General features: G+C 69.1%; 59 protein-coding genes (2 of these 59 only partly in view). 24 read left to right on the forward strand and 35 right to left on the reverse strand.

Annotated features, from left to right (window positions below; genetic code table 11):
• The 6 genes from ACFC14_RS10065 to ACFC14_RS10090 form a co-directional block, all read left to right on the forward strand.
• Positions 1–292, forward strand: the end of a protein-coding gene (locus tag ACFC14_RS10065) for a glycosyltransferase (protein ID WP_376103687.1). It extends 914 nt beyond the left edge of the window; 292 of the gene's 1,206 nt are visible here — the last part of the coding sequence; its start codon lies off the left edge, out of view; its stop codon occupies positions 290–292.
• Positions 293–594: 302 nt separating this feature from the next.
• Entirely contained in the window at positions 595–1,650 is a 1,056-nt protein-coding gene (locus ACFC14_RS10070; RefSeq protein WP_376103690.1) for an O-antigen ligase family protein, read from the forward strand.
• Between the two features lie 88 nt (positions 1,651–1,738).
• A complete protein-coding gene (locus ACFC14_RS10075; protein ID WP_376103692.1) occupies positions 1,739–2,938 on the forward strand; it encodes a lipopolysaccharide biosynthesis protein in 1,200 nt (399 codons plus the stop codon).
• A complete protein-coding gene (locus ACFC14_RS10080; protein WP_376103695.1) occupies positions 2,935–4,206 on the forward strand; it encodes a glycosyltransferase in 1,272 nt (423 codons plus the stop codon). The genes ACFC14_RS10075 and ACFC14_RS10080 overlap by 4 nt, the downstream gene beginning before the upstream one ends.
• A 140-nt stretch (positions 4,207–4,346) precedes the next feature.
• A complete protein-coding gene (locus ACFC14_RS10085) occupies positions 4,347–5,372 on the forward strand; it encodes a hypothetical protein (protein ID WP_376103698.1) in 1,026 nt (341 codons plus the stop codon).
• A 62-nt stretch (positions 5,373–5,434) separates the two neighbouring features.
• The gene (locus tag ACFC14_RS10090) at positions 5,435–7,288 is read left to right on the forward strand and encodes a DUF4012 domain-containing protein (protein ID WP_376103701.1); all 1,854 of its coding nucleotides are present in this window, start codon (positions 5,435–5,437) and stop codon (positions 7,286–7,288) included.
• Between the two features lie 5 nt (positions 7,289–7,293).
• Here the strand turns inward: ACFC14_RS10090 and lepB are convergent, their stop codons facing one another.
• Entirely contained in the window at positions 7,294–7,977 is a 684-nt protein-coding gene (gene lepB, locus ACFC14_RS10095) for a signal peptidase I (RefSeq protein WP_376103704.1), read from the reverse strand.
• A gap of 48 nt (positions 7,978–8,025) precedes the next feature.
• On the opposite strand from lepB, the gene ACFC14_RS10100 reads away from it, so the two are divergent.
• A complete protein-coding gene (locus ACFC14_RS10100) occupies positions 8,026–9,090 on the forward strand; it encodes an acyltransferase family protein (protein WP_376103707.1) in 1,065 nt (354 codons plus the stop codon).
• A gap of 64 nt (positions 9,091–9,154) precedes the next feature.
• On the opposite strand, the gene ACFC14_RS10105 is transcribed toward ACFC14_RS10100, so the two are convergent.
• The gene (locus ACFC14_RS10105; protein ID WP_376103710.1) at positions 9,155–9,694 is read right to left on the reverse strand and encodes a hypothetical protein; all 540 of its coding nucleotides are present in this window, start codon (positions 9,692–9,694) and stop codon (positions 9,155–9,157) included.
• 195 nt (positions 9,695–9,889) lie between these two features.
• Positions 9,890–10,786: a helix-turn-helix domain-containing protein gene (locus ACFC14_RS10110; protein ID WP_376103712.1), complete on the reverse strand. Its 897-nt coding sequence runs from the start codon at positions 10,784–10,786 to the stop codon at positions 9,890–9,892.
• Positions 10,787–11,149: 363 nt separating this feature from the next.
• On the opposite strand from ACFC14_RS10110, the gene ACFC14_RS10115 reads away from it, so the two are divergent.
• Entirely contained in the window at positions 11,150–12,277 is a 1,128-nt protein-coding gene (locus ACFC14_RS10115) for a hypothetical protein (protein WP_376103715.1), read from the forward strand.
• Between the two features lie 24 nt (positions 12,278–12,301).
• Here the strand turns inward: ACFC14_RS10115 and ACFC14_RS10120 are convergent, their stop codons facing one another.
• The 4 genes from ACFC14_RS10120 to ACFC14_RS10135 form a co-directional block, all read right to left on the reverse strand.
• Entirely contained in the window at positions 12,302–13,759 is a 1,458-nt protein-coding gene (locus tag ACFC14_RS10120) for a polysaccharide biosynthesis tyrosine autokinase (protein ID WP_376103718.1), read from the reverse strand.
• 94 nt (positions 13,760–13,853) lie between these two features.
• Entirely contained in the window at positions 13,854–14,627 is a 774-nt protein-coding gene (locus tag ACFC14_RS10125; protein ID WP_376103721.1) for a low molecular weight phosphatase family protein, read from the reverse strand.
• Entirely contained in the window at positions 14,624–15,094 is a 471-nt protein-coding gene (locus ACFC14_RS10130) for a VanZ family protein (RefSeq protein WP_376103724.1), read from the reverse strand. Before ACFC14_RS10130 ends, ACFC14_RS10125 begins: the two co-directional genes overlap by 4 nt.
• A 35-nt stretch (positions 15,095–15,129) precedes the next feature.
• A complete protein-coding gene (locus tag ACFC14_RS10135) occupies positions 15,130–16,074 on the reverse strand; it encodes a Ppx/GppA phosphatase family protein (RefSeq protein ID WP_376103726.1) in 945 nt (314 codons plus the stop codon).
• A 147-nt stretch (positions 16,075–16,221) separates the two neighbouring features.
• Between ACFC14_RS10135 and ACFC14_RS10140 the strand changes: the two genes are divergently transcribed.
• From ACFC14_RS10140 to ACFC14_RS10190, 11 genes are all read left to right on the forward strand, one after another.
• Positions 16,222–17,709 carry a dicarboxylate/amino acid:cation symporter gene (locus ACFC14_RS10140; protein WP_376103729.1) on the forward strand — a complete coding sequence of 496 codons (1,488 nt, stop codon included), beginning with the start codon at positions 16,222–16,224 and terminating at the stop codon, positions 17,707–17,709.
• Positions 17,706–18,587 (forward strand): fibronectin type III domain-containing protein, encoded by an 882-nt coding sequence (locus tag ACFC14_RS10145; protein WP_376103732.1) that lies wholly within the window; start codon positions 17,706–17,708, stop codon positions 18,585–18,587. The genes ACFC14_RS10140 and ACFC14_RS10145 overlap by 4 nt, the downstream gene beginning before the upstream one ends.
• A gap of 45 nt (positions 18,588–18,632) precedes the next feature.
• Entirely contained in the window at positions 18,633–20,735 is a 2,103-nt protein-coding gene (locus ACFC14_RS10150) for a fibronectin type III domain-containing protein (protein WP_376103735.1), read from the forward strand.
• Between the two features lie 85 nt (positions 20,736–20,820).
• Positions 20,821–21,774 (forward strand): type I pantothenate kinase, encoded by a 954-nt coding sequence (gene coaA / locus ACFC14_RS10155; RefSeq protein ID WP_136042821.1) that lies wholly within the window; start codon positions 20,821–20,823, stop codon positions 21,772–21,774.
• A 62-nt stretch (positions 21,775–21,836) separates the two neighbouring features.
• Positions 21,837–23,684, forward strand: a complete 1,848-nt coding sequence (gene glmS, locus ACFC14_RS10160) for a glutamine--fructose-6-phosphate transaminase (isomerizing) (RefSeq protein WP_376103739.1) — start codon at positions 21,837–21,839, stop codon at positions 23,682–23,684.
• Between the two features lie 120 nt (positions 23,685–23,804).
• Complete coding sequence (locus tag ACFC14_RS10165) at positions 23,805–24,164, forward strand: holo-ACP synthase (protein WP_091035074.1); 360 nt, start codon at positions 23,805–23,807, stop codon at positions 24,162–24,164.
• Positions 24,161–25,267 carry an alanine racemase gene (alr, locus tag ACFC14_RS10170; protein ID WP_376103742.1) on the forward strand — a complete coding sequence of 369 codons (1,107 nt, stop codon included), beginning with the start codon at positions 24,161–24,163 and terminating at the stop codon, positions 25,265–25,267. Before ACFC14_RS10165 ends, alr begins: the two co-directional genes overlap by 4 nt.
• On the forward strand, positions 25,264–25,761 hold the full coding sequence (gene tsaE / locus ACFC14_RS10175; RefSeq protein WP_376103745.1) for a tRNA (adenosine(37)-N6)-threonylcarbamoyltransferase complex ATPase subunit type 1 TsaE: 498 nt from the start codon (positions 25,264–25,266) through the stop codon (positions 25,759–25,761). Before alr ends, tsaE begins: the two co-directional genes overlap by 4 nt.
• Complete coding sequence (locus ACFC14_RS10180) at positions 25,758–26,561, forward strand: response regulator transcription factor (RefSeq protein WP_376103748.1); 804 nt, start codon at positions 25,758–25,760, stop codon at positions 26,559–26,561. The genes tsaE and ACFC14_RS10180 overlap by 4 nt, the downstream gene beginning before the upstream one ends.
• 206 nt (positions 26,562–26,767) lie before the next feature.
• On the forward strand, positions 26,768–28,363 hold the full coding sequence (locus ACFC14_RS10185; protein ID WP_376103751.1) for a sensor histidine kinase: 1,596 nt from the start codon (positions 26,768–26,770) through the stop codon (positions 28,361–28,363).
• Positions 28,360–29,499: a hypothetical protein gene (locus tag ACFC14_RS10190; protein ID WP_376103754.1), complete on the forward strand. Its 1,140-nt coding sequence runs from the start codon at positions 28,360–28,362 to the stop codon at positions 29,497–29,499. Before ACFC14_RS10185 ends, ACFC14_RS10190 begins: the two co-directional genes overlap by 4 nt.
• A gap of 22 nt (positions 29,500–29,521) precedes the next feature.
• On the opposite strand, the gene csrA is transcribed toward ACFC14_RS10190, so the two are convergent.
• From csrA to ACFC14_RS10330, 28 genes are all read right to left on the reverse strand, one after another.
• Positions 29,522–29,773 carry a carbon storage regulator CsrA gene (csrA, locus tag ACFC14_RS10195; RefSeq protein ID WP_105711647.1) on the reverse strand — a complete coding sequence of 84 codons (252 nt, stop codon included), beginning with the start codon at positions 29,771–29,773 and terminating at the stop codon, positions 29,522–29,524.
• Positions 29,774–29,777: 4 nt separating this feature from the next.
• The gene (locus tag ACFC14_RS10200) at positions 29,778–31,838 is read right to left on the reverse strand and encodes a flagellar biosynthesis protein FlhA (RefSeq protein WP_376103758.1); all 2,061 of its coding nucleotides are present in this window, start codon (positions 31,836–31,838) and stop codon (positions 29,778–29,780) included.
• Entirely contained in the window at positions 31,835–32,926 is a 1,092-nt protein-coding gene (locus ACFC14_RS10205; protein WP_376103761.1) for a flagellar biosynthesis protein FlhB, read from the reverse strand. The genes ACFC14_RS10200 and ACFC14_RS10205 overlap by 4 nt, the downstream gene beginning before the upstream one ends.
• Positions 32,923–33,684 (reverse strand): flagellar biosynthetic protein FliR, encoded by a 762-nt coding sequence (locus tag ACFC14_RS10210; protein ID WP_136042810.1) that lies wholly within the window; start codon positions 33,682–33,684, stop codon positions 32,923–32,925. The genes ACFC14_RS10205 and ACFC14_RS10210 overlap by 4 nt, the downstream gene beginning before the upstream one ends.
• Before the next feature lie 4 nt (positions 33,685–33,688).
• Positions 33,689–33,961 carry a flagellar biosynthesis protein FliQ gene (gene fliQ, locus ACFC14_RS10215; protein ID WP_017828226.1) on the reverse strand — a complete coding sequence of 91 codons (273 nt, stop codon included), beginning with the start codon at positions 33,959–33,961 and terminating at the stop codon, positions 33,689–33,691.
• Positions 33,958–34,773 (reverse strand): flagellar type III secretion system pore protein FliP, encoded by an 816-nt coding sequence (gene fliP, locus ACFC14_RS10220; protein WP_376103765.1) that lies wholly within the window; start codon positions 34,771–34,773, stop codon positions 33,958–33,960. Before fliP ends, fliQ begins: the two co-directional genes overlap by 4 nt.
• Positions 34,770–35,234 (reverse strand): FliO/MopB family protein, encoded by a 465-nt coding sequence (locus tag ACFC14_RS10225; protein ID WP_376103768.1) that lies wholly within the window; start codon positions 35,232–35,234, stop codon positions 34,770–34,772. Before ACFC14_RS10225 ends, fliP begins: the two co-directional genes overlap by 4 nt.
• A gap of 32 nt (positions 35,235–35,266) precedes the next feature.
• Entirely contained in the window at positions 35,267–35,926 is a 660-nt protein-coding gene (fliN, locus tag ACFC14_RS10230) for a flagellar motor switch protein FliN (RefSeq protein WP_376103771.1), read from the reverse strand.
• The gene (locus tag ACFC14_RS10235; RefSeq protein ID WP_376103774.1) at positions 35,923–36,855 is read right to left on the reverse strand and encodes a flagellar motor switch protein FliM; all 933 of its coding nucleotides are present in this window, start codon (positions 36,853–36,855) and stop codon (positions 35,923–35,925) included. The genes fliN and ACFC14_RS10235 overlap by 4 nt, the downstream gene beginning before the upstream one ends.
• 46 nt (positions 36,856–36,901) lie before the next feature.
• Positions 36,902–37,711, reverse strand: coding sequence for a flagellar motor protein MotB (locus tag ACFC14_RS10240; RefSeq protein ID WP_376103777.1), 810 nt, complete (start codon positions 37,709–37,711; stop codon positions 36,902–36,904).
• Positions 37,708–38,517: a motility protein A gene (locus ACFC14_RS10245; protein WP_376103780.1), complete on the reverse strand. Its 810-nt coding sequence runs from the start codon at positions 38,515–38,517 to the stop codon at positions 37,708–37,710. The genes ACFC14_RS10240 and ACFC14_RS10245 overlap by 4 nt, the downstream gene beginning before the upstream one ends.
• Positions 38,517–38,759, reverse strand: coding sequence for a flagellar FlbD family protein (locus ACFC14_RS10250; protein ID WP_136042803.1), 243 nt, complete (start codon positions 38,757–38,759; stop codon positions 38,517–38,519). Before ACFC14_RS10250 ends, ACFC14_RS10245 begins: the two co-directional genes overlap by 1 nt.
• Before the next feature lie 296 nt (positions 38,760–39,055).
• A complete protein-coding gene (locus tag ACFC14_RS10255; RefSeq protein WP_376103782.1) occupies positions 39,056–40,216 on the reverse strand; it encodes a flagellar hook protein FlgE in 1,161 nt (386 codons plus the stop codon).
• A gap of 28 nt (positions 40,217–40,244) precedes the next feature.
• Positions 40,245–40,682, reverse strand: coding sequence for a flagellar hook assembly protein FlgD (locus tag ACFC14_RS10260; RefSeq protein ID WP_376103785.1), 438 nt, complete (start codon positions 40,680–40,682; stop codon positions 40,245–40,247).
• Positions 40,683–40,697: 15 nt separating this feature from the next.
• A complete protein-coding gene (locus ACFC14_RS10265; RefSeq protein ID WP_376103787.1) occupies positions 40,698–42,146 on the reverse strand; it encodes a flagellar hook-length control protein FliK in 1,449 nt (482 codons plus the stop codon).
• On the reverse strand, positions 42,143–42,565 hold the full coding sequence (locus tag ACFC14_RS10270) for a hypothetical protein (RefSeq protein ID WP_376103790.1): 423 nt from the start codon (positions 42,563–42,565) through the stop codon (positions 42,143–42,145). Before ACFC14_RS10270 ends, ACFC14_RS10265 begins: the two co-directional genes overlap by 4 nt.
• On the reverse strand, positions 42,562–43,857 hold the full coding sequence (locus ACFC14_RS10275; protein ID WP_376103793.1) for a FliI/YscN family ATPase: 1,296 nt from the start codon (positions 43,855–43,857) through the stop codon (positions 42,562–42,564). The genes ACFC14_RS10270 and ACFC14_RS10275 overlap by 4 nt, the downstream gene beginning before the upstream one ends.
• Positions 43,854–44,459: a FliH/SctL family protein gene (locus ACFC14_RS10280; RefSeq protein ID WP_376103796.1), complete on the reverse strand. Its 606-nt coding sequence runs from the start codon at positions 44,457–44,459 to the stop codon at positions 43,854–43,856. Before ACFC14_RS10280 ends, ACFC14_RS10275 begins: the two co-directional genes overlap by 4 nt.
• Positions 44,449–45,453 (reverse strand): flagellar motor switch protein FliG, encoded by a 1,005-nt coding sequence (gene fliG, locus ACFC14_RS10285; RefSeq protein WP_376103799.1) that lies wholly within the window; start codon positions 45,451–45,453, stop codon positions 44,449–44,451. Before fliG ends, ACFC14_RS10280 begins: the two co-directional genes overlap by 11 nt.
• Positions 45,450–47,075 (reverse strand): flagellar basal-body MS-ring/collar protein FliF, encoded by a 1,626-nt coding sequence (gene fliF / locus ACFC14_RS10290; RefSeq protein WP_376103802.1) that lies wholly within the window; start codon positions 47,073–47,075, stop codon positions 45,450–45,452. The genes fliG and fliF overlap by 4 nt, the downstream gene beginning before the upstream one ends.
• Entirely contained in the window at positions 47,075–47,377 is a 303-nt protein-coding gene (fliE, locus tag ACFC14_RS10295; protein WP_376103805.1) for a flagellar hook-basal body complex protein FliE, read from the reverse strand. Before fliE ends, fliF begins: the two co-directional genes overlap by 1 nt.
• Positions 47,377–47,769 carry a flagellar basal body rod protein FlgC gene (locus ACFC14_RS10300; RefSeq protein WP_136042793.1) on the reverse strand — a complete coding sequence of 131 codons (393 nt, stop codon included), beginning with the start codon at positions 47,767–47,769 and terminating at the stop codon, positions 47,377–47,379. Before ACFC14_RS10300 ends, fliE begins: the two co-directional genes overlap by 1 nt.
• Positions 47,766–48,107 (reverse strand): flagellar basal body rod protein FlgB, encoded by a 342-nt coding sequence (locus ACFC14_RS10305; RefSeq protein WP_376103808.1) that lies wholly within the window; start codon positions 48,105–48,107, stop codon positions 47,766–47,768. The genes ACFC14_RS10300 and ACFC14_RS10305 overlap by 4 nt, the downstream gene beginning before the upstream one ends.
• A gap of 109 nt (positions 48,108–48,216) precedes the next feature.
• The gene (locus ACFC14_RS10310) at positions 48,217–48,540 is read right to left on the reverse strand and encodes a hypothetical protein (protein WP_376103811.1); all 324 of its coding nucleotides are present in this window, start codon (positions 48,538–48,540) and stop codon (positions 48,217–48,219) included.
• On the reverse strand, positions 48,537–48,923 hold the full coding sequence (gene fliS / locus ACFC14_RS10315; protein ID WP_376103814.1) for a flagellar export chaperone FliS: 387 nt from the start codon (positions 48,921–48,923) through the stop codon (positions 48,537–48,539). The genes ACFC14_RS10310 and fliS overlap by 4 nt, the downstream gene beginning before the upstream one ends.
• 2 nt (positions 48,924–48,925) lie before the next feature.
• Positions 48,926–50,308: a flagellar filament capping protein FliD gene (gene fliD / locus ACFC14_RS10320; RefSeq protein WP_376103817.1), complete on the reverse strand. Its 1,383-nt coding sequence runs from the start codon at positions 50,306–50,308 to the stop codon at positions 48,926–48,928.
• A 75-nt stretch (positions 50,309–50,383) separates the two neighbouring features.
• Positions 50,384–51,214, reverse strand: a complete 831-nt coding sequence (locus ACFC14_RS10325) for a flagellin (RefSeq protein ID WP_136042788.1) — start codon at positions 51,212–51,214, stop codon at positions 50,384–50,386.
• Positions 51,215–51,323: 109 nt separating this feature from the next.
• On the reverse strand, positions 51,324–52,124 hold the full coding sequence (locus tag ACFC14_RS10330; RefSeq protein ID WP_376103821.1) for a sigma-70 family RNA polymerase sigma factor: 801 nt from the start codon (positions 52,122–52,124) through the stop codon (positions 51,324–51,326).
• 196 nt (positions 52,125–52,320) lie between these two features.
• Here ACFC14_RS10330 and flgN point away from each other — a divergent pair, with 196 nt between their 5' ends.
• The 5 genes in view from flgN to tsaB are tightly spaced (at most 60 nt apart) and all read left to right on the forward strand, a layout consistent with a single transcriptional unit that may run on beyond the window.
• Positions 52,321–52,803, forward strand: coding sequence for a flagellar export chaperone FlgN (gene flgN, locus ACFC14_RS10335; RefSeq protein ID WP_136042784.1), 483 nt, complete (start codon positions 52,321–52,323; stop codon positions 52,801–52,803).
• 13 nt (positions 52,804–52,816) lie between these two features.
• Complete coding sequence (gene flgK, locus ACFC14_RS10340; RefSeq protein WP_376103824.1) at positions 52,817–54,226, forward strand: flagellar hook-associated protein FlgK; 1,410 nt, start codon at positions 52,817–52,819, stop codon at positions 54,224–54,226.
• Between the two features lie 12 nt (positions 54,227–54,238).
• Positions 54,239–55,120: a flagellar hook-associated protein 3 gene (locus tag ACFC14_RS10345; RefSeq protein ID WP_376103827.1), complete on the forward strand. Its 882-nt coding sequence runs from the start codon at positions 54,239–54,241 to the stop codon at positions 55,118–55,120.
• Positions 55,117–55,488, forward strand: coding sequence for a flagellar assembly protein FliW (locus tag ACFC14_RS10350; protein ID WP_376103830.1), 372 nt, complete (start codon positions 55,117–55,119; stop codon positions 55,486–55,488). The genes ACFC14_RS10345 and ACFC14_RS10350 overlap by 4 nt, the downstream gene beginning before the upstream one ends.
• A gap of 60 nt (positions 55,489–55,548) precedes the next feature.
• Positions 55,549–55,763, forward strand: partial view of a tRNA (adenosine(37)-N6)-threonylcarbamoyltransferase complex dimerization subunit type 1 TsaB gene (gene tsaB / locus ACFC14_RS10355; protein WP_136042780.1) — the 5' end (the start) only. It continues 403 nt past the right edge of the window; 215 of the gene's 618 nt are visible here — the first part of the coding sequence; it begins with the start codon at positions 55,549–55,551; its stop codon lies off the right edge, out of view.

Below are 55,763 nucleotides of genomic sequence, written 5' to 3' on the forward strand. Positions count from 1 at the left end.
CGTCTCTTCGGGACGCCCGGTTTTGGCCGGTGATCTGCCGGAGAACCGACGCTTCGTCACCGAGAATCGGGTCGGATGGCTCGCGGAGGTGACTCCGGAGGGAATCGCGACCGCGCTTGAGAGCATCGTTGCCGAGGCAGACCTGAGAGAGGTGAGCAGGCGGTGCCGCGCTCTCGGCGATGCTTCGCTCAGCTGGGAGGCGGAGTTTCAGCCGTTGCTGAAGGAGATCACGCACGCGCGGAGCGCGGACGCGGACTTCGTGTCCCGGGGCCAAGCGAGCGCGGGCAGATGAAGCGGGATAGCCGGGCGGTGGAGACCCCTGCGGATGCCCCTCGCCTTCGGGCTCACCCGGGCATCGCTGTTCTGCTGTTCTTCGTGCCGATCACCGGCGTCATGGCGGGAGCCATCACAATCGAGGGCTTCACTCCTCACGTTCTAACGAGCGCCATCCTCGGCGTACTGGGGGTCGCTGCTCTTCTTCGACCCCATCGAAAGGTCCGGCAGCAGGCCCTCACCCTCACCCTGCTGATAGCTGCTTGGCTCGTCGTGACCCTGCTCCACGTTGGATTGCTCGGGGATACTGTCACCAACGAAGTGACGATCACGCTGTCGGGCTTCGCGATCCTCCTCGGTGCAGCGGCTGTCCGTGTGAGCAGCCGAACGTTCGACGCCGCCATCGTCGGGTGGACTTTCGCCTACGGCCTTGCGGTGATCGTCGCGATCATGGAGAAGTACTTCGGGTTCGTTCCGCAGAACAGCTTCCTGGTGCTCCGCGGGTACGCGCTCGAGTCCGTCGGTCTGTCGAGTCTCTTCGGGAACCCGAACGCCTTCGCCCTTTTCCTACTTGCGAGCAGCGTCGTGTTCATGCCGTACGCCGTTTCGGCTCGTCGCCCGATCGTGCGCGTCCTCTACTACGCGCTTCAACTGTCGACGTTGTACTTCATGATCGAGAGCGGCAGCCGTACCGGTCTGACCTGTCTGCTCGTCGTGATGGTCATCACCCTCTGGCACCTTCTCCACAAGCGCGATCTCGCTCGCATGCTGTTGATCCTCGTTGTCATCGCCCTCGTCGCGGTTCAAGCGCTCACCGCGAGTGGAACAGCGTTCTTCAACGATCTGCGGGAGAACAGCCTGTTCACTTCGGACGACGGCTCCTTCCTTCTTCGCTTCAACCTCGTGCGCAACGGGCTGCTCTTCGCGTCCGAGAGCCCCCTCATCGGAATCGGGCCAGACCAGTACGAAGCGCACATGCTGACCAGGCAGGATCTGTATCCGACGAGCTTCATCATCAACCCACACAACGGTTTCGTCGAAATGCTGAGTCAGTACGGGATCGTGGTGTTCCTCCTGTTCGTGCTCTTCCTGCTGCAGACGGCCGTCTCGGCGTGGAAGCTCATGCGTTCAGCGTCGTCGAAGCGAGATAAGGCCTATATGGTCGGCCAAGCTCAGTTGCTGTTGATCGTGCTGCTTCCCTTCGCGTCGACGATGCACAGCACCTTCCTGGGTGCTCCGGGAGCGTGGCTGTACCTGTTCGCGCTGATCGCACTCGGAAGGATGGCGCCGGTCGGCGAGGCCGCGACACAGTCGCCCGAGCTCCTCCGATCCACGTCGGGATCGGTTTCCGTCCCCGCTCAGGGACGTCATGTCTGACGTTCCCTCGGGCAGGATACGACGTGCTCTCAGGAGTCAATCTGCGCGGCATATTCTGACGCTGAGCACGAGCAATCTCATCGCGCAGGTGATCACGATCGCGGGCATACCTCTGCTCAGCCGGATATACGGGCCGGCAGCCTTCGGGTTCCTGGCCATCTACGTGTCGGTGGCGACGCTTGTCGCATTGATCGCGACCGGACGGTACGAGTTCGCCATAGTCCTTCCGCGCTCCCGTCTGAATGCCCTGGCGCTCAAACGCCTGGCCAGAACGCTCCTGTGGTCCGTATCCGCGCTCTTCGAAGTCCTGGTTCTTCTCTTCCTGGATCCGTTCGCCGATCTCCTGGGGGCGTCAGATCACAAGTTCTGGCTGTTGACACTGCCGCTGCACGTGCTTCTCCTAGGCGAGATCTCCATTCTGAGTCTTTGGCACACGCGAGGCAGCGGATTCTCCGTCCTGGGGACGTATCGCATCATCCTCAGCGCGGCCACGGTCGTCTTTCAGACACTTCTCGGCTGGCTCCTGGTGCGTGACGTGCGAGGGCTCATCATCGGTTTGCTCCTCGCCCAGATCGTCGCACTCGTGTTCATGGTCTTTCGAGAGGGAATCAGCGCCTCGGAGAGACGGACCGTGAGCAGGAATCGCGTGCGGGTGTCGATGAAGCAGTATCGGAAGATGCCGCTGCTGAACGCGCCGACAGCTCTGCTCGACGGGCTGCGTGTGTCCGGTATCAACGTCGTGATCGGCGCTCAGTCTCAACTGGCGCTCGGCCAGTACTCGATGGCGTGGCGGAGCGTTCAGGCGCCGCTGGGGCTGCTCGGGTCAGCACTCAACCAGGTGTACTTCCAGCGGATGTCCCACCAGGATCGAGGCCGCCTCTTCTCTCTCGTGCTCTCCACCACGAGCCGCGTGGCTTTGCTGACGCTTCCGCTTTTCGTCGCTTTGTACTTCCTGAGCCCTTGGCTGCTTCCCATCCTTCTCGGAGCAGGCTGGGGAAGTGCGGGAGAGTACGCGCAGGCGCTCGTCCCGTGGCTCTTCCTCAACCTCGTGACCTCACCGATCGCCTCGATCTTCGTCGTGACGGGGACTCAAGGCAGACAGGCTGTCTTCGGCATCGTCTACACGGTCACTCCGATCCTCGTGATCCTCCTCCTGCGGGGGGATCTACTGACGGCCGTCTGGTGCACGAGCGTGGTGATGGCGCTGCTGCTCATCGGCCTGATCGGTCTCGCGCTCTGGTCTGCGCGGGAAGACGATCTGCGATTCTCCAGAGGGGCCGCTCTATGATTCCGAACCGTTTACTTGCCGCGGTGCGATCTTGGGGTCTGAGGACGCTCAGCCGAGCACCGAGTTGGCTGAACGGATCGGTCGATCGTGTCGTCGATCAGGTGTTCTTGCGTGCAAACAACGTCGTCGGTGCCTGGCGATATCGGGCAAGGTCGGCGGGAACAGAAACTCTTCCAGACATCCCCGTTCCGACGGGGGCGGCCCGCGTACTCGTCGCACCCGCGAACTATGCCGGGCAAGGAAACGCATGGGCGCGGGCGATCACGTCCCACGTCGAGGAAGCGGGCGCCGTCAACCTCGCGATCGAGATCCCTGGACGCCTGCAGTTCTCCTCGGACTACACCGTGTCTGAGTCGATGAACCTCTACGATCGTGCGTGGCAGTCCCGTGAGCTGGCGCACGTCGTGGAGAACTTCACCCACGTTCTCGTCGAGGCGGAAACGCCGATATTCGGCATGAAGTTCGGCGGCAGCCCGTCGGCAGAGCAGAGGTATTTCGAGGAACATGGCCTTTCGATGGCCTACATCTGTCATGGGACCGACATCAGATCGCCACGACGGCATATCGAGGCGACTCCGTTTTCGCCCTTTTTCGACGAGGACGTGTATTTCGATCGAGTCCAGCGCAGAGCGGATCGCAACTTCGCCGTCCTCGAGCATGCGGGGGTTCCAGTCTTCGTGTCCACGCCCGATCTGATCGACGATTTCCCTCGGGGGACCTGGGTGCCGGTTGTGGTGGACACGGCTGCATGGGCCGCCGGAGCCGACGAGGACGACGCACAGCGAACCGACGTGCCGCTCGTGCTGCACAGCCCCAGCCGTGCGTCGGTCAAGGGCAGCCAGCTGATACGCGCCGCGGTCACCACCATGGCCGACCGGGGTGTGCTGAGGTACTCGGAACTATCGGGCGTACCCCCCATGCAAGTTCGCCGCGCAGTCATGGAGGCCGACATCGTGCTGGATCAATTCCGGCTCGGATCGTACGGAGTGGCGGCCTGCGAGGCGATGGCAGCGGGGAAGGTCGTGCTCGGCCACGTGACCCCGCGGGTGCGCGAGTACGTCCTGGAAAAGACGGGGCTCGTACTTCCGATCGTGGAGGCGACCCCCGACACCCTCGAGCAGGTCCTCACCGACATCCTCGGTGACCGATCGCGGATGCGCGACACCGGGGCCGCAGGGCAGCATTTCGTGCGCGAGGTCCACGACGGCAGATGGAGCGCCTCGAGACTCGAGGAGCAGTGGATTCGCAAGGACAGGTCCGCGCTATGACATCGCTGATCGATAGGGTCCGACAGGTGTCCTGGGTGGCTGTGAGTTACGGCGCCCTCGACATCACGAATCACTCGTTCGGTCGCGGGGAGTACCGATACCTGGTCGCCCCCATCCGTCCAGCCGATCCGGTGCTGCTCATGGGCGATGGTGCTGCGGTGTGGGAGCAGCTGGTGGACGGGACGCTCGAGGACAGCGCACTTACTCCCGAGCTCATCCAGATCCTGGAAGAGATGGAAGCCATGGGCATCGCATCGACGGACACCACTCACCCGGCCAGGGTCGTCGGCGTCGATCCGCCATGGCTGTCATCGCCCCTTCACGAGATCGTCTACTCGATTCTCGGTCGGGTTGCGGACGACAACGGCGTCGAGGTGGTTTTCATCAAGGGGCCCGTACTGAAGGCACAGGGACTGCGCACGCGAGAACACTCCGGCGACGTGGACTGCTGGGTCGAGCCCGGGACAGATGTCCGACTCGCCAGGGCCATGCAGCCTTGGGGCTGGCAACCGGCGATGTCCGCATTCACGTCTACGCCGGTGCTTCATTCCCTGACCTTGCGTGCGCCCACCTGGGGGTGCGCCGTCGACGTCCACGGGTGGTTCCCCGGCATGACGATCTCGGCTGAGGAAGCATTCGGGGAGGTGTTCCGGTCGGCCGAGCTGCACACGTTCGCCGGGTACACCGTCAAAACGCCGGGCCCTCCGATGCATGCGGTGATCAGTGCGCTGCACGACGTCCGGCCATTCGGCAGCCCGACGTCCAGGGAGAGCGTGGTGCGGGCGGCGCGCGTTCTCGAACGTGGGGGAGAGGACACCGTGCGTGTCGCCGCCACGGTCGGAGCCCAGTTCGCCCTGAAGGATGCCTTCGCCGAAGCCTTTCCCGCGCTTACCCGTGACTGGAAAGACGCGCCGGTTCCGATCGACTGGGAGTGGCGATCGCAGCGCACGATGCTCCGCGCGTATGTGGCGGCGCTGCGGACTCTACCGCCCTCCCAACGGATTCGCACCGTCTACCGCATTCTGTGGCCGACAGCGGAGAGCCTCCAAGCCGGGCCGATCTCGCGAGATTCAGGCGATCTGACCGTGCGGCAGTTGCGGTCGAAGCGAATGGTGCGCGGATTTCAGGAACTCCTCGCGTCGCTGCGGCGCGGGCGCCGACCGTAGCGGCCCGAGGACTGCCTCCCGGCTCGACGTATTCACGGTGAAGTACGGTTGAATGGGCGGTGATGTCCACTTCACACCAGAGCCGCGCCGCGCTGCGCGCAGCTACCCAACGTCAAGCCGCTCGACGACCCCGCCGTCGGATCGTATGGCTCTTCGTCGTCGTGCTCGTGCTCGTGCTCGGAGCGGTCATCGGCCTTTCCTCGGTTGCAGCCTCCAAGGCACTGACGGTGCGCGATTCCTTGACGAAGGCTGTTCCCATCGCGAGCGGGATACCCGCAAAGGTCGCAGCGGGCGATGCAGGCGGAGCCGCATCGGATGCCGCTTCCCTCAAGGAGCTGGCAGCGAAGGGCGTCGAACAGACGGCAGGACTGGATTGGCGGATCGCGGAGTGGATCCCCGGCGTCGGTCAGAACCTCGCTGCCGTGCGCGCGGCAGCGGAGAGCGTGGACGAAGTCGCCGACTTCTCCGTGGAATCCCTGCCGAATCTCGATCTCGGAGCCTTCAAGCCCGTCGACGGCGCCTTCAACCTCCAGGCTGTGCATGACCTTGAGGGGGTCGTCTCGGAGGGCGCTGAGACCTTCGCGAGTGTCTCGGACCGCATCGCCGGCACCGATCGGACTTTCTTGCTGCCGCAGGTCACCGATGCGCTGAGCACGCTCGACGATGCCGCGTCCGGTGTGGCAGAGACACTGGGCACTCTCTCGCCCATTCTCGAAGTCCTTCCTTCGGCCCTCGGCGAAGGAACGCCGCGCACCTATCTGCTGATGTTCCAGGGGAACTCCGAACTGCGGGCGTCGGGCGGGAACCCGGCATCGCTGGCACTCGTCACCGCGACCGACGGCAGGATCGAACTCACCACCCAGGCGACCAGCGTCCAGTTCGCCAACGCTCGACCGGAGAGCGTCGCGCCCCTTGATGCCGAGACGGAACACCTCTATTCCGACATCATCGGGCGCTGGGTCCCGAACATGACGCTGACGCCGGACTTCCCGACCACGGTGGCGATCTTGCGCGCGTGGTGGGAGGACGAGGGGCTTCCGCCCTTCGACGATGTGATTTCCACAGACCCTGTCGCCTTGAGCTACCTGCTGAGGGCCACAGGACCCATTCCGCTCCAGACCGGCGAAACGCTCACGAGCGAGAACGCCGTGTCCCTTCTCCTGAACGAGGTGTACTTCAACTACGGCGAGATGGTCCCAGGCCGAGGCGCCGACGGCACGGAGCAGGATCTCTTCTTCGCGTCGGCTGCCGCGCAGATCTTCTCCACCCTCACGTCCGGCGTCGAAGATCCGCTCGCCCTCTTCGCCGCGCTGCGCCAGGCGAGTGACGAGAGCCGGATGAAGATCTGGTCCTCGAATGAAGATCTCGAAGCGATGCTGTCGGGGACCCGGCTTGCGGGAACGCTTCCGGCGACCAATGATGAGCGCACCGTTGCCGGTGTCTACTTCAACGACACCACCGGTGCCAAGACTGACTATTACGCGGACGCCAGCGTCGTCGCGAGCAGCGACCAATGCACCGCATCGGGGCCTCCGACCTTCCAGCAGGTCATCACGTTCGCCAACAACATCACCCCGGAACAAGCCGCTGGGCTTCCGTACTTCATCACCGGGCCGCACTACAGGCCAGGGGATATCGCGACGGATGTCGTCGTCTATGGGCCCGTCGGTGCGTCGATCGCGTCGTGGAAGGTCGAGGGCGCGCAAAGCCACGTGCTGAAGGCCGAGGGAACCCACCTGGGACGCTCGGTCGTCCGGATCAGCGTCGTCACCACCCCGCAGACGACTGCCACGATCACGGTCGACATGACCGGGGCCGAGGGCACCGTGGCGGCGGACTACGGGGACTACGACGTGTGGACGACGCCGATGGTGCGCGAGACGCCGGTGACGTTGGAGACGCCCGGCTGCGGCTGACGCGCCTACGGCCCACCCCACCGCCCGATCGGCCACAGAATCGCCCCGGCCTGACCGAACACATCGTCGCGCGTCATCCAGCGCCAGCAGCTCTCGTCGGGCGCATCCGCACCGCGGCAGAGATACGCGGAGTCGGCCGAGTTCGCCCGGTTGTCGCCGAGCACGAGGTACGAGTCCTCCGGAACGGTCACGGGCCCGAAGCAGCGGGTCGACATCGGCTCGCTGTCGCAGTCGAGCGACCCGGCGACGAAGGGGAGATCCTTGACGACGTAGGGCTCATCGAGCGGCTCTCCGTCGACGAGCACCCTGCCCTGGGCGTCGCAGCACTCCACGGTCTGTCCGGGGCCGGCGATCACCCGCTTCACGAGCACGTAGGGCCGGATGCCTGTGGTCTCGCCGACCCAGTGGAGCGCCTGCGAGAACCAGTTCTCGCCGCCCGCGGGCTTCTCGCCCCAGGCCTCATCGGGCCGGAACACGACGATGTCTCCCGGTGCGGGGTCTGCGGCGACGTACGCGAGGCGGTTCACGATGAGGCGGTCGCCCGGCTCGAGCGTCGGCGACATGGATCCGGACGAGGGCTGACCGATGAACGCGACGATGATGCCGGTCAGCGCGAGGGCGAGCGCGATGTTGACCCAGATGTTCCCGAGGAGTCGTCGACGCGGTCTCGGTGCATCCGTCGTCATCATCTGCTCTCCGGCTCGCGCGCTGCGGTGTCGACACAATACTGTCAGTGAATGGCCCAGTATTCCGGTGATGGCAGTCCCCGCCTGATCGAGTCCACGGTGGCGTCGCAGGCGCAGCGTCTGCTCATCCCCGACGTTCTCCGTGGCGTGGCGATCGTGGCGATGGTGATCGCGCACGCGAACCCGTTTCTTCCCGAACTGCCCTGGGCTGCGAAGTTCGTGACGGCGATGTTCAGCGACCTGGCATCGCCGCTGTTCGCCCTGGTGATGGGCATGTCGGCAGAGCTCGTCTGGCGCCGTGGCGGACGCGTCCGTGTGACCCTTCTGCAGCAGGTGATTCGTGGGCTGTTCCTGATCGCCCTGGGCGTCTGGATGGCGGCGTGGGGCTCGTGGGTCGATGTGATCCTGGCCTACCTCGGCGTGACCATCATCCTCGGAGCGCCGATCCTCCTCGCACGAACGCCCGTGGTGATCGCCGTGACGGCGGTCCTGCTGCTCATCAGCCAGCCTCTGGTGGGGCTCGCCCGGACCTGGACCTGGGTGTACATGGCGCCCGCGCCCGTCCGCGACATCATGCAGTGGCTCCTCCTCGGGTCGCACTATCGCGTGCTCAACCTCCTGCCGATGTTCCTCATCGGCGCGCTCCTGATCCGACACGGTCTGCGGCGCGACCGACTGCTCACGGCTCTGGCCATCGCCGCACCGTTCGCCTACCTGACCTGGGGTGTCGGTCAGCGCTTCGGCGACGTGCAGTCCGGCGACTACCTCGACACCCTGAAGGACTTCGCCCTCGTGTTCGCGGTGTACGTGGTCGTGGTCTTCGCCGCGACCGCGCGACGCGACGGCGCGAAGCGCTTCTGGAGCCCGATCTTCGTGCCCCTGGTCGCCTGCGGCCAGGTCGCGCTGAGCCTCTACCTGCTGCACGTCGGGCTCATAGCTCTGTGGAACAACGCGAACGGTCGGCCCACCGAGAACTTCTGGCCGGGCTGGTTCGTGATCGTTCCCGGCATGATCCTGGTCGGCTGGCTCTGGTGGCGGTTCGTCGGCACCGGCCCCGTCGAGTGGGTCATGGGCTGGCTGACCGGTCGGCGCAAACCTCTGCTCCGCGCACGGTGACCCGGCAGCACAGATGAAGAGAGCGCCGGCCCTGGGGCCGACGCTCTCTTTTCTCGGATCCGACTCAGAGGAGCGTGATACCGACGTTCTGCGAGGTCGCGTTGTTGCCGGTGACCGAGTCGCCGGAGACGGTCGCGGACATGACCTGCTGCGGTCCGCCGAGGAGCGTGGTAAGCAGCCCCACGTTGAGCAGCGAATCGAGAGTCGTGCCCAGCCCGATGGAGAGGTTGCCGCCGGCGGGGATCGAAGGCAGCGTCAGCGTGTAGTTGCCGTCGGCTCCGCCGACCGACACACCGGCCACAGTGGCGATGTTCAGGCTCAGCAGGCCCGGGTTGTACTGCACGACGGCCGTGGCGCCGGCAGGCGAGGCATCGGTGCCGTTGTTCGTGATCGTCAGCGTGTTCACGGTGTTGATCGTCGCGAGACCGAGGCCGAGGGTGAGAGTGATCGGGCCGCTGAGCGCCGGAACGAGGTCGTCGTTCAGCCCGGAGGCGGCCGCGAGCGGGGTGGCGACGGCTGCCGCGATGACGGGGACCGACCATGCAGCGCCCTTGACGAGCGTGCGGCGCGAGACGCCCTTGTTCTTCTGGATTTCTTCGGTCACGTGAGTGCCCTCCCTGTTCGATGCAGATGCGGTTTCCCGCGGTGTCGTGAAGAGGCGACACGTTGTCTGCATCCCCCAGGAGCCTCTTCGTGCTCATCAAAGTAGGGAGCGGAAAAGGGGGAGGAAGGGGGTTTCGGTGAACTACGCGCGGGGTGCGCTCAACCTGCGCGCACTGTGCGTTCCGCGCGCGCGCAGCTAGGCCCGGCGCGAGGAGCGGAGCGTGCGCGGGGTGGCCTGGTAGGCCTCGTCGAGTGCTCTGCGCATGCTCATCGGAGAGTGGAATCCGGCACGCTGCGCGATCTGATCGATGCTCAGCACGTCGTACCGACTGTCGACGAGCAGCGAGTGCGCCAGCCGAGCGCGTTGCCGACGGATCTCCGCCGCGACGCTGTTGCCGGATTCGGAGAAGACGAGCTGCAACTGCCGCAGCGACGACTGCACCTCGTGCGCGACGCGCGACGGATTCAGGGAGGGATCGCCGCACTGCTGCGAGATCACGGCGATGGCGCGCTCGCGCAGCACGGCATGCGGTGAGCCCTGGGCGCTGACCCCGCCGATGCGGTCGAGCAGCACCGCGCCGCACATCTCCATCACCAGCTGCTCGATCGCGTACTGCTCGATCGCCGAAGCCTTGTCATCGGTGTCGAGCAGACACCCGACGAACTGCTGCATCGAGGTGTCCAGAAGCCGGCGGTCGGGGAACACGCTCGCATCGGACGGCAGCGACGGCACGAACGAGGCGATGGCGGAGCGGGGGACGAGAGCGGCGACGAAGCGCCACTGCCCCGCCCACCGCAATCGGTGCGTGATGCCGTGTGCGGCGACGACCAGGCCGCCCTCGGTCTCGACCCAGGGCTCACCCTCGACCCGCGACCAGAGGGCCTGTGCCTCGACGAACGCGAAGACGGAGTGATCGGGGTAGGTGCTCGTCGTGTCGACGTGGAGCTCGGAGGTCCCGCCGCTCGTGGCGAGGAGGCGCACGCCGCCCGACGCCCGCTCTCGGGAACGCAGTCCCGGCCGGTCTCCGATGCGTCGGATACCATGCTTCGCGAGCTCTCTGTCGTCGATGACCTGAGCGTGTGTGTGACTCACGAGACGTTCCCCCTCAGGGTGCTGGAATGCAGCAGCGGCGCCTCTGTGGCCGGGGCGGTCATGCCGATCCGATCGACGCGTCGTGTCGCCGGTTCACCGTCCCGATGCCTCGATACAGCGGTGTATTGAATACAGATTCAAGCATCCTGGATCTCCTGTCAACACAGATCTCGACTTCGTGCAGTGAGACGACACGAAACTCGTCTGCATCCCCCAGGAGCCTCACTGCGAGCCACCGTAGAACGCCCGCCCGAGAATGTCCGGCGAATGGACGAAAAGCGCGCACTGTGCGTTGTTCCTGCGCGCTTTGTGCTGTGGTCTGCGCGGCTCGCCGAGCAGAAGAACGTGGATAGGCTTGCTGCCATGTCCGATCGCCTCCTCGTCAACGCGGTCGGAGCCGTCATCGAGATCGACGCGTCTCAGCGCGACGAAGACTTCCGCTCCCGCGTCGCCGCTGCCTGGACGGACGCCCTCCACGAGGGGGATCGCGCCGCCGATGCGATCGCCGTCGTTCCCGCCGACACGGACGAAGCCGCAGCGCTGTCCGCGCTCTCGACCGACGTCACGATCAAAGCCCTCGCCCACCGGCGACACGATCCGCTCTGGATGCTGCACGCCGCCGGACTCGCCACCGACGACGGTCGCGTGGTGGTGCTCAGCGCGGCATCCGGCACCGGCAAGACGACGGCGGCCCGCCACCTCTCGCAGCGCTACGCCTATGTGAGCGACGAGACCATCGGCATCGATGACAGCGGACGCGTCGTGCCCTACCGCAAGCCGCTGTCGATCATCGAGCAGGATGCCGTTCCCAAGGCGCAGGTGGCGCTCTCGAGCATCGGCGGATCGCACCCGCTCCCCGGCGAGCTCCGCGTCGCGAAGATCGTCGTGATCGATCGGTCGCCGGAGGGCCCGGACGAGCCCGAGGTCGACGCGCTGGACATCGCGGACGCTTTGGCCCTGCTGGGGCCGCAGACCAGCTATCTCTCCGACGGCCCCGCCCCCCTGCAGCGGATCGCTGCGCTGCTCGCGGCCACCGGCGGTGCCGTGCGACTGCGCTACCGGGAGGTCACGGGCATCGACGGCATCATCGACGACCTGCTCGACGTCGACCTCGCTCCGGTTCCGCCGATCGTGCCCCGAATCGCGCCAGCGCCCGACACAACTGCGTCCGACACGTCAGCGCTCGATACGTCAGCGCTCGACACAACTCCGCCCGACGCCTACCGTCGGGCGGAGACAGTCGACGAGCTGGTGCTCGACCAGCGCGTCGCCGTGCTGCGTCGGACGCCGACCGGGGGACAGGTGCACGTCCTCGACGGCATCGGCCCGACGATCTGGACCGCGACCGCCGGCGGAAGCACGCTCGCCCAGATCGTCGACGCGGTGGTCGCCGCGCACGGAGAGCCCGCGGACGGAGACCCCGCGTCGATCGTGCAGACGGCCGTGCAGGTGCTCATCGACGATGGACTCCTGCTGCCGACTCAGACCTGAGCGGGCCTCAGACCTGAGCGGGCCTCAGACCTGAGCGGTGCCGCGCCGGCGCACGCCGGGTTCGGCCTCGGACTGCGTGCTCGCGTCGTCGTCCTTCGCGTAGCGCTCGTAGGCTCCGTAGTACTCGCGTCCGTAGTACGCCGACTCCGCACCCTTGCGGGGCACGCGGTTCAGCACCACGCCGAGCACCCGGCCCGTCGTGCGGGTGATGTTGTCGATCGCACGCTGCAGCATGTCGAAGGTGGTCTTCCCCGAGGAGACGACGATCAGCACGCCGTCCGCGCCGGCGGCCAGCACCGCGGCGTCGGTCACCGGCAGCACCGGCGGCGAGTCCAGGATGACGATCGCCGACTTGCTGATCTCCGCCAGGAAATCGCGCATGCGCTGCGACCCGAGCAGCTCGCTGGGGTTCGGCGGGATGCGCCCCGCGCCGACCACGGCCAGCGGGATGTCGCGGGACGGCCGATGCGCCACGTCCTGCAGTTCGGCACGACCCGCGAGCACGTCGGTGAGGCCGACATCGTGGGACATCCCGAAGATGTCGGCGATCACCGGTCGACGAAGGTCGCAGTCGATGAGGATGGCCCACTGTCCGGCAGCGGCGAGACTGGACGCGAGGTTGACCGAGACGGTCGACTTGCCGTCTCCGGGCACGGAACTGGTGACCACGATCACGCGCGGCGGGTTGTCGACGTCGATGAACTGCAGGTTCGTGCGCAGCTCGCGCATCGACTCGATGAGGTGGTGCGACACCCCGTGCTGCGACTCGAGCGAGAAGTCGATCACCTGTCGCTCGTCGGCGATGGACTTCTCGAGCGGCAGGGTGCCGATGACCGAGACGCCCGTCTCGCGCTCGATGTCGCGAGGATGACGCACGCGACGGTCGACGGTGTGCCGCACGAACGCGTAGACGAGGCCGAGGGCGAGCCCGGCGAGAGCGCCGATGATCACGTTCAGCCGGGTGTTCGGAGAAGACGGAGTGCTGGGGAGCCGCGCGGAGTCGCCCACGATGAGGGAGATGGCCGCCGGCGTCTCGGCCGTGCCGCCCTCGAGCTTCTCGATCTCGATGGCCATGCCGTCGAGCCAGGCCTGCGCGAGCGCCTGTGCCGACTCGGGCGTCGGACCCGTAGCCGTGACCTTCAGCGCGGTGGTGTCGACGGGGTTCGTCACCGTGACCCGGTTCACCAGCACGTCGGGCGAGGCGCCGATGTCGAGCTCGTCGATCGCGTGCTCGGCGACCGCCCGCCAGGAGCCGAGGTTGAGGTACGACTTGACCCGGCTCTGGGCGAGCTGGTTCCCCACGAGCGCGGAACCACTCGTGCCGTCGCCGCCCACCGCCGTCACGATGCCGGTCGTGTCGGCCGAGTACACCCGCGGCTGCAGGGAACTCCATCCGAATGCCAGAGCCGCGCCCACCAGGGTGGCGACGACGATGACGATCCAATGCGCACGCAGAATGCGCGCGTAGTCTCTCAGTTCCAACTCTTCATCCCCTCGCACATCCCGCGGGGAGGTCGGGATGCAGACATGAGAATGAGCATACGGCGAACACCTCTCCGCCGGAGGCGCACACGGCTCACTTCAGAGCAGCACGCACGATGCGTTCGACCTCGACCAGTGCGGGAGTCAGTTCCGCCGCCGACCGGGCGTAGGTCTCGCGAGACCGACGGTAAGGGTCGATCACGTCGTCGTCTTCGCCCGAGGAGGGCGTGACCCCGCGTTGGTCGTTGACCGCACGCAGCACGGCGGCGAACCGATCGTGAGGGGATGAGCCGGCTGTATCGGCCGCAGCGCGGGCGTCGTCAGTGCTCAACGTCGAGGAGAGGCGGGCGAACTCGCGGACCGTGAACGTGCGACGAAGCCGATTCGGCATCATCTTGACCACGTGCGACCGATGCTCGCGCGCCATGGTGAGCACGAGATCGGCCTCCTCGAGGAGAGGCTCGACCAGGTATCGGGCGAGATGGGCGGATGCCGTCGCGGGATCGACGCCGGCCTGTGCGGCGAGCTCGAGAGCCTGCTCGGGCATCCCGTGGCCCACCAGGGCATGGGTCCCCGCGCTGTGGACGTGCACGCCGAGCGGTTCGAGGTCGGCCCGCAGCATGACCTCGGCCAGCGGCGACCGGCAGATGTTGCCGGTGCACACAGTGAGGATGGTGAGCTGCGACGCCGGAGCGTCCGACTCCGGTGCGCCCAGGATCGCGGCGAGGGGTGCGGCATCCTCTGCGGGGGTCGACGCGGGAACGACGGGTGCGGACGGCCCATCCGCGGCGGTGACGGAGTTCTGTCGCTCGCGCCATTCCCGGCGGCTCATACCTGCCGGGGGCCCATCGTCGTGCTGCGGGTTCACGCCACCAGCCTAGGGCTCCGTGCAGGCCGGGACGGCAGGATCAGCACGAGCAGCGCCGCGATCACGCCGCCCACGAGCGTTCCGAGACTGTTCGCGATCACATCGGAGATAGTGGGGAATCGCGAGGGCATGAGCCCCTGGACCGACTCGATCAGCCCACTCATCAGCGCGCCGATCAGCACCACCTGCCACAGTCGCAGGCGCGACCAGGCGAACGGCAGCAGGAACCCCACCGGGACGAAGAGGGCGACGTTCGCGAGGAACTCGAACACCACGGCGCTCTGATAGTAGGAAGCGATGCCGGCTTCCGACACCCAGCGGGCCATCACCCCGACCAGACCGGTGACCTTCGCCGAGACGTTCGCCGGCAGCCACACCGTGAAGCCGATGAAGAGAAGGTAGCCGACGAGTGCGACCCGGGCCGTCGCAGCCCCGGCGCGGACGGGAGCAGCGGTGGCGGAGGGCATGCCGTCATGGTAGCCGCGGCACCCCGGTGCGACTCTCAGCTTCGGTCGTCGCTCCAGCTCAACTGCTCGATGTAGCGCAGCAGCACACCCTCGCGCAGCGCCCACGGCGACACCTCGAGCTCCTCCACCTTCAGCGCCGTCATCGCGGCATGCAGCGACACCGCCGCGGCCACGATCTGGAACGTGCGATCCGGGGTGATGCCCGGCAGCTCCTGCCGAGCCGACGCGGGCAGTCGCGCCAGCCGCGGGATCCACGAGCCCAGCGATGCCCGGGGGAGGAGCATCCGTTCGGTCCCCGACCACCCAGGCGCCGGGTAACCGACCAGCCGTGCCAGGGAGCGGATGGCCTTGGACGAGCCGACGACGTGGTCGGGCCGGGGGAGCGCGGCGAACTGCGGCAGGACCGAGGCGAGCGTCTCGGCGGCGTGGATTCGCAGCTTCTCGACATCGGCCTCGCCGGGCGGGTCGTTCGGCAGGAACTGCACGGTCATGCGTCCGGCGCCGAGGGGGACGGATGCCGCGGCATCGGGCATCTCCTCGGCGCCCGCGGCGATCTCCAGCGACCCTCCGCCGATGTCGAGGAGCAGCAGCTGCCCCGCCGACCAGCCGACCCAGCGGCGCACGGCGAGGAACGTCAGCTCGGCCTCGGTCTCGCCGTCGAGCACCTGGAGCGGCTGCCCGAGAGCCGCCTCGATGCGGGCGATCACCTCGGCTCCGTTGCGCGCATCGCGCACCGCGCTCGTGGCCGTCGCGAGCAGCGCATCCACGCGTTCGGTCTCGGCGACGCGGCGGGCCTGGGCGACCGCGGCTTCGAGTGCGACCACGCCCTCCTCCGAGATCGCGCCGTCGGGCGTGAGGTAGCGCATGAGGCGCAGCACCGTCCTGTCACTCGTCGTCGCGAGCGGACGTCCACCGGGGCGGACGTCGGCCGCCAGCATGTGGACGGTGTTGGATCCGATGTCGAGGACTCCCAGGCGCACGGGAAGAGACTACTCGCGCCCGGAGCCGTCATCGCGCTCGTATCGTATGGCCGACCTCGGGAACAGGGCGCCGACACGGTTCGTCACACATGGCAACAGATCGACGTGCCCGAAATGCGACTCACAGCAGATCGATAATCTCGCGCCATGCCCGACAGCACCGTCCTCCTGCCCATCGCAGCGCTCGCCGTCACCGTCGTCGCGTTCGTCGGCATCGCCCTGCTGCGTCGCCGCGGCGCGGGGTTCACCTCGCTCGTCCTGATCGCCCTCGGCGTCGGCATCGGCATCGGGATCGCCTTCCGCGACGGCCTCGAGTACGTCGCGGTGCTGGGCGACCTCTACGTGCAGGTGATCACGGCGATCGTGGCTCCGCTGATCTTCATCTCGATCCTCTCCAGCGTCACCTCGCTGGGATCGGCCGTGAAGCTGCGCACGATCGGGTTGTCGAGCGCCTTCTGGCTGCTCCTCACCAACGCGATCGCCATCGTCCTCACCCTCGCCATCGCGCTGAGCGTCGGACTCGGCCAGGGCGTGCAGCTCGATCTCCAAGAGGGCAGCGGCGACACGCTGACCGGGCTGATCAAGCCGCTCGACGAGGTGCTGCTCGGCCTGTTCCCCTCGAACATCGCCGGGGACTTCGTCAGCAACAACATCACCGGCATCATCCTGTTCGCCCTGCTCTTCGCCGTCGCCTACCTGGTGGCCAACAGGGGGGACGACCCGAACCTGCGCTCGTTCAAGAGCGTGATCGACGGGACCAAGAAGGTCATCATGACCGCGGTGGGCTTCATCATCGAGCTCACCCCCTATGCGGTCCTCGCCCTCGTAGCCACGACGACCGCGACCGCCGTCACGCGCATCGAGACCGTGCTCGCCCTGCTCCTCGTGCTCGTGCTGGCGCTCGGGGTCGCGTTCATCGACGCCTACGTCGTGAACGGCGTCCTGCTCCGGGTGTTCGCCGACGTGAATCCGATCCGGTGGTTCCGTCTGCTGACCCCCGCCCAGTACACGGCGTTCACGACCCAGTCGAGTGTGGGGACGCTTCCGCTGACCATCCCCACCCTCACCCGCAAGGTGGGCGTTCCCGAGGATGTGGCCGCGTTCACCGCGCCGATCGGCACGACCATCGGGATGCCGGGATGTGCCGGCATCTGGCCGATCATCGTCGCGGTCTTCTCGATCAACGTCCTCGGCATCCAGTACTCGGCATGGGACTACGTGGCGCTCGCGGTCCTGTGCCTGCTCGTCTCGCTCGGCGCCGCCGGGGTTCCCGGGACCGCCATCATCACTGCCACCGCCGTGCTCAGCGCATCCGGACTGCCCGTCGAGGTGCTGGTCGTGCTCATCCCCATCAGCGCCGTCGCCGGCACTGCGTCGACCATGGCCAACGTCACCGCTGCGGCGACGGCGGCGACGATCGTCGCCCGCCGCCTCGGGAAGCTCGACGACGCCGTCTTCCGGGGCGAGCGTCCGCCCGTCGACAACCCGGCCGAGCCCGTCTCCCGACGCGAGCGCCGCCGTGCCCAGACCGGTCCGACACCCGTCGTCTCCGACCTCGGCATCCCCGCCGACCTCCCCATCGGGCAGTGCGAGCTGCCCGCCGCCCGTCCGATCCACGAGAGAGTCTCCCGATGAAATCCGTCCGCCGTTCCCGGCTGCTGTCCGCCCTCGCGGTCTCCGCCGCCTTCCTGCTCGCCCCGATCGCGATCCCGACCGCCGCCCACGCCGCGGGCGATGTCTGCGACCTGTGCTCGATCAACTTCGACCTGGGAGCCTGCGAGGGCCTCGGCGGCTACCCCTACGACTCGACCGTGGAGGCGCCCCCGGCGGCGGTCTCCGGCGGCGGCGGCGCGCCCAAGCCCGCGCCTGCTCCCGCTCCGGCTCCCGCGCCGAAGCCGGCACCGGCCCCGGCTCCCGCACCCAAGCCTGCGCAGCCGCCCGCGACGGGGAACGACAAGCCGGCGGCCGGCACGTCGAACTCCACCACGACCACGACCACGAACACGAACACGAACACGGAGAAGGTGGCGGTCGCGGCTACCGTTCCGACGGCACCGACCGGCCTCTCCCACGAGATCGACGGAACGACGCTCGCCCTCGCCTGGGCGGCTCCGGCCGACGGCGGCTCCGCGCTCACCGGCTACAAGCTCGTCCTGAACGAGGGCACGCCGATCGCCCTTCCGGCAGACGCCACCGAGTACGAGATCGAGCTCGGCGAGGGCACGTACGACCTCACGCTGATCGCGACGAACGCCGTGGGCGACTCACCCGCGTCCGAGTCGATCGAGGGTGTCGAGATCGTCGCCGAGGAGGCGGAGACGGCCGAGACCGCGAGGACCGTCGCCGCCGATGCGCCCGTGCAGGCCGGGATCCCGCTGGCGGCGCCGCTGACGCTCGGCGGCATCGTCGTCATCGCCGGCGGGCTGCTCACCTGGTGGTGGCTGGGTCGTCGCGCGACGACCGGTGCGTCCGTCCCAGCCGCGGCATCCGACGACGGCACCCCCATCCTCTGACCAGAACACACACACACACACGTACCGAGAACAGGAACCCTCAACATGTCCACAGCAGCACGAGGCAGACGCCTCGCCGCCGGGTCCGTCATCGCGGCGCTCGTCGCGGGCGGAGCCGTGGGGCTCACGGCCCTTCCGGCAGCAGCCGCCCCCGCCCCGGCCCCGACGCTCGACTACTTCGCCGACACCATCCCCGGCCTCCGCGCCGGCTCGGTGTTCGAGTCCGTGACGTTCGAGCGGTTCGAGAGCCTCCTGAACAGCGACGGCACGTACGCCTTCCTGCTCGGCGGTCCGAGCGACGCGACCACACTCGCCACCGCGGCGCAGATCGACCAGGTCGCCCAGCAGTACGGCGTCGATGCGATCTACACGTTCGATCCGCTCCTGGACGGCGAGTCCGTCGACATCCGCACCTTCGTGACGGGAGTGGCCGGCGAGGCCGCCGGCGCGCTCTACACGCGCCTCGTCGACGGCTACCTGAACAAGGACGCGACTCCGGAGTTCGGCGCGGGGACCGACCCCTACCTCTTCGTCTACGACGGCGACCGGCAGGTGGCGGGTGTCGAGGACCGCATCGTGGCCTCGCTCGGCGGCACCGAGGACACCACCTCGGCGGCGACGGACGGATACCGACAGAAGGTGGCGTCGGTGTTCGACGCGGTCGCGGTGAACGGTCAGGCGAAGCTGGACACGCAGTCGCAGTACGAGTTCTTCTCGACCGCGGTCAACTCCCGCCACCGTGCGGCGTACAGCACCAACCTCGCCGCCTACGGCGAGACCATCTTCACGGACGCGGACGCCGAAGACTTCGTGCTCCAGTCGATCACATACCCCGAGCTCCTCGACCTGCTCGAGTCGGACGGGGAGCACACGATCCTGTTCGGCGGCACCTGGTGCCACAACACCCGCGCCGTGATCCGCGACGTGAACCACAAGGCCGCGGAGTCCGGCGTGCAGACCGTGTACGTGTTCGACCTGCGTCTGGACGGCTGGAGCGGGGCGAACGCGCACATCCGCGACACCAACTCATCGATCGCCCACCTCTACGGCGACCTCGTGCAGAAGCACCTCCCGAACCTCAAGACGCAGTACGTGCTCGACGGCAGTGCCGGTCAGCGCGTCGAGTACCACCCGAGCGGCGACACCTCCGCCGCGAAGGTGGCCGCCCGCAAGCTGCAGGTCCCGTACCTGTTCGACTACGACGGCTCCGCCACGGCGGCCCCCGTCACGAAGAACTGGATCCAGGACAACGGCCAAGCCGGCTTCCGCGAGTACATGACCGAGTGGTGGTGGATCTCCGACCTGCAGGGCCCCGCGAAGCGCCCGAACCAGACGGATGAGCAGTACGCGGCCGGCCGTGCGACGAGCCTCGCCTTCGCCGACGAGGCCCTCGCGAAGCTCGACGAGTTCTTCGGCCTGGGCGTCGAGCCCGTGGCGACCGCTCCCGCAGCGCCGTCGGCTCCGACGGTGACCGCCGTGGGCGACGCGGTCACGGTCAGCTGGGCCGCACCGGCATCCGACGGCGGATCGCCGCTCACCGGGTACTCCGTCACGCTCGGCTCGACGACCGTCGCCATCGCGGCCGGGGTCACCAGCCACACCTTCACCGGGGTCGCTGTCGGCACCCACACGGCATCCGTGACGGCGCTGAACTCGGTCGGCAGCTCGCCGGCTTCCGCCACCGCTTCCGTCGTCGTCGGCGGCGACCAGCCCGGCGAAGGCGAGCCGGGCGGCGGCGAAGAGGGGGAGCTCCCCGAGGCGGGGGAGGCCTCGGTCACCGTGACCGGCGACCTGCGTCCCGGTGGTGAGATCCGGGTCGAGGGCGAAGGTATCGACCCCGAATCCGACGCCGTGCGTATCGAGCTGCACTCGGTGCCCACCGTGCTCGGCAGCACGACCGCCGCGGCCGACGGCACGTTCGCGCTGAATGCCACGATCCCGGCATCCGTCCCGGCCGGTGGCCACGCGGTCGTCGTGTTCGTCGACGGCGTCGAGGTGGCTCGCACCTCCGTGACGCTGGCCGCATCGGGTCTCGCGAACACGGGAGTCGACCCCGGGCTGCTGATCGCGGGCGGCGTGACCGCTCTGGTGCTGCTCGGCGCCGGCGGACTGCTGATGTCTCGCCGTCGGGCGGCGTCGGCATCCTGACGCACGCACGTCGCACCCGGACGCCCCTTCCCTCCCGCGGGGGAAGGGGCGTCCGGCGCATCCCGTGGTCGAGCGCGCGGATACGATGTACTCCGTGACCACCGTCGACCCCACGCTGCCGCTGTCGCCCTATCGGGAGATCGGCCGCGCGGAATGGGCCAGGCTCGCCGCCGGGCTGGAGCAGCCGCTCACCGAGACCGAGGTCGTGGAGCTGCGCGGCATCGGCGACCGGCTCTCCCTCACAGAGGTGCGGGAGGTGTACCTGCCGCTGAGTCGTCTGCTCAGCCTCTATGCGACCGCGACCAAGCGTCTGGGCGCGGCGACGTCGTCGTTCCTCCAGGAGGATGACACCACCACCCCGTTCGTCGTCGGCGTCGCGGGATCGGTCGCGGTCGGCAAGTCGACCATCGCGCGCCTGCTTCGGGAGCTCATGAGCCGTTGGCCCGGAACGCCGCGCGTCGAGCTGGTGACCACCGACGGCTTCCTCTATCCGAACGCCGAGCTCGAGCGTCGCGGGATCATGGACCGCAAGGGCTTCCCGGAGTCGTACGACCGCCGCGCGCTGATCGAGTTCCTGACGAACGTGAAGAGCGGTGCGACCGAGGTGCGGGCCCCGTTCTATTCGCACATGCGCTACGACATCGTGCCGGACGCCAACGTCGTGGTCCGTCGTCCCGATGTCGTCATCGTCGAGGGACTCAACGTCCTCCAGCCGCCGCCTGCCCCGAACGATGTCGCCGTGAGCGACCTGTTCGACTTCTCGATCTTCGTCGACGCCGAGACCTCTCACATCGAGAAGTGGTACGTCGACCGCTTCCTCGCGCTGCGTCAGGCCGCGTTCGCCAATCCGTCCTCGTACTTCAACGTGTTCGCGCACCTCACGGACGAGGAGGCGATCACGACGGCGCTCGGATATTGGAATGAGATCAACATGCCCAACCTCGTCGAGAACGTGATGCCGACGCGGCACCGTGCACGACTGGTGCTGCGCAAGGGCGCGGATCACGACGTGGAGAGCGTTCTGCTGCGCAAACTCTGAGCGCGAACGGGGCGAGAGAATGTACGGACGACTCGCAAAAAACCCGCCTTACTCTTGATCCCATGTGTGGAATCGTCGGATACGTGGGCCCGCGCCCCAGCCAGGACATCCTTCTCGCCGGCCTCGCCCGGCTCGAGTACCGCGGCTATGACTCCGCGGGCGTCGCCGTGATCGACGGCGACGGCTCGCTCGGCATGCGCAAGAAGGCGGGCAAGCTCGCCATGCTGCGCGACTCGCTCGCCGACGCGCCGCTGCCCGACGGGTCGACCGGCATCGGTCACACCCGCTGGGCGACGCACGGCGGGCCGACCGACGTCAACGCGCACCCGCACCTGGCCGACGACGACAAGCTCGCGGTCATCCACAACGGCATCATCGAGAACTTCTCGGCCCTGCGCGAAGAGCTGCTCGCCGACGGCGTGGTGTTCCGCAGCGAGACCGACACCGAGGTCGCGGCCGCACTGCTCGGGCGCGAGTACGCCGGCAACGGCGGCGACCTGCAGCTGGCCTTCCGCAGCGTCGTCAACCGCCTCGAAGGCGCCTTCACCCTCCTCGCGATGCACCAGGACCACCCGGGCCTCGTGGTCGGCGCCCGCCGCAACTCCCCGCTCGTGATCGGGCTCGGCGAGGGCGAGAACTTCCTCGGCTCCGATGTCGCCGCGTTCATCGAATACACCCGCAAGGCGCTGTCGATCGGACAGGACCAGATCGTCTCGATCACGCCGGAGGCCGTCACGGTCACCGACTTCGCCGGCACGCCCGTCGAGGCGGAGCCGTTCGACGTGTCGTGGGACGCCGCCGCCGCCGAGAAGGGCGGATGGTCGAGCTTCATGGCCAAGGAGGTCTCCGAGCAGCCCGAGGCCGTCGCGAACACGATCCGCGGACGCATCCAGGACGGCCAGGTCGTCATCCCCGAGCTCGACGGACTCGACGAGCTGTTCGTCGGCATCAACCGCGTCATCATCACCGCCTGCGGCACTGCGTCCTACGCGGCGCTCGTCGGCAAGTACGCGATCGAGCAGTGGGCACGCGTCGCGGTCGACGTCGAGCTCGCGCACGAGTTCCGCTACCGCGACCCGGTGATCGGGGCCGACACGCTCGTCGTCTCGATCAGCCAGTCCGGCGAGACCATGGACACGCTGATGGCCGTGAAGTACGCCCGCGAGCGCGGCGCACGCACGCTGTCGGTCTGCAACACGCAGGGCGCCACGATCCCGCGCGAGTCGGATGCCGTCGTCTACACGCACGCCGGCCCCGAGGTCGCCGTCGCCTCGACCAAGGCGTTCTCGGCGCAGATCACCGCGCTGCTGCTGCTCGGCCTGCACATGGGCCGTGTGCGCGGGGCGATCGCCGACGCATCGACCGACGTGGCCGAGCTCGCAGCTCTCCCGGAGAAGATCGCGAAGGTCCTCGAGAGCGAGCAGGAGCACGTCACCCAGCTGGCCGGCTGGATGGCCGACACCCGTTCGGTGCTGTTCCTCGGTCGCCACGTGGGCTACCCGATCGCGCTCGAGGGCGCGCTCAAGCTCAAGGAGATCTCGTACATCCACGCCGAGGGCTTCGCCGCGGGCGAGCTCAAGCACGGGCCGATCGCGCTCATCGAGCCGGGGCAGCCGGTGTTCGTGCTGGTGCCGTCTCCGCGTCACTCCGCACTCGTGCACTCCAAGGTCGTCTCGAACATCCAGGAGATCCGCGCCCGCGGCGCCCGTGTGATCGTGATCGCCGAAGAGGGCGACGCCGCCGTGCTGCCGTTCGCCGATGAGGTCATCCACATCCCGCTGGCCGGCGCGATGTTCGAGCCGCTGCTCGCCGTCGTGCCGCTGCAGATCTTCGCGATGGCGCTCGCCACCGCCAAGGGACTCGACGTCGACCAGCCCCGCAACCTCGCGAAGTCGGTCACGGTCGAGTAAGCCCCTCTGCGGCGGAGGGGCGAACCACCCCTTCGTGTGCGAACCACCCCCTTGCGTGCGCACGCAAGGGGGTGGTTCACATTCAAGGGGGTGGCTCGGAGAGGACAGTAGGCTGAACGAGTGATCATCGGCACCGGCATCGACCTCGTGGACATCCCGCGATTCGAGCGGACGATGGCCCGAACGCCGCGCCTCCGGGAGCGGCTCTTCGCCCCTTCCGAGCGCACGCTACGTCTTCCCTCGCTCGCGGCGAGATATGCCGCCAAAGAGGCGCTCATCAAGGCGCTCGGCGGTTCCGACGGCGTGCACTGGACCGAGATCGAGATCGCCTCCGAGCCGTCGGGGCGCCCGCACTTCGTCCTCACCGGTTCGACCGCCGCGGTCGTCGAGGAGCGGGGCATCCGCACGCTGCATCTGACCCTCACCCACGACGCCGGTCTCGCCGCGGCGTTCGTCGTCGCCGAAGGAGCCCCGCTGTGACCGTCCCGTTCCGCGAGGCGACCATCGATCTCGATGCCATCGCCGACAACGTGCGGCACTTCCGCCGACTCACCGGCGTCGAGGTCATCGCCGTCATCAAAGCCAACGCCTACGGGCACGGCGCCGCCGCCACCGCTGTGGCCGCACTCTCCGCCGGTGCCACGCGCCTCGGCGTCGCCGAGATCCCCGAAGCGCTCGAACTGCGCAGGCAGGGCGTGCACGCGCCGCTCATGGCGTGGCTGCACGCGCCGGGGGAGCGGTTCGAGCACGCGGCCGCGCAGGACATCGAGATCGGCATCTCCTCCTTCGACCAGCTCGAAGCGGCTGCCGCGGCGGCAGCGGTCGACCGACCCGTGGGTGTGCACCTGAAGTTCGAGACCGGGCTCTCGCGCAACGGCATCGCCCCGGCCGATTGGGGGCGCGTGCTCGCCGAGGCCGCACGCTTGGAACGCATCGGGCGGCTGCGCATCGTCGGGCTGTTCAGCCATCTCTCGAACACTTCCGCGGACGACGACAGGGCGGCGCTCGCGAAGTTCGAGGAGGGCGTCGCCGCGGCGGCATCGTTCGGCATCCATCCGGAGATCCGCCACATCGCCGCCACCGCCGCAGCCATCGACCTGTCCGAGATGCGACTCGACGCCGTGCGCATCGGCCTCGGCCTGTTCGGCCTTTCTCCGTTCGACGACCGCAGCTCCGCCGAGCTCGGATTGCGACCCGCCATGACGCTCCGCGGAGCGATCGCCGCCGTGCGCCGCGTGCCGGCGGGTACGGGCGTCTCGTACGGCTACGACCACCGCACCGACCGCGACACGACGCTGGTCCTCGTGCCTCTCGGATACGCCGACGGCGTGCCGCGGAGCGCATCGGGGAAGCTCCCCGTCTCGATCGGCGGACGCCGTTTCGTGAACGTCGGGCGGATCGCGATGGATCAGTTCGTCGTCGACGTCGGCGACACCCCGGTCTCGATCGGCGACGAGGTCGTGCTCTTCGGCGACCCCACCCTCGGTGTGCCCTCCGCCGCCGATTGGGCCGCGGCGGCCGACACCATCAACTACGAGATCGTCACGCGCATCGGCCCCCGCGTTCCCCGGCGGGCATCATGAGCCTCGACCCGGCCTTCCTCGGCCGACGGGAGATCGCGACGACCGAGGCGATGGAACAGCTGGGCTTCCGCATCGGCGAGCAACTGCAGGCGGGCGACCTCCTGATCCTCACCGGCCCGCTCGGCGCCGGGAAGACCACCTTCACGCGCGGTCTCGCCGAGGGGCTCGGAGTGCGGGGGCCCGTGCAGAGTCCGACCTTCGTGATCGCGCGCACCCATCCGTCCCTCATCGGCGGGGCCCCGCTCGTGCACGTGGATGCCTACCGTCTCGGGTCTGCCGCGGAACTCGACGACCTCGACCTGGACCTGCAGCGCTCGGTGGTCGTGATCGAGTGGGGACGCGGCATGGCGGAGGAGCTTGCCGATTCATGGTGGGATATCGAGCTGGAGCGGCCGGTCGGCGCCTCCGACCTCGACCCCGCCGCGCTCGATCCCTCGGAACTCGACGCCGACGCTCCGCGGATCGTCACGATCGTGCGCGAGGAGATCACGTGACGGCGGCCGCGCGAACCCCGCTCGTCGCCGTCATCATCGAAGACGACCCCGGGGTCCGCTCCCTCCTGGACGAGGTGTTCCTCGCCGCCGGGTTCGAGACCCACCTCGCCGGGTCCGGCCCGGAGGGCATCGCAGCGATCGAGCACCACCGCCCCGTGATCACCACGCTCGACATCAATCTCCCCGGCATCGACGGGTTCGAGGTCGCCCGGCGCATCCGCCGGGTGAGCGACACCTTCATCATCATGCTGTCTGCGCTCTCCGACGAGTCGGACGTGGTCCTGGGGCTCACCTCCGGTGCCGACGAGTACCTCGTCAAGCCGTTCCGGCCGCGTGAGCTGCGCGCGCGCATCCAGGCGCTCCTCCGGCGCCCCCACATCGCCGAGATCCACTCGGACACCTCGCCGGCCCCGACCGTCGAGCACGAGCCGTCGGCCGAAGGCGCCACCGTCCTGACGTGGCGAGGACTGGTGCACCGCGACCTCAGCCTCGACCTGGACACGCGTCTCGTGCTGGTCGGGCAGAAGCGGATCGATCTCACGCCGACCGAGTTCGACCTGCTCGCGGCGATCCTCGATGCCCGGCTCCGAGTGCTCAGCAAGGCGGATCTCGCGCGCGGACTGCGGGGCGCACCCGACGGCGCGAACGACTACGTCAGCGAACCCGACAAACGCGCGATAGAGACGCACATCGCGAACCTGCGTCGCAAACTCGGCGACAGCTCGTCGAGACCGCGCTACATCGAGACCGTCCGTGGAGTCGGCTACCGACTGACGTCCGCCGACGACAGAGCGAGCTGACCGGGGCGGAGCCGCGGTTCCCCAACCGCGGCCCCGATGCCTGCGAATCCCCATTCGCGTGGCCCCAGCTTCTGCGCTATTCCCCAGTCGCAGCGTCGGCCCCCACGTATGAATCTAGGGGTGCGAAGCCGCCTGAAGAGCGGGCTTGTCCGATCTTTGAGTAATCTTGCGGTAAAGCTGAGGTTCTTGGGGGAGGGCGAGCGTCGATGATCCGCACCGTGTCGATCTGGCGCTGGCAATTGGTCTTCACCGGCAGCCTGGTGGCCATCGTCGTGATGGTCGCCGCCTTCAAACCTCAGACACTCGGAGTCCCCCTGTTCTTGGCGGGGATCACGCTCGTCGTCGTCACGACACTCGCGACGCTGATCGTCCCCTGGCACCGCCTCCCGCGAAACGCGGTGACCGTCGTGCCGTTCCTCGACGCCCTCGCGGTGGGCCTGACCACGAACGCTCCCGACCTCCGGCTCGGCTTCCTGTGGGTCTTCCCGGTGGTGTGGCTCGCTTCCTACTTCGCGATGCCGTGGGTGGTGGTGGGTATCGCCTTCATCAGTCTCTGCCTGGTCCTGTTCGCCGAACGCACCGGCACACCGGCCGACGTGCTGCTGCGCGTGCTCACCGCGGTCATCACCCTGGGCTTCCTCGGGGTGACGGTACGGATCGGGGCTCAGCGTGCGCGCGCCTCCCGGCGTCTGCTCCAACGGCGTTCCGAGCAGATCAACCGTGCCGCCGAGCGCGCGGAGACCAACCAGCAGCGGGTGACGCAGATCATCGACGCACTCGGTGTGGCGCTCGCCGTGGTCACGGCGGAGGGACGCATCCTGCAGATGAACGACGCCTACCGGGCCCTGTACGGGCGCGACCGCTTCGGTGCCGCACTGCCCACCGCGGCCGTCGAATACGACGGACGGCGCGGCGCGACAGTGCCACCGGAGCGCACGACGCTCGCTCGTGCGGCGCGAGGTGAGAAGCTGCAGGACGAGAGGGTCTGGCTGTTCGACGGCACCGGGCAGTGGCACGCGCTCGAGGTGACCACGCAGGCGGTGGCCAGCGCGAGAGCGAGCGATCAGATCACCCTCGTCATCATCGACGACGTCACGATGCTTCTGGAAGCAGCCGAGGAGCGGCGCGCGCTCACAGCGATCGTCTCGCACGAGCTGCGCAATCCGCTGACCGCGATCGTCGGCCATGTCGACCTGCTGCGCGAGCGCGAAGACCTCCCCGGTCGCGTGCCCGCGCAGCTCGAGGTCATCGCGAACGCGGGAGAGCGGATGCAGGAACTCGTCACGAACATGTTGGACCAGACGGGACGACCGGCGGAGGACCCGTTCGAGCCGGTGGACCTTCGTCAGGTATTCGAGGCCGCCGCCGCATCCTCCGCCCCGCTGATCACCGCCAACCGTCAGCGACTGGAGGTCACCGGCGTGGACTCCCTGGTGATCTACGGCGATGCGTTCCAGCTCCGTCAGGTGCTCGACAATCTGCTCGGCAACGCCGTCAAGTACACGCCGTCGGGCGGGCGCATCACGGCGCGGTTGCGCGCGATGGGTGCGCAGGCCGAGCTCGTCCTCTCCGACACGGGTATGGGCGTCGCGCCGGACGAGCTTCCGCGACTGTTCCAGCCGTACTTCCGCTCCGACGGTGCCATCCGCGGCGGCATCGCCGGCACCGGTCTCGGCATGGGGATCGCCCGCGAGATCGTGGTCGCGCATGACGGCAGCATCGACGTCGCGAGCGAGCTCGGGCAGGGCACCACCATCACACTCCGCTTCCCCCGCCGCCGTAAGAAAGAGGTGCAGGCATGACGCCTCTCGTGCCCGTCAACGTCGACGTCACCACGAGCATGGTGGCGGTGGTGACCGTGTTGACCGCTCTGGTGCTGGGACTGGCCACACTCGCCCGTCCCTCGCGGGCAACGATCGTGTGGGGGACCGCCTTCGGGCTGGCCGTGCTGGGCGCCTACGTCTGGCTTGCCGGCCACCAGAGCGATTTCCAACCGCTTCGCAGCGCCGCATCCGCCCTCATGCTGTGCGTCGAGCCGCTGATCTGGCTGGGTCTGCGGATGCACTTCGGCCGGCGTGCCCCCTGGTGGCCCGTGCTGACATTCGTGACCGCCGCTCTCGTGCTGCTCGTCGCGACCTCGGACACGCCGTGGTATCTCCCCTCCTTCTATGTCGTCTTCCTCGGCAGTGGCGTCTTCGCCGGGCTGATCGCCTACGAGCTGCTCCGTGGGCAGCCGGTGGCGCGAGACATCGTCCTGCCCCTCGCGCTGGCGTCGTGCGGGTTCGTCGTGGTGGCGGTCGCCAGCGCCGTCAGCGCGCTCGCGGTGGGTCCGGCGAGCACCGATGAGCAACTGAGCGCTCTGCGGGGCATGAACGCCGTCGGCACGCTCATCATGAGCACCTGCGCGGCTTTCACCCTGGTGCTGCTGGTGCGGGTGGGAGCGCCGCAGCAGACCGAGGTCGACGGCGTCGCCCAGCGGGCGCGTCGCAGGCTCAGGAAGGCGGAGGCCCAGAACGATCACGGCTGGTCGGTGCTCGAAGTGCGCCTCGACGACCCCGCCGACCTCCGCGAGGCCACGACCGGCTCGGAGTTCACCCGCATCGTCGACCGCTTCCATGACGACATCCAGGAGGCCCTCCCGCCACTGGCCGACGCCGAGCGGGTGGACGACGACCGGGCGCTGGTGGTGATCCGCGCCAGCGATGAGGCCGTGAGATTCCACATCCGGGCGGTGCTGAGCCGCATCTCCGACATCGAACGCGATGGTGCGGTCGACGGCATCCGCTGCTCGGCCAGCATCGGATGGGCGGCGGCAGACACCTGCGGCTATGACTACGACGTGCTCGTGGCGGAGGCGGCACGCGCGGCCGGGCGTGCGCGTGAGGCGGGTGGCGACCAGTGGAAACGGGCGACAGGAGTGGGCGTCGCCACCGCCTGATCGTCGAGTGCGGACGCGCCGACTAGGACGGGCGGGACTCGCGGCCCCTGGCGAGGGCGGCGACGATCGCGTCCTCGGCATCGGCTCCGGTCTCGGCCGCGGCCGACACGTTCTCGGCGACCACGGCTTCGATGATCTCGGTGCGCTGGATGCGCGTCTCGCGCGGCGCCTTCACGCCGATGCGCACACTGTCGCCTTTGATCTCGAGCAGCGTGATCTCGATGTCGCCGTCGATGCGCACGCTCTCGCCGATCCGCCTCGTCAAAACCAGCATTCGTTCAGCCTACTGCCGCGGAGACGGCGCCGATCGACGGCGCAGGCGCATCACGGACCACACCGACCGTCTCGATCGTGAGCGCAGCGGAGGTCGCCTCCGTGTAGGAGAGCACCGGGAGGCCGTCGGTCTGGGCCGATACGAGTCGTCGCACGGCGGGACGCAGCGACGGGGCGCACACCAGCACCGGCTCGCCGCCTTCGCGCACCGAGGAGACGGCCTGCTTCACCGAATCGACGACGGATTCCATGCGCTGCGGGTCGAAGACGATCTGTGTGCCGTCGTCGCCGGGGCGCAGGTTCTCGAGCATGGCCTGCTCGAGGAGCGGATTGATCATCACCACGCGCAGGATGCCCGCATCGGCGAAGCGCGCGGCGATCGCGGGTCCGAGCGAGGCCCGGGCCGCCTCGATCAGCCCCTCCGGGTCGGTAGACGTCCTCGCCCGCAACGCCAGTGCCTCGTAGATACGGCTGAGGTCGTTGATCGGCACCCGTTCGGCGAGGAGGCCCTGGAGCACGCGCTGGATCTCGGCGAGCGACAGCAGCGCGGGCGTGAGCTCCTCGACGGCGGCCGGTGAGGCCTGCTTGAGGGCGTCGGTGAGCTGACGGACGTCTTCCCGGCTCAGCAGGCGCGCGGCATGGGCATGGATGACGCTGGAGAGGTGCGTGATGATGACGCTGGCCCGGTCGATCACGGTGGCACCGGCGAACTCGGCACTGTGCCGCATCTCCAGGGGGATCCACTTGCCCTCCAGCCCGAACACCGGGTCGAGGGTCGCCGTGCCCGGGAGCGACTCCAGACCTTGTCCGAGTGCGAGCACGGAGCCGACCGGCGCCGTGCCCCTCCCGGTCTCGACGCCGGCGATGCGGATGACGTACGTCGCCTGCGCGAGCTCGATGCTGTCGCGCGTGCGCACCGGCGGGGTGATCAGGCCCAGGTCGAGGGCGATCCGACGCCGGAGCGCCTTCACCCGGGCCAGGAGGTCGTCGGGGCCGCCCGTGACCAGATCGACGATGTCGGGGGAGAGGAGGATCTCGAGGGGGTGCACCCGCATCTTCTCGATCAGCTCCTCCGGCTGGTCGGTCGGGGCTGCCGCGGGCGTCTGGGCCGCGATCGCCTCCTCGCGCTGCTGGTTCGCCTTGATGCGCTGCGCCACGAGCAGCAGGAGGGCGCCGATCGCGACGAACGGCAGCATCGGCATGTGCGGGATGAGCGACATGATGATCGCGGCGCATCCCGCGATGATGAGTGCGTTGCGGGACTGGCCGAGCTGCGCCGACGCGGCCGTCCCCATCTCGGCCTCCGCCGTGGAGCGGGTGACGATCATGCCGGTCGAGACGGCCATCAGCAGCGCCGGGATCTGTGTGACGAGCCCGTCGCCGATCGTGAGGAGGCTGTAGGTGCTGACGGCCTCCTCGATCGACATGCCGTGCTGCACGAGGCCGATCGCGATGCCGCCGACGATGTTGATGATGATGATGACGAGTCCGGCGATCGCATCGCCCTTTACGAACTTCGAGGCACCGTCCATCGCGCCGTAGAAGTCGGCCTCGGCGGCGACCTCCGCGCGGCGCTCACGGGCCTCGGCATCGGTGATGAGCCCGGCGTTGAGGTCGGCGTCGATCGCCATCTGCTTGCCGGGCATGGCGTCGAGGGTGAACCGTGCGCCGACCTCCGCCACGCGCTCCGCACCCTTGGTGACGACCACGAACTGGATGACCACAAGGATGAGGAACACGACGGCGCCGATGATGAGGGAGCCGCCGACGGCGATCGCGCCGAACGCCTCGATCACCTGCCCCGCATAGGCCTCGCCGAGCACGAGTCGGGTCGAGGCGACGTTGAGCCCGAGTCGGAACAGCGTCGCCACCAGCAGCAGCGAGGGGAACACCGAGAAGTCCAGCGGCTTCTTCACGAACATCGACGTGAGCAGGATCACGAGGGCGAACATGATGTTCAGGATGATGAGGATGTCGAGCAGGAACGGCGGTACCGGGACGACGAGCAGCATGATGATGCCGACGACCCCGATGGGCACCATGAGCTTGACGAACAGCTGTCTCATGCGGTCCTCCGGTAGGGAAGGGTGTGGATGCCGCGGGCGGCGCCGCGCCGACGCAGGGCGTCGACGAATACGAGCACGCGCGCGACGGCGTTGTACAGGTCTTCGGGAATCTCCTGGCCGAGCTCGCACGCGGCGTGCAGAGCGCGGGCGAGCGTGATCTCGCGCACGAGCGGCACACCGGCGCGCACGGCCTCGTCGCGGATGCGCTCCGCGATCACGCCGCTGCCCTTCGCGACGACCTTGGGTGCCGCGCGACCGGGCTCGTACCGGAGGGCGATCGCGATGTGCGTCGGGTTGACGACGACCACATCCGATCCCGCGACCGCGGCGATCATGCGGTTGCGGCTGACGGCGAGCTGCCGGGAGCGCCGCTGCTGACGGATCAGGGGGTCTCCCTCGGAGCTCTTGTTCTCGTCGCGGATCTCGCGCTTGGTCATGCGGGTGTGCTTGCGGTTGCGGCGCATCACGACGAACATGTCGATCGCGGCGAGGACCAGCCCGACGGCGATCGCGGTCTGCAGCAGGGCGGCCGTGCCCTCGGCCGCCGTGCCGAGCAGGCGCGAGATCGAATGGGCGCCGCTGGCGGTGAGCACCGGCATCAGCCCCGCGATGACCACCCAGAGCGCGAGGCCGATCGCCGCGGTCTTCAGGAGCGCCTTGGCGCCCTCCCACAGCGCCTGCAGCCCGAACACGCGACGGATGCCGGTGACGACGTTGAACTGCTCGAAACGTCCGGTGAGCGGTTTCAGATGCACGCCGCCCTGCACGACGGCGCCGATCAGTGTGACGATCGCGACGGCGGCGAGCATCACCGCGAGGGTCGGCAGCACCGAGGCCAGACCGCGTCCGAGCGCGCCGAGCGCCGCCTCGGGCGTGGGGCTGAACACCAGGGAGGTGACGGTGAGGAGCTGCTCGGTCCCGGCGGCAGCGCCGAGCGCGATGGCCGCCGGCATGGCGATGGCCGCGGCACCGATCCCGAGCCACGCGGTGAGGTCCTGGCTGCGTGAGAGGCGCCCCTTCTTGCGAGCCTCATTGAGGTGCTTGTCGGTGGCCTTCTCGCTGCGTTCGCCGGTGTCGGTGCCGCTCATTCGTGCACCCCCTGCATCATCTTCAGCGCCTGCCCGGAGAGGGCGTCGACGATGCCGGGGAGCACGGCGTACACGGCGCCGGCGAGCAGCAGGGTGAGCAGAATCTTCACCGGGAAGCCCATCGCGAACGCGTTGAGCGCGGGAGCGACGCGGGTGATCAGACCGAGCCCGACATCGGCGAGGAACAGCACCAGCACGAGCGGGCCGGCGATCTGCACAGCGGCCAGGACCATCTGCGACACCCCGTCGATGAGAAGTTCCGCCGGGGCCGCCACCTCGAAGATGCCGTCGACGGGCACCGCCTCGAAGCTGCGGGCGAGGCCGGCGAGGATGAGCTGATATCCACCGGAGGCGAACAGCAGCGTCAGCGCGGTGATGTGGAACAGCCGGGTGAACTGGGCGCCGTTCACGAGCGAGTGCGGGTCGAAGGCCTGAGCCAGCTGGAAACCGCCGAACACGTCGATCAGGCTGCCGGCGGCCTGCAGCGCCGAGAAGCAGAGCAGCACGAGGAAGCCGAGGAGCGCTCCGGTGAGCACCTGCAGCACCAGGGCGCCGAGGAACGGGCCGGTGTCGAGGTTCTCGTAGCCGGGAGCGACGGCCGTGCCCGCGGCGAGGGAGAGGCCGATCGCGAGCATCGCCTTCACCCGCACCGGGATCGCCCCGTAGGAGAACGGCGGGGCGATCATGATGAACGCCGTGATGCGCACCGCGGCGAGCATGGTCGCCTCGAGCCACGCGAAGTCGATGGGGATGTACACCTCGTCACCCGCTCAGCAGTGAGGGGATGCGGGCGAACATCTCGTTCGTGAAGGCGATCATCTCGGCGATCATCCAGTTGCCGGCGATGAGCAGTGCGATGCCGACGGCGACGATCTTCGGCACGAACGACAGCGTCACCTCCTGCACCTGGGTGATGGACTGCAGCAGCGAGATCGCGAAACCCACGACCAGCGCCGTGACGAGCACCGGGGCGGCCAGCTTCGCCGCGATGATCAGGCCCTGGGTGCCGATGTCGATGACCGCTTCGGGGCTCATCCCACACCTCCGTAACTCTCCAGCAGGGCGCGGATGATGAGCCCCCAGCCGTCGACGAGGATGAACAGCAGGATCTTGAAGGGCAGCGAGATCATGACGGGCGGCAGCATCATCATGCCCATCGACATCAGCGCGGCGGCGACGACCAGGTCGATGACCAGGAACGGGATGAAGATGACGAAGCCGATGATGAAGGCGGCGCGGAGCTCCGAGATCATGAACGCCGGGATGAGCGTGTACATCGGCACGCTCGAGGGATCCTCGGGGTTGGGCTGGCCCGCCATCCGTGTCATGAGGGCCAGGTCCTCTTCGCGCGTGAAGCGCAGCATCCACTCCTGCAGCGGCAGCTGGCCGACATCGATCGCCTGCGTGAAGGTGAGCGTGCCGTCAATGTACGGCTGCACGGCGACCGTGTTGATCTCGGTCAGCACCGGCCACATGATAAACAGCGACAGGAAGAGGGAGAGCCCGGCCAGCACCTGGTTCGGCGGGATCGTGGGCAGAGACAGGGCGTTCCTGGTCATCGCCAGCACGACGAAGATCTTCGTGAACGACGACATCATCAGCAGGAGCGCGGGGGCGACCGAGAGCAGCGTGATGCCCAGCAGCGTCAGGATCGATCCCGACGGGCCGCCGTCGACACCGTTGATGTCGATCGTGACGCCCTCGCCCGGGTCGTCGGGGGTGACCTCGGCGTGGGCGGCGGTGCCCGTGAGCAGCGTGAGAACCGTGACCAGGATGAGGGCTGCGACGAGGATCAGTGCGACTCGTCGCAGCGCGCGGCCGTCGACGACCCCACGGGACGCGCTCATCGCGTGCGCCGGATGGCCTCGGCGGTCTGCCGCCAGGTTTCGGGGGAGAGGATGGAGCCGCGCAGCGGATCGTTCCGGTGACGGACGCGGCGCTGCGGAGCAGGCCCAGAGGCCGATGCCGCGGTCGTCTCGGTCCGGGCGGTCGCGGCGAGGATGCGGTCGAACTCCTCGGCATCGGATGCCGCCTCCGACGTCGCCGCCGACCACACGGGACGGGTGTCTTCGTCGGGCTGAGCCGCGGCCTTCACCGGCAGCTTGTCGACCACGCTCACGCCGTGCTCGGTGACACCGAGGACGTAGCGGGCGTCCTCGGTCTGGACCACGACGACCTGCGCCTTCGGACCCACACCCTGCCGCCCGAGCACCGTGATGACCTCACCGTCGCGACGACGAGCCTGCGTGCGCGCGACGCGACGCTGCAGGAACCACAGCACCCCGAGCACTGCGGCGAGCGAGAGCACGACCCGCAGGCCGAGCAGGAGGTCGTCCAGGGTCAGGCCTCGACGTTCTCGAGGATGCGGGTGATCCGCACCGCATAGTCCTGGTCGACGACGACGACCTCGCCGTGCGCGATGATGCGGCCGTTGAGCTTGATGTCGGCCGGGGCGCCGGCGGAGCGGTCGAGCTCGACGATGCGGCCGGGCTCCAGATCGAGCACATCGCGCACCGCCATCCGGGTGCGTCCGATCTCGACCGTGAGCTCCATCTCGACGCCCGCGATGCGGTGCAGTCGGCGGGACGGGCTCGATGCCGCCGCCGGGGTGCGTGTGACGACGACCGCGAGGCGGCCGATCGTGCGGTCCGTGTCGTCCTGCAGGTCGAACAGCTGCGCCGACGCGTTCGAGAAGAGCGGAGAGGCATCGCCGATCACGGCCTCGCCCAGCGCGCCGGCTCCCAGCGCGCTCGTGGACGCTTCGAGGGCATCGCGCAGACGGTCGGCCAGGGGCGCGCCCGCGAGTCCGTCGACCAGGGTCTCGGGGTCGAAGAGCTGCACGGCGAGCTGCGCGCTCGCCTCGCCGACGAACTGCACGATCACGGCGTCGCCGGTGTCTCCGGAGACCTGCGAGGCGCGAGCGGTCAGTGCAGCCGCGGTCGGCAGCGATGCGGCGAAGGCGGCGGCGACGGCGGACTCATAGGTGGTGGTGCTGGTCACGTGGGCTCCTCGGCGAAGACGGGATCGGGGACGGTGGTGGCGACGACGCATGCGAGACGGGCGCCGGCGCTGCCCACGGCGGCGGTGGCGACGGTCTGATCGCCCACGGCGAGCAGCATCGGGCGGTCGGCGGAGTGCGGGAAGGCGACGATGTCGCCGACGGCGAGGTCGAGCACTTCGCGGGGGAGCACCGCGCGCGGAGCGAGCCGCAGCGAGAGCTCGACGGGGGAGACCTCGACCTGGCGTCGGACCAGCCCGGGCGCGGCGACGCGGTCGGCGTCGGAGGTGCGCACGGTGAAGCCGGCGAGGACCGACGCCGGCAGCATGACGCTCACCGGCACCGCCCGGCCCGCGAGGCGCATCGAGAAGCGTGCGACGATGACCGGTTCGCCCGATGCCGCGACCTGCGCGAACTGTGAGCTGTACTGGATGCCGCTCACGGTGACGCCGGAGGGGAGCAGCCCGTCCAGTGAGCCGGTCAGGTGGTCGAGCGCGTCGACGATGAGCGAGCGGATCAGCGCCTGCTCGATCGGGGTGAAGGTGCGGTCCTCCGACGTGGCCGAGGCTCGTCCGCCGACCATCTGCACGATCCAGGTCGTGGCGGCGGAGGTCGGCAGCTGCACGATGAGTCGCTCGTCGGAATCGGGCAGTGCGCACACGATCAGGGTCGTCGTGGTCGGCAGCGAGGCGGCGTATTCGCCGTAGGTCAGCATCCCGACATGCTCGACGGCGATGGTGGCACGCACGTGGATCTTGGCCGAGAGCTGCGCCGACCACTGTCGGGAGAACGTCTCGAAGGCCAGCTCCAGGGCGCGGGTGTGCTCGCGCGATAGCGTCGCCGAACGGCCGAAGTCGTACACCTCGACTTCGGCGGTCTTCGACGCCGTCGCTGTGCGCACGTCGGAGCGCACGCTGTCCTCGATCACCACGAACCCGACTATCGGGCGGTGATCGGCGTGCGTTAGGCGGGAACGGTCAGGAGGTCGGCTGCGCGGCCTGCGCTTCGGGGATGAGTGCTCGCACCTCCTCCTTCGCATCCGAGAGGACGACGATGTCGACGCGCCGGTTCTGGGCCAGCGCCGCGGGCGAGGAACCCGCCGCGACGGGTCGCGTGTCGCCGAACCCGACCGACTTCAGGTGCGCCGGCGGCAGCCCGGACGACTCGACGAGGTGCCGCAGCACCTGGGTGGATCGGCCGGCCGAGAGCTCCCAGTTCGTCGGGAACGGCGCGACCGATCCGCGGACATCGGCGTGACCTTCGACCGAGATCTCGTTCGGGGCGGTGACCAGGACCGTGCCGAGTGCATCGAGGACCAGGACCGCCTTCGAGCTGAGGGTGGTGCTGTTCGTGGTGAAGAACGTCTCGGCGCTGACGAGTCCGATCGTCAGACCCCGCTCGTCGATCGTGAAGGTGACGTCGGCTTCGAGCCCGTTCTCGGCGAGCACCTGGCGCAGACGCTCACGGAGGGCGGAGAGCTCGTCGAACTCGGTCTGCGCGGCCGCCAGGTCGACGTCGGCGAAGTCCTCGCCCTTCTCGTCGATCAGATCCGGAGGGACGACGACGCCGGTCACGGCATCCACGTCCTCCGACGGCTCCTGACCGAACCCGGTCGCGAGGGAGGCGCTGAGCGCCTCGAACTTCTCCTGGTCGACCGTCGACATCGCGAACAGCACGATGAACATGCACATCAGCACGGTCACCATGTCCATGTAGGACGCCATCCATCGCTCGTCCGGACCGCTGTGCTCCTCCTGGGGCACGCGGCGACGGGCCCGGACGCTCATGGCGCCTGCTCCGTCTCCTCGGGTTCCGAGGTGCGAGCCTTCCGGCCGGATCGAGACGACGGCCGCTCGGACACGAGGGCGCGCAGACGTTCGCCGACGAACTGCGGCGGGGCGCCGGCCTGTACGGCCAGCATGCCCTCCATGAGCACGGTCATGCGCTCGAGCTCCAGCTCGCCGAGACGCTGGAGGCGTCCGCCGATGGGCAGCCAGATGAAGTTGGCCGACAGGAGACCCCACAGCGTCGCCACGAATGCCGTCGCGATCATGGGACCGAGGGTGTCCGGCTTGTCGAGCTTCTCCAGCACATGCGTGAGGGAGACGACCGTGCCGATGATGCCGACCGTGGGCGCGAAGCCGCCGAGCGTCATGTAGAAGCGCGAGGCGGTGCGGTTACGGGCAGCGGTCGAGGTGAGCTCATCCTCCAGCAGGGTTCGCAGGTCTTCGGCGTCCGTGCCGTCGGCGATGCTCTGCAGTGCCTGGCGCAGGAACGGGTCCTTCTCGTCCTCCAGCCCCTGCTCGAGGGCGAGGAGCCCTTCGGCGCGCGCCTTCTCGGCGTAGCCGACCACCGTGTCGATCATGCTCGACGCGGTGCGGCGCTCGCCGCGGAAGGCGCGGGGGAGCGACTTGACCGCATGCAGTGCATCGCGCACGGTGCCGCTCGCGATGCCGACGGCGATCGTGGCTCCGAAGACCAGCACCATCGGGGCGGGGATCAGCAGCGATCCGATGGTCGCGCCTTCGAGGTTGATCATGGCGATCAAAGCGCCGAACGCGAGGATCAGGCCGAGGATGAGGGACGGATCCATCAGAGACCGACCTCGGGAGTGCGGGAGTCGCCGTCGGGTGCGGCGATCAGGGCGGCAGCGGTCGCGAGCACTCCGGCCCGGAACCGGGTGATCTGCGCGATCACGTCGTCCATCGTCTCGGTGACGACGAACGTCGCACCGTCGACCATGATGAGCGTCGTGTCGGGCGTTGCCTGGACACGTTCGATCAGGTCGGGGTTCACCGCGAACCGGGAACGGTTCAGGCGCGTGAGGACGATCATGGGCTCCATCCTGGAAAGATCCGTCCGCGTTCCGGGGAGCGCGGACCCGACGGCCCGTCCTGGGCTGTCGGAGGTGACTGTCGGCCGGTGGGCGTCGGGCGTTAGCGACGGGGCCGGTGGGCGCGCAACCGGCCCGCTGGTGCCTTAACCACGAGTACGGGCTCCGTTACTCGTGGTCAAGGGCGCTAAACCTTAGTTTCGAATGGGGCGTCCGAGATAGTGCCCGAACGCAGACCGGGAGGGCTCCCCGCGATCACGCGGAGAACCCTCCCGGGGAAGCAGCGAGCTGCCGCGACTCAGCGCTTGAGGTTCGTGAGTTCCTGCAGAACCTCGTCGCTCGTGGTGATGATGCGGGCGTTCGCCTGGAAACCGCGCTGGGCGACGATCAGGTTGGTGAACTCCTGCGAGAGGTCGACGTTCGACATCTCCAGCGCGCCACTGATGATGCCGCCCAGACCGTCGGTCCCGGCCTGACCGAGCGTCGGCTGGCCCGAGTTGCCGCTGGGACGGAACTGCGAGGACCCGGTCTTCTCCAGGCCGCCGGGGTTCACGAACCCGGCCAGTGCGATGCGCGCGAGCACCTCGGTGTCGCCGTTGCTGAAGGTGCCGACGAGGCTGCCGTCGTTCGTCAGGGCGTAGGAGCTCAGGGTGCCGGCCGGCTTGCCGTTCTGCTCCTTGATGGCGACATCGCTGACGTCGGCGAAGCCGGTGACCGCCGAGAGGTCGACCGTGATGCCGCCGGACACGATCGACGAGGCGCCCGCCTGCTTGCCGTCGGTGAAGGCGAGAGAGGTGCGAGCGCCGGCCGGGTCGGTGACGTCCCAACCGGCGGCCGTGCGGGTGAAGGTGAGGCGCATCGAGGTCTCCGTGCCCTGCGCGTCGTAGGTCTTGATGTCGCGCACGAGCGTGTCGCCGACGGCGGCGCCGGAGGGCAGGTTGCCGGTCACCCGGGCGGTCGTCGTCTCGGCGGCGGGGCTCAGCGCGCCCACGGGAAGCGTGATGTCACCGATGCCCTGACCGGGGACGATCGCTCCGTCGCGCGCGGTCCAGCCCTGCACGAGCGCGCCGTCGGCCGAGACCAGCTTGCCGCTCGCGTCGAACGAGAAGCCGCCGTTGCGGGTGTACAGCGTCTCGCCGCCGGAGCGGACCACGAAGAAGCCGTCGCCGGCGATCATGAGGTCGGTGGGGACGCCGGTGGGCTGCGGTGCCCCCGAGGCGAAGTTGGTGCTGATGCCGGCGACCTGCACGCCGAGACCGACCTGCGCGGGGTTCTGACCGCCGAGGTTCGTCTGCGGCATCATCGAGTTGCGCAGCAGCTGCGACAGCGAATCCTGGAACTGCACGGCCGAGGCCTTGAAGCCGGTCGTGTTGACGTTGGCGATGTTGTTGCCCGTGACGTCGAGCATGGTCTGGTGCGAGCGCAGGCCCGAGATTCCGGCGAAGAGGGAGCGGAGCATGGTGGTGCCTTTCTGGGTGCGGGGCTGATCAGGATTTGGGGACGAGGGAGACGCCGGAGACGGCGTCGAGGGGGATGGATGCTTCGCCGATGGTCACGAGCGGCACGGCGCCCGCATAGGAGACCGAGGTGACGATGCCCTTCTGAGTGACACCGTCTTCGTCGACGTACTGCGCTTCGTGGCCGATCAGTGCAGCCGCGGTCTGCCGCATGCTGAGCGCGAAGCTCTCGGTCGAGGTGGCCGAGAGCGCGGTCAGCTGCTCCATGGAGGCCAGCTGCGTGGTCTGCGAGATCATCTCGTTGGTGTTCATGGGAGAGCTCGGGTCCTGGTTGGTCAGCTGGGTCACCAGCAGTTTCAGGAACACCTCCGAGTCGAGCGTCTTCTTGCGCTCGACCGGGGGAGTGGTGCTTCCGGTCTGTACGCCGGTGGGCGGGATGGTGCCGGTGATGGGGTCGACCGTGGTCATGGGGTTCCTCTCGGATCAGGCGAAGACATCGATGCCGCCGTGCGGCGAGACGAGGGGGACGGGCGGTGTGCCGTCGGGTGCGGTGGGGACGACGACCGGGTTCGGCCGCGCGCCGGCATTCCGGTCGGCGGGGGCGTCGCCGCGGGTCTGTCCGCCGCCTGCGCTCGCCGCATTGCCGTTCGCCGCGTTGCCGTTCGCGGAGCCGCCGCCGTTCGGCGAGCTCTGCGGATTCGACGAGCCCGGACCGTCGTCCGAGGTCGACAGCATCAGGGAGGCGTGCGGTGCCGCGGCCGCGAGATCCCGTCGCAGGTCGGCGAGGACGGCACGCAGCGCCTCGCGCCCGAGGTCGTTCGGGGCGTGCAGCTCGATGTGGATGGCGCCTCCGGAGATATGCGCACGCACGGTCACCGGACCGAGGTTCTCGGGCGACACGGTCAGCGTGAGGCTGTGATCGCCGTCTGCGGCCTGGGCGAGTGCGACGACCGGCGCCGAGATCTGGGGGAGCAGGACCGGCCGGGCGATCGCCGCTGCGGCGGCAGGCGTGCTCGGGGCGACCGGGGGTGGTGATGCGGGAGCAGGGGCGGTGACGGCGGCGGTCGGGCCGGCGGCGTCTGCCGTGGCGGGTGCGGATGCGGCGGGGGCCGAGACGACCGGAGCCGAGCCGGCAGGAGACGCCACGGTGTCGGGTGCCGTATCGGGTGCCGTGTCGGGTGCGGTGGCCGTCGCGACACGGAGTGCCGGGCCGGCATTCGACGCCGATGCCGGCGCGGGAGCCGCAGCGACGGCACCGTGCTCGCCGGCGGCGGCAGCGGAGGGAGCGGGCGAGATGCGAAGAGCGGCATCGGCCGGGACTTCGGCCGTCGTGCTGTTCGTGCCGGACGCTCCCGCCACCGCAGCGGTGCTGACCGGAAGAGATGCGGCACCGACGCCGGGGCCGGACGAGGTTCGCGGCGATGCCCCGGTGAGGGCAGGCGGCGCGGCTGATGCGGCCAGGGCTCCCGCAGATGCCGTGGCGCGTGCCGGATCGACCGATGCGGCGACCGCGCCGGACGCCGCGGTGGTCGGGTGGTCGGCGGAGGCCGCAGAGGCATCCACCGCTCCCGCGTCTGTCGCAGCATCCACCGGCGGCTGCATCGTGTCGGGGTCGGGGTTCGCACCGGTTGTTCCGTCTGCGGGCATCGCCGTCGCCGAATCGTTCGGAGTCGTGAGGGGGGCGAGAGGCGGAGCGACCACGGGAAGGACCTGGTCAGCGGTCTCTGCGGGCGACTCCGTCGTCTCTTTTCCCGCCGATCCACCCTCCGCGGGGACGCCGGCGGAGGTGCCGTCCGCGCGCTGAGCCCGCGCTGCGTCCTGGATCACGTCGGCGAAGGCCGCGGCGCCCGGGGTGACGTCCCGCGAGGACGACGCGCCACCCGGCCGTGAGGCCCGGGAGCCGAGCATGTCGACGATGCCGAGGGCGGTCACGACTGCCCCTCCGTTTCGGTGCGCGATCCGATCTCGTCGAGCTCCGCCTGCTCGGCGTGCAGCTCGGCAGCCCGCACCCGCACGGCGTGCGCCTGGGCGAGACGATCGAGTCCGCGCATCGCCCGTCTCGCCTCGGCGTGTTCCGTGCGGGCCTCGTCGACGGTCTGCGCCTGCAGTTCCGAGAGCGACGTCAGGTCGGCGAGAAGCGTCCGACCGGCGACGCGGGCGGCAGCGAGCGCGGCGAGGGAGCGGACGTCGACCGCTTCGCTCCCGGCCCCGGAGAGGTGAGCGCGAAGGGATCGATCGCGTGCCTCGGTGTGCTGGGCGTCGAGCACCGCGCGGGACAGTCGCTGGGCGGCGGCCCGCTCCTGGATCTCGCGCACGCGCAGCAGGCCCGCCAGGGAGAAGGACCGTGTCATGAGAGACCTCCGAAGCCGGAGACGAGTTCGTCGAGGCGACGCCACGATTCGTCGATCCTGCTCGTCTCGTCGAGGGGCTGGGTGAGGAAGGCCGAGATCGCCCGTTCGTGGGTGATCGCCGCGTCGATGCGCGCGTCGGCTCCCGGCTGGTAGGCGCCGATATCGATCAGGTCGTTCGCCCGGCGACGCGCGGCGAGGACCGCTCGCAGTGTCGCCGCGTGCGACCGCTGTTCCGAGGCGGTGATCTTCCCCGCCACGCGGGAGACGGAGCCGAGCACGTCGATCGCCGGATGGTGGCCGGAGAGGGCGAGTGCACGATCGAGCACGACGTGGCCGTCGAGGATCGAGCGCACGGTGTCGGCGATCGGCTCGTTGTGGTCGTCGCCGTCGACGAGCACGGTGTAGATGCCGGTGATCGAGCCGCGTCGATCGGTGCCGGCGCGTTCGAGCAGCCCGGCGAGGAGCGAGAACGTCGACGGCGGATAGCCGCGGGTCGCGGGGGGCTCGCCGGCAGAGAGGCCGATCTCGCGCTGCGCCATCGCCACGCGGGTCAGCGAGTCCATCATGAGGATGGCGTGCGCCCCGTCGTCGCGGAACGCCTCGGCGATCCTCGTCGCGGTGTACGCAGCTCGGATGCGCGCCATCGCGGGCTGGTCCGAGGTCGAGACCACGACCACGGAACGGGCGAGGCCTTCGGGCCCCAGATCATCCTCGATGAACTCGCGCACCTCGCGGCCGCGCTCACCGACGAGGGCGATCACCGTCACCTCGGCCTCGGTGCCGCGCGCGATCATGGACAGTAGCGACGACTTGCCTACTCCGGAGCCGGCGAAGAGCCCGACACGCTGCCCACGACCCACGCTGACGAGCGTGTCGAGCGCGCGCACGCCGAGCGGAAGAGGGGCCTCGATCCGGTCGCGCCCCATGATGGACGGCGGAGCGTGGTCGAGGCTCACGGGGATCGCGCCCGTCAACGGCCCCTTGCCGTCGATCGGCCGTCCGAGTCCGTCGAGGACTCGTCCGAGCAGTGCGGTTCCGGTCGGTACCCGGAGCGGACCACCGCGACCGCGCACCGGAGCCCCGACGGTCAGACCGGCGACGGCTCCGAGGGGCATGCACCGAAGGCCGTTCTCGCCGATCGCGACGACCTCGGCCTCGACCCCGTCGAGGGTCACGACGTCGCCGACGGCCCCCTCGAGACCGCGCACCTGCACGCTCAGACCGCGCACCTGGGAGACGACGCCGATCCGCTCCGGCCGAACCGCCTCGCGCACGGCGGTCCAGGCCGTCATGACCCGGCCTCGACGAGTGCGCGGCGAGCGCGCTCGAGTGCGCTGCCGATCCGGGCATCGATGTGGCCGTGGGCCAGAGTCGCGACGGCATCGCCGCGCTCGAGCGTGTCGTCGGCGACGAGGGCGAACGCGGTCAACTGTGCATCCGCGGTCTGCAGCGTGCGCAGATCGTCGGGGTGCAGACGCACCTCGCGGATCTCAGCGGGTTCGGCGGCCGCGAGCACTCGCCGGGCTGCCGCCGCCGCAGACGAACCGGCGTCTGAGAGCTCGGCGCCGACGATGAGCTCGGCGAGTTCGATCGCACAGCGCAGCACCTCGTCGCGTGCGGCGGCGGAGAGCTCGTGCTCCCGGTCGCCCAGCGACAGGGCCGCAGCATGCAGGGCGGACACCGCGGTCTCCGTCTCGCGCGCGGCTGCCGCGTCGCGCGCTGCCTGCTCCGCGGCGGCGACCCGCTGCTCCGCCTCGGCCTCGGCCCGCCCGGCACGGTAGCCCTCGGCATGCCCTTCGGCATAGCCCCGCATGCGGGCACGCGCGTGCTCCGCGCCGTCCGCGCGTCCGTCGAGACGCGGGAACAGCACCGGAGAGAACGCGTCAGTAGACATATTCATCCTCGTCGGTGCGCTGCACCGTGATGTCGCCGGCCGCCTCGAGGGCTCGGATCGTGCGCACGATCTCGGCTCTGGCCTCTTCGACCTGCGAGATGCGCACCGGTCCGAGGGTCCGTGCTTCCTCGTCGAGGTTCTCGCGGTTGCGCTCCGAGACGTTGCGGCGGATGAGGTCGGCGATCGGCTGGTTCGCCCCCTTCAGAGCGAGAGCCAGCGAGCGGATGTCCATGCCGCGCAGCACCCGCTGCGTGTCGCGGTCGTCGAGCTTCACGATGTCGGCGAAGGTGAACATGCGCGACCGGATGTCTTCCGCGAGGGCACTGTCGCGGTCCTCGATGCTCGCCAGCAGCGCCTTCTCGACGGTCGCTCCGGAGCGGGCGATGATCTCGACGAGAGGCTCGACGCCGCCGAGGGTTTCCGGAGCATCACGGCTCGCGAAGCTTCCCGTGCGGGCTTTCAGCGCATCGGCCACGATCGCGATCGCCTCCTGCGACGCGGTGCCCATGGTCGCGATCGCGTGGGCCACATCGGTGCGGGTGGGGTCGGGAAGAGCCGCCAGCACCGCGGCCGCCCGATCGGTGGGCAGGTGTGCGAGCACCAGGGCGACGGTCTGGGGAAGCTCACCGTCGAGGAGGGTCGCCAGCTGCGCCGGGTCGGCCGAGCCGAGGAACTCGAACGACGAGTTCATCGACGTCGAGCCCACCCTGCCGAGCACGGCTGCGGCGCGTTCCGCTCCGAACGAGGCCTCCAACAGCCCGGCTGCGAGGTCGCGGCCACCGCGGGCGGGCGGCAGGTGCCCCGTCGCGATCCGGTGGAACTGGCCGAGCGCCTGGGCGGTGGTGGCGGCGTCGAGATCCTGCAGCTCGATGATCTCGGCGGCGACGGCCTCGGCCTCCGACTCCGAGAGGTGCTTCATCACCTCGATCGCCTGCGCGCGGTCGAGGTTCATCAGCACCACGGCCGCTGTCTGTCGGTCGGTCAGGCCGCTCATACGTGCTGCCTGTCGTCGATGAGGGTCCGCAGCAGTTCGGCCGTGCGCTTCGGATCCTGGCGCGTCAGCGAGTCGATCTCTGCACGGCGGCGCTCGAGGCTCACCTGTGCGGGCTCGGGGGCCGGCTCCGGCTCGGGGTCGGGCGTCGTCTCGAGGAAGGCCAGCGGGGTCGTGGGCGCCTCGAGGGCGGTGGTGGCCGCCCCGGGGCCGAGAGCCGCCGACAGCGGGGCGGGCCGGTCGCCGAACAGCTGGTCGAACTCGGTCGCCGAGTTGGCGCGACGCCGCATGCGCACGAGGGCCGCGATCACAGCCAGCAGCAGGGGCAGAGCGATCGCGGCGGCGATGATCGCGGTGTTCAGGAGGACGGCCTGACGCTCTGCCGCCTCGGCGTCCTTGGCAGCCTGGAGCGCGGCCTGAGCGGCTTCGGCATCCGTCTGACTGAAGGAGACGAGCTCGACCGCGATGGAGTCTCCGCGTTCGGTGTCGATCCCGGCGGCGGTCTCGACCAGATCGGTCAGCTGCGCGGTGCTCAGGTCGCCCCCGGCACCCGCGTCGACGGCGACCGAGACCGACTGGCGCAGCACGTTTCCGGCCGGGGTCGAGGTGCTCTGGGTGCTCTTGTTGACGGCGTTGGTCTTCGAGGTCTCCGTGGATTCGGAGGTGCCGTCCGCGCCGGCCGACGGCACCGCGATGTTGTCCGGTCCGAGCACGCCGGCATTGGAGCTCGACCCGTTCTGCGTGTCCGTTCGCGACTGCTCGGTCAGCGGAGGCGCCCCCTCGGCCGGGGTGTAGGTCTCTTCGACGCGCTCGTTGACCGAGCGGTCGATCTCGGCGACGACCGTCACGGTGGCGTTGCCCGGTCCGACGACGGTGTCGAGCATCTGCTGCACGCTCGCCGTGACCCGCGCCTCGTAATCGCCGGCCTGCTGGTCGACGCCGCCGGTGGCCCCGACGCCGGCGGCCGAGAGCGTCTGGCCGCTCTGGTCCACGACGGCGACGTTCTCGGGCTTCATGCCGCTGACCGCCGCGGAGGTCAGGTGCACGATCGCCTCGACCTGCTTCGACGTGAGCGATGCGCTGCCGGACGTCTCCACGAAGACGGAAGCGGTGGCGTCGACGGTCTCCGAGACGAAGACGCTCTCCTCCGGGATGGCGAGCTGCACGGAGGCCGCCGTCACGCCCTCGATCGACGAGATGGTCGCGGCGAGCTCGCCCTCGATGGCGCGCTTGTAGGTCACGGACTGCTGGAACTCCGAGGTTGTCACGCCCATGTCGTCGAGCAGCGAGTACCCGCCGGAGCTCGCACCGGGAAGCCCGGCGGACGCAGCCGCGAGCCGCTGGTCGTAGACGTCCTTCTCCGGCACGAGCACGGTGGCGCCGCCGTCGGCGAGCTCGTAAGGGACCGACGACGACCGCAGCTGCTCGACGACGGCGTTCGCGTCGGAGGCGCTCATCCCCGAGAACAGCGGGGTGTAGGTCGGGCGGCTCAGCCAGCTGGAGAGCGCGACGATTCCGAGCGCGAGCACGGCGACACCGATGATCGCGATCGTGCGCTGCGCGAGGGTGAAGCCCGCGATCACACGTCCGATCCGCTGGAAGACATTGGTCACTGCCTGAGGCATCAGGCCTGCATCCGCATGATCTCGTTGAACGCGTCGACGCCCTTGTTGCGCACGGCGGCGACGAGTTCGAGGGTGACCGAAGCGCGCGAGGAGGCGATCATGGCCGAGTGGATGTCGTCGAGGTCGCCGGTCACGGCGGCGACCTTGAGGGCGTCGGATTCGGACTGCAGGGAGCGCAGCTCGTCGATCGCGCCGGTGACGCTGTTCGCGAAGGCGGTGTCGTCCGCCGCCTTCACGGGAGCTGTGGGCGGGGCGACGGTGAAGGCCGAGGAGATGCCCTCGACGCCGGAGAGGGGATCCATCAGCTGCGTCCGATCTGGAGGGCGGATTCGTATGCGTTGCGGGCACGGTCGACGATGCCGGCGCTGGCCTGGTAGCCGCGCTGGGCGAGGATGAGCTGGCTCATCTGGTCGCCGAGGTCGATGTCGGGGTAGCGGACGTAGCCGTCGGCGTCGGCGAGCGGGTGGTCGGGCTGATGCACGAGACGGCCCTCGGCGCTGCCCTGCACGGCACCGGCCACATAGACCCCGGGCGACTGGTCGCTGGTCTGGGCGGTGATGTACCGGGCCCGGAAGGCCGCGCCGTCGGTCGCTGTGACGGTGTTGATGTTCGCGATGTTGTCGCTGATGGCGTCGAGCCACTTGCGGTGCACGGTCAGTCCGGTGCTTGCGATGCCGATCGCGTCGAAGGTCATGAGGTCCTCATCGCCGCGCGCATCGAGGCGAACGAGCCGTTCACGGCCTGGGTCGCGAACTGGTAGCGCAGCATCGTGTCGACGCTGGACAGGGTCTCGGTGTCGAGGTTGACGTTGTTGCCGTTCAGGCGCGTCGGCTCGAGCGAGGTGCCGACGGTCGCGCCGACCCGCCCGTCGCCCGCCTGGACCGAGTCGGCGAGTGCCTCTTCGAAGCGCACCCGCTTGGCGTGGTAGTCGGGGGTGTTGATGTTGGCGATGTTGTCGGCGATCGCCCGCTGGCGCAGCGCGAGGCCGTCGAGCGCGCTCGTCAGCGCGTTGATGGTCACAGAATCGAACACGACCGCTCCCCGTGTGTGGTGGTGTGGCCGATCCCTGGCCGAGTCTTGCGAGCCATCCGTGCTCTCCCTGATCTATCGGCAGGGTCGCGCGCGGCGTTAGGGAGCGGTCTCAGCCGTCCACGTCGAGGTAGGCGGGTGCGTCGGGGCGACGGGTTCCCGGGATCCGATCCACGGCGCCGAGGTGCTGGCGGAGGTCGTCGAGATCCGTGCGGGCGCGTTCCATCGCGAGGCGCTGGCGCTCGATCACTCGGCGGGCGCGGTCGGCGAGGTGCACGGGCAGGGGAGTGCTGGGCGGTGTCCACGGTTCGATGACGGCCGTGTCCGCGGTTCCGGGGGCAGCCGTCAGGATCCGGTCGGCGTCGAGCTCGAGACGATCCAGCAGCTCGGTCCACTCGTCGATGTTCCGCCGGCCGAACTCTTCGTCGGCGCTCACGAACGCGTCTCCGCGACGGTCCTGGCGGCTTCGTGCCAGGCATCCCGCAACGGGGCGACGATCCCGTGGCAGGCGCGCGTGCGTTCGGGGTCGCGGCCGATGTTGGCACCGATCAGGGTCTGCGACAGGAACACGTAGACCGAGCGCAGGCCGGCGCTGCCGTTCCAATCGTCGGTGAGAGAGGAGGACAGCTCTGCCACGATGGCCTGCGCGTGCTGGAGCTGGGCGTTCGCCTCGGTCCAGTCCTCGGCCCGCTGCGCGGCCTCGCCGCGTTCGATGTCGAGCATCAGCCGGTCGTAGAGCAGTGTCACGAGACGCTCGGGCGGTGCCGACAGGACGGCGTCGTCACGGTAGCGCTGCTGAGCGCGCAGGGCGGCGTTCATGCTCACTTCCCCGAGCTCGAGGTCGGCAGCGCGGCGATCTGCGAGGACAGGTAGGTCGACTGCGACTGCAGCTGCGAGAGCATGACCTCGAGTCGGGCGTAGGTGCGCTCCAGGTTCGCCTTGCGCTGGGCGAGACGCACGTCCCAGCGCTCCATCTGCTCGCCGAGGCTCTTCACCTCGCTCTCCTGTCCGGTGATGCGGGACGTGAGCAGGCCCTCGTACTTGTCGGAGTAGACCTTCGCGGTCTCCTGCACGCGCGAGGCGACGTCGGAGAACAGTCCGGCGACCGCATCCGGGTCCTTCGCGAGGGCTTCGGCGAACTTCTCCTCGTCGAAGCTCAGCACGCCGTACATGTCGGTCGAGATGCCGATGGAGGAGGGGGAGACCCCGTCGATCGGATGCTGGATGGCGTCGGCGAGCGCCGTCCGCAGCGAGCGGACCGTGCTGTCACCGGTGAAGACGCCCAGGGTCGTCTTCTCGCCCGCGTTCGCGGCGACGGTCGCCTTCGAGCCGTTGTCGATGCGCGTCAGGATGTCTTTGACCGCGGCGATGAACTCGGCGGACGCTTTCGTGCGGGCCGCGGTGTCGACGGTCACGCCGATCGTGACGGGATCGGCGGATGCCGCGGAGACCGTGACGTCGACGCCGTCGAAGAGGTCGGTGAAGGTGTTGCCCGACGAGGTCAGCACCTGCTCGGCACTGGTGCCGGCCCAGAGCCGCAGCTGCGCGTCGGCGCCCACTGCGATGACGGCCGCCCCCGCTTCGGTGGCGAGGTCGGATGCGGTGCCTGCCTCGACCGCGGCGACATCTCCTCGGTAGGCGCGGAACTGACCGGCCTCGCCCGAGTCGGCCGCGCGCAGCTGCAGGCGGTGCAGGGGGTTGCCGTCGGCGTCGCGGCCGGCGGGCACCGCCGAGGCGACGACTCCGAAGCCCGCTTCGTTGATGGCCTGGGCGACGTCCTGCATCGAGGCGCCGTCGGCCTCGATCTGCAGACGCTCTCCCTTGGCGTTCTCGAGGGTGATCACGGGCGGGTCGACGGGCCACCCGTTCGATGCGGCCGAGACGATGGTGTGGTTCTTCGCGATCTTGTCGACGACGATCTCCGCCGAGACCGGGGCGGCACCGGTGCGGGTCGCGACCGTGACGGTGGTCGACGACGACGATGTCGTGAACCGGGCCAGCCCGTCGGGCGACGCGGCCTTCCCTGCAGCGGTGGCGAGGTTCTGGATCGCGGTGTTCAGCGTCTGCAGCTGGGTGACGATGCCGCTCTTGTCATCCATCTTCGCCTTGAGCAGCGAGCGCGGGATGGCGTGCACGTCCATCAGGGCCTTGATGACCTCCGTGGTCTTCAGGCCGGAGACGAGGCCGTCGAGCGAGAGAGACATGATCGCCTTTGCGGGTCAGGGGCGGATAGGGTCCGGGCGACGGTCGCAGCCGCCGCCCGGACCCTATGGCGTGGATCAGCGCAGGAGCTGGAGAACGCCCTGGTTGGACTGGTTCGCCTGGGCCAGCATGGCCGTGCCCGCCTGCGACAGGATGTTCGCCGAGGTGAACTTGACCATCTCGGACGCCATGTCGGTGTCGCGGATACGGCTCTCGGCGGCGGACAGGTTCTCTGCCGACACGTTGAGGCTGTTGATGGTCGACTCGAAGCGGTTCTGCAGCGCACCGTAGCCGGCACGTGCGGTCGAGACCGCCTGGATCTGCGTGTCGATGCCCGCGAGCGCGGTGCCGTACGTCGCTGCGTCCGTCATCGTGGCCGCGAGCGTCTTGATGTCGGCACCGAGGGTGTCGAAGTCGGTCAGGGCGACCGAGATCTGGTCCTCGGCGGCGACCGCACCCGCACCGACCTGGAACGTCAGCGTCGTGCCGCCCGAGAGCAGCTTGATGCCGTTGAAGTTCGTGCTGTCGGCGACACGGGTGAGCTCGTCACCCAGGGTGTTGATCTCCTTCTGGATCGCCTCACGCGACTTCGCGTTGTTCGAGTCGTTCGCGCCCTGAGCGGTCAGGTCGCGCACACGCTGCAGGATCGAGTGGACCTCGGTCAGGGCGCCTTCCGCGGTCTGGATGACCGAGATGCCGTCCTGAGCGTTGCGAGCCGCGACGTTCAGGCCGTTGACCTGCGAACGCAGGCCCTCGGAGATCGCGAGGCCGGCGGCGTCGTCCGCTGCCCGGTTGATCCGCAGGCCGCTCGACAGCTTCTCGAGCGACTTCGACAGGTCGTTCTGCGTGTTGGACAGGTTGCGGTAGGCGTTGAGCGCCGACACGTTGGTGTTGATCTGCATACCCATAAGGGTTCTCCTCCGTGAATTTCGTTGTGCGGGAGACCATCCGTGGTCTCCCGCACACACCTATCGGCGGCGGGAGCGCGGGCGTTAGCCGAGTGAGCGGGGAACGCCGTCAGGCGGGAGCCGATTCGCGGAAGACGCCGGCGATCCGCGCGCTGGCCGCATCGGCGATCCGCGTGAAGTACGCATCGCGCGCTCCGGCCGACACCCGTGTGGTCGTGGCGGGGGCTGCCCCCTCGGCGAAATACCGGTCCAGGGCGTCGCGCAGCAGGCGGATGGCCTCCGACCGCTGCTGCGACACGGCGGAATGGGTCACCCCCAGCTCTTCGGCGATCTCCTTGACGGGGCGCTCTTCGAAGTAGACGCTCTGGACGATCCGGCGCATGCGCTCGGGGAGGGCGGCCACGGCCTGCTCGAGTACCTCGCGCCGCTCACCGACGAGCGCCGATTCCTCGGGCAGCAGGACGTCGGCCGTCACATCGCGTGCGGCGGGATCTTCCAGTGTGGTGACGGTGCGGGCGGCATCGCCGAGGGCTTCGAGGACGACATCCTTCGCGACACCCATGGCTGTGGCGACCTCGGCGGCCGTCGCCGTCCGGCCGAGCCCGGCGGTGAGGGTTTCGCGGACGGCGACCGTCTCTTTGATGCGCTTGCGGATACCGCGGGATGCCCAGTCCATGGAACGCATCTCGTCGGCGAACGCACCGAGGATGCGGCGGCGTGCATAGGCGCCGAAGGGCACGCCCAGAGCCGGGTCGAAGGCGTCGGCGGCGGTCACGAGCGCGAGCGCTCCGACCGACGCCAGCTCGTCACGGGGGATATGAGTGGCTCGAGCGTGCGTTTCGGAAGCGAGGTAGCCGACCAGGGGGAGGTTGCTCTCGATGAGGAGATTGCGCTCAGCGCGCGACGACATGGGGGATGATCCACCTCTCTGGATTCACTCCGGAAGCTCCAAGGAGATGAGTAGATGCACATATCACACTTGTCGCGATCTGTACATGGGGAGAACTACCCACCGCCGTTCCACATAGTAACCTTAGGGGCGCGGCAGCCGATAGTGACCTTTGGCCGCGTTAACAGGCGTGGCGATCACTGGGGAAAAGGGGATCATGGGAGCCAACGAACTATCGATACAGCTGTGGCGAGAGCGTGAACTGCTCGAGATGCTGCTCTTCAAACTAGACGAACAGCAGCTGCTGCTCGCCGCCGGACGATCCCAGTGGATCCAGTTTGCCGCCCGCGAGATCGATCAGGTCCTCGATCGCCTGCGTGGTGCAGGACTCGCGCGCACCGTCGAGGTCGCCGCGGTCGCCGAGGAGTGGGGGGCTCCGGAGGGCGCGACGATCCGAGAACTGGTCGCGCATGCGCCGGAGGGAGCCTGGCAGGAGGTGTTCGCAGACCACATGCGGGCGCTGACCAGACTCGCCGCCGAGGTCGAGCAGCTGCGCGACGCGAACACGGAGCAGCTCAGCGGAGTGCTCCGCGCCACCCAGGAGACGCTCGCCGCGTTGGGGCACGAGACGGGCGAATACACGACGAACGGTGACCGCGCACGCGACGACGCAGCGCGCATCATCGACACCGAGATGTGACCGGAAGGGGATCATGTCGACCTTCAGTGGATTGAACACCGCGGCCAGCGGACTCGCGGCCGCGCGACGCGGTATGGATGTGGTCGGGCAGAACATCGCCAACCAGAAGACAGAGGGGTACACCCGTCAGCGGGTGCAGACCTCTGCGGTCGCCGCCATCGCCCAGTCGGGCAGATTCAGCGTCGGCGCCCTCCCCGGGCACGGCGTCTCGATCGACGGGGTGGCGCGTCTGGGCGATGCGCTGCTCGACGCCCGAGTCCGCGACTCGCTCGCCGCATCGGGCTTCTGGTCCACGCGCGCGGTCGCCGCGACCACGATCGAGGCTTCGCTCGCCGAGCCCACCGAGAACGGACTGGCGGCCCGGCTGTCGAAGTTCTGGTCGGGATGGCAGGACCTCGCGAACACCCCGGACTCCGGCGCGGCGGCGTCCAGCATCCTCGAATCCGCGAAAGAGCTCGCCTCTCACATCGTCGGCGGCTACCGGACCGTGGCTTCGCAGTGGAACGATGCACGCGCCACGGCCGAGCGCACCGTGACCCAGGTGAACGCGGCTGCCGACCAGATCGCCGTGCTCAACGGCGAGATCCGCGACGCCCTCGCCTCCGGCCGCTCGGCGAACGAGCTCATGGACCAGCGCAGCGTTCTCGCGCAGAACGTCGCCCGCATGTCCGGCGCGGCGGCCACGATCGAGAGCGACGGGTCGATGACCCTCCGCGTCGGCGGCAACGCGCTGGTCTCGGGGTCCGATTCCCGACACCTCGTCCTCACCGGTCCGGCCTCGATCGACGCGGGTCAGCGCTTCACCGTCTCATGGGAGTCCGCCCCCGACCTCCCGGCCTCGATCGACGGCGGCGAGCTCGGTGGTTCGCTCGCCGTGCTCGCACCGGCAGCGGACGGCGGGATGCTCGCTCAGCTCGCCTCGACCTACGACGCGGTGGCGACAGCGCTGGCCGGGGCACTGAACGCGCAGCACCGTGCGGGTGTCACGTCATCCGGCCAGGCGGGCGGGGACTTCTTCACGCTCCCGACGACCGGCTCGGCCGCGCTCGGACTCAAGGTCGCCGTGACGACCCCGTCCGAGCTGGCGCTCGCCGCACCGGGCGCCGGTGCGCTGGATGCGACGAATGCTGATCTGATCTCGCAGATCGGGCGGAGCGCCACCTCGCCCGACGCGCTCTGGTCCGATCACGTCACGCGCTTCGGGGTGGCGACGGCCGCCGACGTACAGCGGGCGAAGGTCTCCGATTCGGCGGCGGTCGCCGCGGTCGGGGCGCAGCAGTCCGTGGCCGCCGTCGACGGCGACGAGGAGACGATCAGTCTGCTCACCTACCAGACCGCGTACCAGGCGGCAGCCCGCGTGATGACGGCGGTGGACGAGGCGCTCGACGTCCTCATCAACCGCACCGGCCTCGTCGGACGCTGATAAAGGAGCATCGTGATCTCTCGAGTGACATCGTCATCCATGACGCAGACGGCGATGCGCCAGCTGCAGTCGAACCTCACGGAGCTGGCACGTCTGCAGGAGCAGGCGACATCGCAGCGCGCCTTCGCCACTCCGTCCGAAGACCCGGCAGCCGCGGCAGCCGCCCTCGCCCTGCATGCCGAGCAGCGCCGCAACGACCAGTACGCGCGCAACATCGACGACGGGCTCGCGTGGGTCACAGCGGCGGATGTCGCGATCACCGCGAGCACCTCGCTGCTGAGCCGGGTCCGCGACCTCACTTCCCAGGGTGCGAACGACGGTGCACTGGACGCGACCGCCAAGGAGGCCCTGGCCGTCGAGCTCGAGGGCATCCGCAAGGAGCTCCTCACGCAGGCGAACACCCGGCTGCTCGGCCGTTCGGTGTTCGCGGGTACCTCCGACACGGCGGCGTTCGCCGCGGATTACTCGTACAGCGGCGTGGCCGGGTCCGAGGTCGGCCGTCGCGTCTCCGACGCGGCATCCGTCCGGGTCGACACCGACGGCGCCGCGGTCTTCGGCACCGGAGACGACTCGGTGTTCGCGCTGGTCGACAAGATCGTCGCCGACCTCCGCTCCGGAACAAACGTCGGTCCGCGCCTCGCGGAGATCGACGACCGACGCACGGCCATGCTCGGGGTGCAGGGTTCCGTCGGAACCCGCCAGTCTCAGATCGAACGCGCCAAGGAGGCGGCAGTGCAGAATTCCGTGTCCCTCGAATCCCGCCGCACGGCGGTCGAGGACGTCGATTCGATCGAGGTGCTGGTGCGTCTGCAGGCGCAGGAGCTCGTGTACCGCTCCGCGCTCGCCGTCAACGCCCGCGTGCTGCAGCCCTCGCTGATGGACTTCCTGCGATGACCGCCGCGCTCACCTTCCTGACGCCCCCTCCGGGCCTCGCTCCGCACGTCGACTTCGCTCTCGCGCCGGTCGACGGTGCTGACGGTCTGTTCTCGATGCGGGCCGTGGACGACGTGGACCTGCGGCTGTACCTCGTCGACCCGCGAACCGTGCTCGGCGAGTACGCGCCGATCCTCTCCGACGAACAGGCCGAGAGTCTGGCGCTCGGCTCGGCTGATGATGCGCTGGTCCTCGTGGTCGCCCACCCCTCCACGGAAGGCGTGAGCGTGAACCTGATGGCTCCGGTGATCGTCAATCGCACCACGGGAGCCGCGTCGCAGGTGATCCTCGAGGATCAGGACTACCCGCTCCGCGCTCCGCTCGGCTGAGGCACCGGCAGCGGGCGCCCCGGGCCGCTCTCACAGCGCATGCACGGCTACCCTGGAGACGTGATCCTTGCCGTCGACACCTCCCTGGGCACCGCTGTGGCCCTCATCGATGCCGACGGGGCGCGACGCGCCGAGGCGGCAGCCGTCGACCCGCTGGGCCATGCCGAGGTGATCGGCGACCTGCTCGTCGAGGCGCTCGCCGATGCCGGTCCCGGTGAGGTGACGCATGTCGTCGCGGGCATGGGCCCCGGCCCCTTCACCGGTCTCCGCATCGG

It is taken from the genome of Microbacterium sp. NPDC055988, from assembly GCF_042269505.1.
Lineage (GTDB): Bacteria > Actinomycetota > Actinomycetes > Actinomycetales > Microbacteriaceae > Microbacterium.

Excerpts from the sequence above, each read along its gene's own strand:
- ACFC14_RS10080 (WP_376103695.1), top strand. The coding sequence starts at position 2,935 with ATGATTCCGAACCGTTTACTTGCCGCGGTGCGATCTTGGGGTCTGAGG.
- ACFC14_RS10085 (WP_376103698.1), top strand. The coding sequence starts at position 4,347 with ATGGGCGATGGTGCTGCGGTGTGGGAGCAGCTGGTGGACGGGACGCTC.
- ACFC14_RS10090 (WP_376103701.1), top strand. The coding sequence starts at position 5,435 with ATGTCCACTTCACACCAGAGCCGCGCCGCGCTGCGCGCAGCTACCCAA.
- lepB (WP_376103704.1), bottom strand. The coding sequence starts at position 7,977 with ATGATGACGACGGATGCACCGAGACCGCGTCGACGACTCCTCGGGAAC.
- ACFC14_RS10100 (WP_376103707.1), top strand. The coding sequence starts at position 8,026 with ATGGCCCAGTATTCCGGTGATGGCAGTCCCCGCCTGATCGAGTCCACG.
- ACFC14_RS10115 (WP_376103715.1), top strand. The coding sequence starts at position 11,150 with ATGTCCGATCGCCTCCTCGTCAACGCGGTCGGAGCCGTCATCGAGATC.
- ACFC14_RS10130 (WP_376103724.1), bottom strand. The coding sequence starts at position 15,094 with ATGCCCTCCGCCACCGCTGCTCCCGTCCGCGCCGGGGCTGCGACGGCC.
- ACFC14_RS10140 (WP_376103729.1), top strand. The coding sequence starts at position 16,222 with ATGCCCGACAGCACCGTCCTCCTGCCCATCGCAGCGCTCGCCGTCACC.
- ACFC14_RS10145 (WP_376103732.1), top strand. The coding sequence starts at position 17,706 with ATGAAATCCGTCCGCCGTTCCCGGCTGCTGTCCGCCCTCGCGGTCTCC.
- ACFC14_RS10150 (WP_376103735.1), top strand. The coding sequence starts at position 18,633 with ATGTCCACAGCAGCACGAGGCAGACGCCTCGCCGCCGGGTCCGTCATC.
- coaA (WP_136042821.1), top strand. The coding sequence starts at position 20,821 with ATGTACTCCGTGACCACCGTCGACCCCACGCTGCCGCTGTCGCCCTAT.
- glmS (WP_376103739.1), top strand. The coding sequence starts at position 21,837 with ATGTGTGGAATCGTCGGATACGTGGGCCCGCGCCCCAGCCAGGACATC.
- tsaE (WP_376103745.1), top strand. The coding sequence starts at position 25,264 with ATGAGCCTCGACCCGGCCTTCCTCGGCCGACGGGAGATCGCGACGACC.
- ACFC14_RS10185 (WP_376103751.1), top strand. The coding sequence starts at position 26,768 with ATGATCCGCACCGTGTCGATCTGGCGCTGGCAATTGGTCTTCACCGGC.
- ACFC14_RS10190 (WP_376103754.1), top strand. The coding sequence starts at position 28,360 with ATGACGCCTCTCGTGCCCGTCAACGTCGACGTCACCACGAGCATGGTG.
- csrA (WP_105711647.1), bottom strand. The coding sequence starts at position 29,773 with ATGCTGGTTTTGACGAGGCGGATCGGCGAGAGCGTGCGCATCGACGGC.
- ACFC14_RS10200 (WP_376103758.1), bottom strand. The coding sequence starts at position 31,838 with ATGAGACAGCTGTTCGTCAAGCTCATGGTGCCCATCGGGGTCGTCGGC.
- ACFC14_RS10205 (WP_376103761.1), bottom strand. The coding sequence starts at position 32,926 with ATGAGCGGCACCGACACCGGCGAACGCAGCGAGAAGGCCACCGACAAG.
- fliQ (WP_017828226.1), bottom strand. The coding sequence starts at position 33,961 with ATGAGCCCCGAAGCGGTCATCGACATCGGCACCCAGGGCCTGATCATC.
- fliP (WP_376103765.1), bottom strand. The coding sequence starts at position 34,773 with ATGAGCGCGTCCCGTGGGGTCGTCGACGGCCGCGCGCTGCGACGAGTC.
- ACFC14_RS10240 (WP_376103777.1), bottom strand. The coding sequence starts at position 37,711 with ATGAGCGTCCGGGCCCGTCGCCGCGTGCCCCAGGAGGAGCACAGCGGT.
- ACFC14_RS10245 (WP_376103780.1), bottom strand. The coding sequence starts at position 38,517 with ATGGATCCGTCCCTCATCCTCGGCCTGATCCTCGCGTTCGGCGCTTTG.
- ACFC14_RS10250 (WP_136042803.1), bottom strand. The coding sequence starts at position 38,759 with ATGATCGTCCTCACGCGCCTGAACCGTTCCCGGTTCGCGGTGAACCCC.
- ACFC14_RS10255 (WP_376103782.1), bottom strand. The coding sequence starts at position 40,216 with ATGCTCCGCTCCCTCTTCGCCGGAATCTCGGGCCTGCGCTCGCACCAG.
- ACFC14_RS10260 (WP_376103785.1), bottom strand. The coding sequence starts at position 40,682 with ATGACCACGGTCGACCCCATCACCGGCACCATCCCGCCCACCGGCGTA.
- ACFC14_RS10270 (WP_376103790.1), bottom strand. The coding sequence starts at position 42,565 with ATGACACGGTCCTTCTCCCTGGCGGGCCTGCTGCGCGTGCGCGAGATC.
- ACFC14_RS10275 (WP_376103793.1), bottom strand. The coding sequence starts at position 43,857 with ATGACGGCCTGGACCGCCGTGCGCGAGGCGGTTCGGCCGGAGCGGATC.
- ACFC14_RS10280 (WP_376103796.1), bottom strand. The coding sequence starts at position 44,459 with ATGTCTACTGACGCGTTCTCTCCGGTGCTGTTCCCGCGTCTCGACGGA.
- fliG (WP_376103799.1), bottom strand. The coding sequence starts at position 45,453 with ATGAGCGGCCTGACCGACCGACAGACAGCGGCCGTGGTGCTGATGAAC.
- fliF (WP_376103802.1), bottom strand. The coding sequence starts at position 47,075 with ATGCCTCAGGCAGTGACCAATGTCTTCCAGCGGATCGGACGTGTGATC.
- fliE (WP_376103805.1), bottom strand. The coding sequence starts at position 47,377 with ATGGATCCCCTCTCCGGCGTCGAGGGCATCTCCTCGGCCTTCACCGTC.
- ACFC14_RS10300 (WP_136042793.1), bottom strand. The coding sequence starts at position 47,769 with ATGACCTTCGACGCGATCGGCATCGCAAGCACCGGACTGACCGTGCAC.
- fliS (WP_376103814.1), bottom strand. The coding sequence starts at position 48,923 with ATGAACGCCGCCCTGCGCGCTCAGCAGCGCTACCGTGACGACGCCGTC.
- fliD (WP_376103817.1), bottom strand. The coding sequence starts at position 50,308 with ATGTCTCTCTCGCTCGACGGCCTCGTCTCCGGCCTGAAGACCACGGAG.
- ACFC14_RS10325 (WP_136042788.1), bottom strand. The coding sequence starts at position 51,214 with ATGGGTATGCAGATCAACACCAACGTGTCGGCGCTCAACGCCTACCGC.
- ACFC14_RS10330 (WP_376103821.1), bottom strand. The coding sequence starts at position 52,124 with ATGTCGTCGCGCGCTGAGCGCAATCTCCTCATCGAGAGCAACCTCCCC.
- flgN (WP_136042784.1), top strand. The coding sequence starts at position 52,321 with ATGGGAGCCAACGAACTATCGATACAGCTGTGGCGAGAGCGTGAACTG.
- flgK (WP_376103824.1), top strand. The coding sequence starts at position 52,817 with ATGTCGACCTTCAGTGGATTGAACACCGCGGCCAGCGGACTCGCGGCC.
- ACFC14_RS10350 (WP_376103830.1), top strand. The coding sequence starts at position 55,117 with ATGACCGCCGCGCTCACCTTCCTGACGCCCCCTCCGGGCCTCGCTCCG.